Source organism: Pseudomonas hormoni, from assembly GCF_018502625.1.
GTDB lineage: Bacteria > Pseudomonadota > Gammaproteobacteria > Pseudomonadales > Pseudomonadaceae > Aquipseudomonas > Aquipseudomonas hormoni.
In genome coordinates this window covers 6,313,783-6,371,453 of sequence record NZ_CP075566.1, presented here as the reverse complement: position 1 = coordinate 6,371,453, position 57,671 = coordinate 6,313,783, and the positions used below count along the sequence as shown (strand labels likewise).

Genomic DNA, 57,671 nt, shown 5'->3' with positions numbered 1-57,671 from the left:
CGTGTTCGACATCAGGTTGCCGATCACCGGTAGCAGGCCGAGCAGGAAGGTCAGCACGATCAGGGTCTTGGTCAGCGGCAGCTTGATGCCGAACATCGGCAGGACCACCGCAAGGAAAATCCCGGTGAAGAAGGTGTTGAGCAGGGAAATCTTGATCTGGGCGAACACGATATTGCGGAAGGCCTGCACCAGCAGGTGCAAACGATCGAACAGTGCGGCGGCCAGCGGCTTGCGCTTGGTCACGTCCGGCACACGTTGCAGGGCAATGATCGCCCCCAGCACCATGCCGATCAGCAGCGTCACGAACATGTGCGCCGCGTCTTTGCCGACGAGCTGCAAGTCGCTGAGGTGTTTGCTCATCCACTCGCCGATGGCCACGCGGAACTCGGCAGCACTGGCAGGCAGGTAGGCGTCGATGAACGGCGGCAATTGCCCGCGCGCACGGTCGACCACGCCCATGAATTTATCGAGGGAAGCCCCGGGGTTTTCCGCCTCGTGCAGCAGAAAGCTGATGGCGCCGGCAAAGATCAGCGCCAGCACACTTACCACCAGCGTCCCCAGCAACGCCACCGCCAGCCAGCGTGCACGCCGCCCTTCGATCAGCCGCTGCAATTGCGGGGTGAGCATGTTGACCAGTTCGAACACCAGCAAACCGGCGAGCAGGCTCGGCAGCAAGCGCAGCGGGATCACCAGCAGCAAACCACCAAAGATGATGACCCAACTGATCAGCAGCAAAACTTGGCGTTGAGAAAACGTTGGCATACAGCCTCAAAACAAACGGCGTAAAAGGATTGGCAGTCTGCCAGCGTTCGGGTGCCAGCACTAGGGATTGTGTGGGGCGACCTTGGTCGGGGGCTCGGAGGTTTTTTGTAGTGACCTTGCCGGCCTCATCGCTAGCAGGCTAGCTCCCACAGGGGAATGCATTCCAAGTGTGGGAGCTAGCCTGCTAGCGATGAGCTCCCCACAGCCCCCCAGTCCAGTGCTTATTTTTTCTTCAGGCAATCGCTCATGAACGCCTTGCGCTCATCACCCTTGAGAGCTTTGGTCGCCGCATCGGCATTACAGGTTTTCATCTTCTCCTGCTGAGGAGTCAGGGCTTTCGCGTCATTAGCAGCTGGCGCCGCTTTAAGGCACGTACTCATGAAGGCTTTGCGCTCATCACCCTTGAGACTTTTTGCGGTAGCGTCGGCGTTGCAGGTGGTCATCTTGTTCTGTTGGGCCGTGGCAGCGAAGCCCTGGGAACAGAGCAACAAACCGATCATCAACAAAGGGACACGCAACATCTTCATGGAGTTTTCTCCTTGTTGCCGCACCGAGGGGCACGACCTCGTTCTGGAGTGTAGACAAAGCCTGTTACACCTTCCTGCTTCCTGGGCAGGAGCAGGGAGCAATGCCTTGCCCCCCTACTGGATTTATTCCGCCTCCTCGGGCAAAAACTCCTTGAACGCGTCGAGGTACTCATCGTAAGCCGCCATTCGCTGCTCGATGACGGAAACAGGCAAGTGCTCGAACGACACAGGAACCTCGCCTGGGACACTGTAGGTAGAGCCCAGCGCTTTCATGGAGGTGAACTGGGCGTACGCGCCTTTCTGATGGAGCTTGTTTATCTTTATTTGCCGGAGGGTGTTTTCTTTCGACACCTGCGGCAGTGTCGCCTGCCCCGGCGGGGTATCGTGGATGAACTCGTAATCAGCGACGGCAGGTCCCGGTTCCAGTGTTTCTACGGCCGGCAACTCAAACGTAAAGTAGCCCTTGTCGGCCGTATGTGCCGCGGGGAATTCGGGCCAGGAGTCCGCGACAACCAGCTCGGCGGGATTGCTCAAATCATTGCCGATGACCACATACTGATGATCAAAATCCGTAGCCCGGACGATATGGACCCGGGAAGTTCTTGGCTGGCTGGCAAGAATCGAAAAGGTCACTTTCGAGTTTTCCGAACAGTTTCCGCCCTTGATTTCGATGGCTTTGCGGGCGTGTTCGGCGACAGTCAATTTGGCCGTGAAGCCACCCTCGTGTAGATCCAGCTGCCGCAGGCCCTTGATTTTCGCGATAGCCGAACCACCGCGCTGCCAGATGCTCGGCAGCTGATTACCCGACAGTGGAATCAATTCCTTGGAGCGGTAAATCGCGCGTTGAGCCAGTTGCAGATCGGCCATCACCTGGGGGGAAACTTCGACCGGTTCCGGGGACGACATTCCTTCATCGGAAAACGCGTTGCGCAGTTCAACCAGCGCCTCGACAGGCTGCACAGGGTTTTCTCTGACGGCGCGTTGCAGGGATTGGTACTCATCGATCCGTCCGGTCTGCTCCAGATTCCGTGCGTTGGCACCCAGGTTTCGCTCGGCGTCCGTGAGCGGCACCAGACGGTCATCGGTAAACAGCCGCTCGACCAGCGAGTTGTACTGCTCGGGCAGCATCAGTTTTTGCAGGTCTGGCAACGCCTCGATACTGTTCACGACTTTCTGATTGGCTTCCCAGCTGTCGGCGTTTGCTTCGCCCAGCGCTTTCCAAAGGGATTCAAAGTAGCTATCCGGGCAAGTTTCATGCATCAACTTCAAGCCCCGTAGATAGTTGTACTTTTCATACTCGGGAACAGACGGGTGGAATGCCGCCTCGACAGGTTCCGGCCAGTCATTGGCGATGTTCCTCAATTGCGTCACTTCACCCACCGTATCCGGATTACCGCCACGCAGACGCATTACTGTCGGGTCATAGGTCGCGGGTTGAAGCACCGGCAGATCGGCCAGGACCTTCGTCAACCGGTAGGGTTTCAGCGCGTTGTCACGCAGCGCCTCTTTCAATTTCAGCCCTTCGCCGATGTGAATGTTCAGCCCGTTACGCTCGGCATCCGGAAGCGCCTGCAGGATCGAGGTGTAGAAGTCGCTGGCTGAATGAAGTGCGTTGCCTTCATCGTCGTAGGGCTGATAAGTACCGCTTTCGCTTTCGACTACCGTACGGTGAATCGTGGCGTCAGCTCTGCCGATACGATCGAGTCGACGACCACCATAGCTGTACTCCTGAAGCTCGATGCTTACATCAGAATTCCAGCCGGGCAGGTTCTCCAGGGAATGTATCGCCAGCCTGACGGTGTCCGTGTTCTCGATCGACTCCAGATAAAAACCTTCGTAGGCACGGCTGACCCGTATCTCCTGAAGTGCCCAACGGCCCTGGTTCAAAAGTCGCTCCGGAACTCTGCCGAACCTGATCTCTTTCAGCTCCGCGGGCGTGGCGATGGCCACCAGTTCCTGTGCGACACCACCCGGCAAGTGCTTCAACTGCCCCTGAATCACTTGCGCTTCGGCAGTCGTCGCCCGCTCGATGCTGCGATAACGAGTATTGAACAGTGACGATTTTCGCTCGCTGGCCCGTCGTGCGAGCGCGCTTCTCAGGTATTTGGCGTTCACCTCGGGCACGCTGGGGGGAACGCCTAACTCATCGTTCATCAACGTTTTGATTTCAGCGTCATCCAGATGCGACAGCAGTGTTTTAAGCAGATCGCCATCGATCAATCGCCTGAGGGACACTCGCACCGGTGTCGAACTCGTGCGGCCTATGACCTTCAGCACCTGGCCATCCCCCCCCGCCAGTTCTATCGCCTCGCCCGGCCACACGCCATCCAGCAACTCGAACTGAAAGACGGGATCGGCCTTCAGGTAATCCTGCGCGCGGGAGCTGCCGATGTTTTCGATGAACGTGCGAATTTCGCGATCGACCCTGAACCGGGCAACCGTATCCTTGAGCAAGGGAATGACGGATTCATTGTTGGCATACATGCGCCGAATCGCCCCGGCATCGGCACGGCTAACCGTGCGAATGTCAGCGTAAACGTCCTCCAGCCCCTCGGCCGACCAGCCGAGCCGCTTCATCAGCGTCTGGTCATCCCAGGTACGAGGCTGCTCGCCTTCCATCACGAAAATGCCATCGCCATTACTCTCGACCCGCGGCTGGTAGGCGTCGGAGCGCGAAGGGTGCCGAATCCGGTGTTTACCGGTTTGCGGGTCTTTCCCGAGCTCGAAATGATCGGTATCGATGCGCAGAAAATGTTTGCCCTGATGCGGGTACAAACCGGAAGCGTCGGGTTTTGAATCAGCCTTGAAGCCCGGATTCTGTTGTCGATAGGGGTCCAGATTCTGCGTCCATAACCGTTGCTCGCCATTGGGTAGCGTAACGAGGCTGGAGCCTTCGATCAGCGCTGACAACCTTGGAAGCAATACTTCCTTGCCAATCGCGACACCCGTCCCGAACAGTCCCAGTTGAATCAGGCTTTCAACGAAACCGATCAGATGCTCCGCCGATTCCTCATACAAGCCCTCGGCGAGATCGACGACGCCCTCCACGACCTCAGTGGCAAGTTGATAAATCATGTAACCCATCATCAACTCGCCGACCCCGGGCACAAAAAGCGCTGCCACCGTCAGCGCGACATTCAGGATGTCGGCGAGTATTTTCCCGAGGTTGTCGATCCATTCCCAACGTTCGGAAAGGTCTGCATCCTCAGTGGAGATAGCCAGCCTGCGACCATCGCTGAGTATCTTGTTCAACTGCTCCTGGAAGAGATAAACCCACACGTCGCCGTTGAAGCGATGTTCGACATCCTCGTCAAACAGCACGACGTTGAAGTGCAGGCGCGGGTTGTCCGCAGGCGTTTCGCGCCAGGCGGGGAGGTTCGCGCCCCACTCTTCTCCGTGATAGGTCACCAGCGACAATTTCGCGTTCAGCGCGGCAAAGAAATGACCGCGCTCACCGTGCCCCACAAAACGGCTGAAGAACTGCTGATAACTCATTGCGGAAGGGGAAGAGGCCGGATCGTTGTCACGCAGTTGTCGGGTCAGTTCCAGAGCGAACGCCTTTGGTGAAACGTACTCTTTCAGGGGATGTTCCGGATCATGGGGCACGTACGCGATGACGCGCCGTGTCTCGGCATTGGAGGCGTCCAGGTCGGGGGCGATGAGCACGATGCCGGTCAGGCGGGTATCCAGGATCGTCAAGTGATAAAAGCGTACCTGGAGCCCGTCAAGCTTCATGTTTTTACTGCCGTCGAGCATGCCTCTCACCGTCAGATACCCGGCTTCGGTAATGTCTTTTTTCATCAGCGCGACGTGGACAGCGGTTTTCAGAGTATTTTTCTGGCTGCTGACGATTTTGCGCTCCAGCGTTACTTGAGCCACGCCGTCCCTGGGCCGTAAGTATTTCCTCAGATGCTGGTTGTATCGGGCACCAATATCCAGTTTTCGGCACAACGCCTTGAATTGATCAATCGTGATTTCATTGTTGAACCCTTTAATTTCGAAATGACCTTTTGCGTCGGGCTTGCTAATGAATGCCGAGTCAGCCAAGAGTTCTTCATGCCTGGAAAAATTATGTATGGCCGCCTCTAACAAAGAGACCGTCCTGGAATGAACTGCGCCTCCCACGTTAAGTTTTCCAGTTGGAAATTTGATCAGATAATAAATTCTCAGATGGGTTTCACGAACATCTTCATCCCTTCCGAATTGTTCTTTTAATGCCTTGCGCAACAACGGCTCAGCAAAGGAGTGTATGTCCTGCAACCCGTCGAACAGCTTGTCCACGGCGTTTTGCGCGTGCCACCACGTCTCTGCTGCGAGTTTCAGAGCAGCGTGCTCGTGGGGCACGGCGCTCTTGACCCATTCAGGGATAACTTTAGGACTGTTCTTTAAGTCACGGACCCGCGGCAAGGAAGTTTGACTCAGCCAGTCTGGAATAGCGCTTTTTATAAACTCATGATGAATTCCCCGGTCTTGCTCGATAACACTTGAATTAACGCCAATTCGCACTAAGCCACTCATTTACCAACCCCTGCATATTTATAAAGTAGCAGGAGCCTACAGCGAGAACCTTTTGCTTTAATGAAGTCGCTTTCGGATAAGCGTGTAAGAAACATCCCTAACAATCAAATAATCAGAACACCCTATGGCGCCGATAATGTTCCGGGGTGCATCCCGCCTGACGCTGAAACATGGCGATAAAGGCCGAGCTGCTGCTGTAACCCAGGTCGAAGGCAATTTCCTGCACAGTCTGTGAGCGCTCCAGGGCTTCGATGGCCGCGAGAAATCGCAGACGCTGGCGCCACTCGCCGAAGCTCATGCCCAGTTCGCGAACGAACTGGCGGGCCAACGTCCTTTCGCTGACATGCACCTGTCCTGCCCAATGTGCCAGCGGCTGGTTATTGCCGGGCTCGGCTTGCAGGGCTTCGAGGATCGCCAACAAGCCAGGGCTGCTGGCATAGGGCAAGTAGCACTGATGCACCGGCGCCTGTTGCAGTTGATCCACCAGCACCTGGGCCAGACGCTTGTCAGGGTCCTGCTCGGGAATCTTCACATCACGGGCGGCGAAGTCCTTGAGGATCGCTTTGAGAATGTCGCTGATCGCCAGGGTGCAGGCCTGCTGTGGCAGTTCCTGGCAGAGCGCCGGCGCGAGGCAAACCGCGCGGTAGTTGATCGGCTGATTGCTGTAAAAACTGTGCTCGATCTGCGGTGGCACCCACACGGCGTATTGCGGTGGCGACATGAACCGGCTGCTGCCGATTTCCATGTGCAGGACACCGTTGGCCGAATACTCCAGCGTGCCCCAGGGGTGACGATGGGCCGAGGCATATTCGTGGGTATTGAAGTCGGCATACCGGAAGTACACCGGCGAAGGCAGTTCGCTGAAATCCAGCAGGTCGATGTGTTTACTGGCCATGCTGTCCGTCATCCGGGGCGGGTTGTCTGGATCGAAGTATAGGCTTTCATCCAGACAGCGGATAATGGCGCCTCATTAATGTTCTGGTTGTTCCTGATGCAATACGCTTATCCCCTGCTGGCCATTTTCATTTGGGCCGGCAACACCGTGATCACCAAAATGTCGGCCGGAGCGATCTTCCCCGCCGAGATCGGTTTTTACCGCTGGCTGCTGGCCGGATTGTTGTTCACGCCGTTCATGCTCAAACCCGTCATCGCCCATTGGTCGGCCATTCGTCCGAACCTGGGGAAGATTTTCATCCTCGGCGTGCTCGGAATGGCGGTGTATCAGAGCCTGGCGTATTTCGCGGCGACGCTGACATCTGCCACCAACATGGGAATCATCCTGTCGCTGATGCCGTTGATGTCGCTGGCCATGGCGATCGTGAGCCTCGGCCAGCGTCTGACGGCGGGAGCGCTGGCCGGTGCCGTGATGTCGTTTGCAGGAGTGTTGGTGGTGGTGTCGTCCGGCAGCCTCGGTGCTTTGCTGGAGCACGGGGTGAATCTGGGCGATGCGATGATGCTGATCGCCACGCTGGCCTACGCGATCTACAGCACCCTGCTGAAAAAGTGGCAGCTGCGTTTGCCGCCGCTGGTGTTGTTGTATCTGCAGGTGTGGGTGGCGGTGGTGGTGCTGTTTCCGCTGTTCGCCGTGTCGCCGAAAATCGGCCCGACGCTGCAGAACATTCCGCTGGTGCTGTATGCCTGCCTGCTGGCTTCGATGGTTGCGCCGCTGGCGTGGATGCAGGCAGTGGTGCGTCTGGGGCCGAGCCGGACCACGCAATTTTTCAATCTGTTGCCGTTGCTGACGGCGCTGATTGCCGCGGTGGTGCTGCATGAGCAATTGGCGATGTATCACCTGGTCGGCGGGGTGTTGACGTTGGGTGGGGTGATTGTTTCGGAGCGCTGGACCACGGTGCTAGGCCGCGCGTAATCAAACTGTGGCGAGGGAGCTTGCTCCCGCTCGAGCGCGAAGCGGTCGCAAAAAATGGGTCTGCTGCGCAGCCCAGCGGGAGCAAGCTCCCTCGCCACAATCGGGTTAAACCCCCGCCGCTTTCAACCGCGCCGCATGCTCGACAAACAACCGTATCGGTTCCGCGCCCTTCCCCACCAATCCCAGCGACTGGTTGACGATGTCAAAGTGGTCCAGCGGATACTCATCGCCAATCACCGTCCCCAGATGCGAGCTGTAACGCCCGACCATCCCGTCGCAATGCCCGGCTTCGCGCACGAAGGTTTTGGCAAACAGCCGACAACTGCGGTTGGTCCCGTCGAACAGATTACGCCCGCGATCAGTCTTGCCCGGCTGCAAGGTGCCGGACCACGAGTAATAGCGCACGCCGTTGACCTCTTCCGGCCCGTGCCCGCCCCAGGTTTCCGGCAAGCCCTGTGGATAACGCTGATTGAACAGCGTCACCCCGGCAGTCGTGAGGGATTCATGGGAGGCGTGAATATCCACCGGCAGCTTCGGCCCGCGATAGCCGGTTTCCAGCAGGCTCATTAACGCGCCGATGATCCAGAGAAAAAAGGCGAGCAACCGCCCCTTCACGCTGTCCGCCGGATAGTGTTTGTGCAGGTAATCCGCCAGTTCCGAGCCGTGATTGGGGCCTGCCACTGACGTGACAGACGCCACGCGATCCGGGCGTTTCGCGGCGGCGTAACGGGCGGTCAGCGAGCCTTGGCTGTGGCCGATCAGGTTGACTTTCTCGGCGCCGGTTTCCCGCAGGATCTCGTCGATGCGCGCCAGCAATTGCTCGCCGCGCACCTCGGTCGAGTGGAGCGGCGAAACCTGCACCGCAATCACCGTCGCCCCCCCTTGGCGCAACGCCGCGACAATCCCGTACCAGTACGGATACAGCACCAGACGGATAAACCCGAGCATTCCCGGGACCAGCACCAACGGATAACGCGTGGCAGAACCTTGCGACATGGGCGGACGTCCTTGTGATCGGTGAGGTGACGCAAGGCTGAATGCAAGACATCAGCCAAGCATCGTTATCAAAAATGACAACTCGACGACCAGTCTATGACATCCGTTCTATTTCAGCCCTGCCACCCCCGCCACGATCAACCCGACCGACACCAGTTTGACCGCTGTCAGGCTTTCGCCGAGCAGCGCAAACCCGAGAAACACCGTGCCCAGAGAACCGATGGCGGTCCAGATCGGGTAGGCGATGCTCACTGGTAATTCGCGCATGGCCAGGGTCAGGAAGTAGATCCCGCCCACCGCCGCCACCACAGTGATCAGCGACGGCCAGAGCCGCGTGAAGCCTTCGGCGTACTTCATGCCCATGGCGAAGGTGACTTCGAACCCGGCGGCGATCAGCAAAAACACCCAGGCCATCTAGAACTCCCTGGCCAGCGTCAGCAAACGCTGCTCGGCCTCGGCGACGGAGACCTCAAAGGTGCGCTCGGCGGACTCTTCGCCCTCGGCGGCGACCACGGTGACGTCGGTAATGCCGATGAAACCCAACGCCGTGCGCAGCAACGTATCGGCATGGTTCAGGGCTTCGAGTTCACCCCCGGGACCGAAGCCGAATCCGCCACGGCTGGTGACGATCAGCGCTTTCTTGCCCTGCACCAGCGGCTCGTATTGGGCGACGCCGTTGTCCAGCGTGTGATTGAAGGTCAACCCGAGCCGCACCACCTGATCAATCCACGCCTTGAGGCCGCTGGGCACGCTGAAGTTGTGCATGGGCGTGGAGATCACCAGCAAATCGTGGCCCAGCAATTCACCCACCAGTTGATCGCTGAACGCGAGATCAGCCTGCATCGACAGCGGCCGTGCCTCGGGCTCTGGGTAAAACGCGGCGACCACAAAGGCTTCGTTGACCGGTGGAATCAACGCCCGACCGACTTCTCGACGGGTCAGTCGCGATTGCGGATGGCGCGCCTGCCAGGCGCTGAGAAACACTTCGGCCAAGCGACGGGAGTGGGAACGTTCGCCCCGTGGACTGGCGTGAATGGCAAGAACTCTGTTCATCTGAATCTCCTGAGGACTAAACTCAAACGGCGTGTGGCGTTCAGGTTGAGCTCGCCGCGGTCTCGCCTCAAATGAGTAAAAATCAGTCTGGATGAATTCATTTCATCCATGGAGTCATCAATGTTTGCCTCGCTGCCGTTGACCGCCCTGCGCGCCTTCGAATCGGCCTCTCGCCTGTTGAGCTTCAAGGCCGCCGCCGAAGAACTGTCCGTCACGCCAACGGCGATTTCCCATCAGATTCGTTCGCTGGAAAGCTGGCTCGGTGTGCCGCTGTTTGAGCGACTGCCACGGCAGGTTCGCCTGACCGAATGCGGAGAGCGTCTGTTCCACAGCCTGCACGGTGCTTTTCTGGAAGTGGCCCAGAGCGTCGACACCCTGCGCCCGCAACGCAGCGGCGCGAGCCTGACGATTTCCACCACTGCCGCGTTTGCCGCGCTGTGGCTGGTTCCGCGATTGGGGCGCTTTTACGCCCGGAATCCGACCATCAGCCTGCGCCTGGACACCCATTGCGAAGTGATCGATTTGCATCAGGACGCCAGCGTCGATCTGGTGGTGCGCTACAGCCTCGATGACTATCCAAACCTTTATGGCCTGTGCCTGTTCGATGAATCGTTCGGCGTTTATGGCTCGCCCGAGCAGGTCGCGCTCGCGGCGAAGCGCACGCCGACGCTGATCAGCGTGCGCTGGCACAACTCGAAGCTGTACGCCCATGGCTGGGAAGCGTGGTGCGCGCAATCCAGCGAAATCTGGCTGGCGGAGCAACCGGCCGTCCGGGAATACGACGAAGAACATTACGCCCTGCAAGCCGCCATCGCCGGGCAAGGCCTGGTGCTGGCGAGCAACATTCTGGTGTCGGAGAGTGTGGCCAGCGGTTTGCTGGTGGCTTACCGAAGTGACATTCAGGTGGAGGGCGCCGGCTACAGCGCGCTTTGCGTTCCGGGGCGCGAGCGCCATCCGCCCGTGCGTGCATTCTTTGCCTGGCTGCAGGAAGAAGCCGCATTGTCCGGGCTACTGCCAAGATCGCAGCCCGCACGAGAACGCATTCCGGTTTAGGAACCTGCGATTTTTTCGATTGGCAAATGACATCAAACTTTTCGCTGCGCTCATCACTCACACCTAAGGAGTGATCACTTCCGCAGAAAGTGACGCAATCCCGGATTAGCCTCCAAGGAGAACGAGATGAGTGACATGCATTTGTCTGATGTAACGACCCTTCGCGCACGTGCCCGCCAGAACGTCGAAAATGGCGCAGTGACCGAAAGCTACAGCGCCGACCTCGACGAAGTGCTGCGTCTGCTCAACGAATCGCTGGCCACCGAACTGGTCTGCGTATTGCGCTACAAGCGTCACTATTTCATGGCCAACGGCCTGAAAGCCCACGTCGCCGCCGAGGAGTTCCTTGAGCACGCGAACCAGGAAGCCGCGCATGCCGACCGATTGGCCGAGCGCATCGTGCAACTGGGCGGTGAGCCTGAGTTCAACCCTGACCTGCTGTCGAAAAACTCCCACGCACAGTACGTGGCCGGCAACTCACTCAAAGAGATGGTCTACGAAGACCTGGTCGCCGAGCGCATCGCCATCGACAGCTACCGCGAAATCATCCAGTACATCGGCGAAAAAGACCCGACCACCCGACGCATCTTCGAAGACATCCTGGCTCAGGAAGAAGAACATGCGGATGATATGGCGGACATTCTGAAGGATCTGTAGCGCCTTACAAACCGCCTTCGCGGGCAAGCCTCGCTCCTACAGAGATCACACAAATCCTGTAGGAGCGAGGCTTGCCCGCGAAGGCATCTTGATAGACGCCGAAGATTTACTTGGTTGGCTTAACGGTCACTGGCGCCTTGCCCGCCTTCATCTGCTGCAACAATGGCGCACACTGATTCGGCTCGCCACCACTCGGCGCCACCAGCGCCAGCAACCCCGCCGCCGGTGCCGCAATCACACCCAACGCCACCATCCCCGCACCGCGCAATATCAGCGGCACCGCCTTGACGCCGGCATCCGGCTTGATGAACTTGCCCCGCACATACAGCGGCGACCGCAACGAAATCAGGCGCCAGCCCTTGGATTCCGGCGTCACCGTCAGGTCCAGTTGCTCAGTCGCCATGTTCGCCGTGCCATCGATGTAGATGATCGCGTTCTCGGTATCGAAGACGAACAGCCGCGTGGTGGCCAGGCCAGTCTTGATGTCGAAGTCGGCGGCTGCGCAATTGATCTTCACTTCCTTGTCGCCAAAGATCTTGCCGACCACATAGTTGCCGACGTTGAGTCCGGCCAACTCCATCAACTCGCGACTGATCGCACCGTCGTTGATCAGCATCTTCAGATTGCCATTGGCCGTGCCCAGCAGTTTCGCTACCGAGTTGCCACGACCGCTGATGTCGGCGTCGCCATTAAGCTCGCCGAAACTGGTCTTCATCGGTTCGAAGGTCGGGAACAACTGCTTGAGTTTGAACCCCCGCGCGGTGAGTTTGGCACTGCCTTCCAACGGCTCGGTGCGACCGTTCAGGCGAATCTGCGCATCCAGCTTGCCGCCGGCCACACCGAAACGCAGGGGCTCGAGGCTGAGCACGCCATCGGTCAATACCAGGTGGGTATAAAGGTCATTGAACGGCAGTTTTGCACTGTGGACGATTCGTTTGCCGGTGAATTCGACATCGGCGTCCATGTCACGCCAGCGCTCGGTCTTGAACTCTTCGACCGGCAGCACCTTGTCCGCCGGTTGCTTGCTTTCACCGCCACGGGCCTTTTGTTTGGCGTTGGAGTCGGCGCCGATCAAGGGCGCAAGGTCGGCAAACAGCAGCTGATTGGAGACCAGTGAACCACTGAGTTTCGGCCGTGGCTGGCTGGCGACGTAGGCCAGGCTGCCATGAATGTCGCTCTCGCCGATCTTTCCGTTGAACTCTTCATAACGGAACACCGCGCCGCCCGCCTCGTGCAGCTTGGCGATCAAGTGGCCGTCGGTGGCGTAGGGCGGTGTATCCGGCAGGGTCACGCCGGTCAACGGATACAGGTTGCCCAGGCTGCTGCCGGCCAGTTTCAGGCGCAGGTCCAGCGCGCCAAGGTTGAGTGGATCAGTCAGCGTGCCCGCGAGTTCGACACTGGTGTCGGCGATCTTTACCTGGGCCTGGAGCGGGAACGGTCGGGCCGAATCCTGCAGGGCCAGCAAACCGCCGACCTTGCCGTCACCAGCGAGTCTCTGGCCGTGATACTGGCCTTTGACCTTCAGCGCAAACGCGTAATCCTGAGGTGCAGCGCCTTTCTCCTGCGCGGTTTTCGCCGCTTTCTCGCCGACGATTTCGCTGAACGGAATCGGTTTGCCCAGTGGGTCGATGATCAGGTCGAGCTGCGTTTTCAAGCTCTGGTCGTCAAGGGTGACGTGGCCCTTGTCGAAGCCGATTGCGCCGATGTCCACCACCCAGCTGGAAGGCTCGGCGTTCGGGTCTTTCGGGTCGAACTTGAACGTCCAGTTTGCGCGGCCATCGGCCAGACGCTGGAGGTTTGCGTTCGGTTCGGTCAAGTCAATGCGCGGGATCGTTACGCGTTGAGCCAGCAAGGCCAGCGGCGACAGGCGCAGCTCGACGCGTTTGAGCGTGACCATCTGCGGCTGCTTCGACCAGTCCGGGTTGCCCAGGCTCAGGTCCTCTGCGACCACATGCGGCCACGGCACCCACGCCCGCCAGCCGCCCTCGTCAAGCTCGCGCCGCCAGACCACCGCGAGGTTGCCATTGATGGCAAACGGTCGATGCAGTTCTTCGGAGACTTTGTTGTTGATGGTCGGTTTGATCCGATTCCAATCGAAGAACACGATGATCAGAACCAGTATCGCCAGCAGAACAACCAGGCTGGCAAAGGTCCAGGCAAAAATCTTGGGGGTGCGCGTCATTGCACAGGGCTCCTGAATACGACTGAGCGCCCTGACTGCGACGCACGTGTGAAACGTTAGGCCAGAACCGGCCTGCCATGAAGCTAGGACTGGGAAACGGCGCGCAGGTTTAACCGAAAAATGCGCTTAACGCTCAAATAATCGGTCGGGGACACCCTGCTCTCGCAAATCCGGCGTTACCGCCCCGCACTTTTGCGTGGCGCAAGTGAGTCGAAAATACCCACTTCTGTGCAAAAACAACCGCCGGGAAGGCCCGTTCTAGAGCCTTCGCACGGAACAATCAATTCCGTTGATTATTACCATTGCGTTTATGAACTTTTATATCGACTTATCGAGAGTAGCATTGCCCTCGTACCCACTTTATCGCCCTCCTACGGAGCACCCAATCATGAAACGCCAATTACTGCTTAGCCTTTCCCTCTCCCTGCTGGCCAGCACCGCTTTCGCTCTGCCAGCTGCAGATCAGGCAACCCCACAAGTTAAATCGAGCCACTCTGTGTTCAGCCAGACCGTTGCCGAAGGGGGTAACGATCGCCTGAAAGAAAAAGGCCTGATCACTCAGGATGGCTCGGACCGTACTCCACAAGGTCAAACCCTGGCCGCTGACGGTTCCGACCGCACTCCACAAGGTCAAACCCTGGCCGCTGACGGTTCCGATCGCACTCCACAAGGTCAAACCCTGGCAGCTGACGGTTCCGATCGCACTCCACAAGGTCAAACCCTGGCTGCTGACGGTTCCGATCGCACCCCACAAGGTCAAACCCTGGCCGCTGACGGTTCCGATCGCACCCCACAAGGTCAAACCCTGGCAGCTGATGGCTCCGACCGCACTCCACAAGGTCAAACCCTCGCTGAAGGTGGTGGTGACCGCGCGATCGAACGCAACAGCGCTTTGAGCTAAGCCCATGGCGGCCCTGAAAAAAAGCCCAATCCCCGGATTGGGCTTTTGATTTTATAGAAGCCCCCTTTCCCGCCTGCCCCCTCTTTTAGTTGCTCCCCGATAGTCGTTCGACGCCAGCAAAGCCGATTTGCTAGAGTGCGCCGCTGTCTTGTCCAGAAAAACACCCTTGCGATGCTGCCCCGCGCCGAACAGAAACAACAAACCCGCAACGCCCTGATGGACGCTGCCCGCCATTTGATGGAATGCGGCCGAGGATTCGGCAGCCTGAGCCTGCGCGAAGTGGCGAAAACCGCCGGCATCGTTCCCACCGGTTTCTACCGGCATTTTGCCGATATGGATGAACTGGGCCTGGTGCTGGTGAGCGAAGTCGGTCAGACCTTCCGCGAAACCATCCGCCTGGTGCGCCACAACGAGTTCGTGATGGGCGGCATCATCGATGCCTCGGTGCGGATCTTTCTCGACGTGGTATCGGCCAATCGTTCGCAGTTCCTGTTTCTGGCCCGTGAGCAGTACGGCGGTTCGCTGCCGGTGCGTCTGGCCATCGGACGGCTGCGCGAAGACATCAGCTCGGACCTCGCGGCCGACTTGTCATTGATGCCGAAGCTGCAACATCTCGACATCGCCGGCCTGAGTGTCATGGCTGACCTGATTGTTAAAAGTGTGTTCGCGACCTTGCCGGACATCATTGATCCGCCGGCAGAAGCATTGCCCGAGCACCTGACGCCACAGGCGAAGATTACCCAGCAGTTGCGGTTTATCTTTATCGGCCTCAAGCACTGGCAAGGGCTCGGAAGTACCGAGTAACCCTGTGCGAGCCTGCTCGCGATGACGGCTGCACAATCGCAATTGAAATCACTGATTCAGCGCAATCGCGAGCAAGCTCCCACAAAAAGCACTACCGCATCAACTTGGTGCGCATACCAAAACCCTCGCACCAACTTCACCCAAAACTCCCACCCCGCCGCACCTCGCCCTACGCTTCGGACAGGCATTTCCTACACATCCCCCGATTGGCAAGCCCCTTGCTCTAACCACAGCAATGTCCATTGCTGGAAGCCTTCCGATGCTGGTGATTCATCGCAGAATCGACCCTCAACCCGTCTGGGCCGCCGAGTTGCACCTGACCTTCGAAGCCCGGAGCAAAAGCCGCCTGCGCTGTTTCAGTGCCGAGGGTGAAGACGTCGGGTTGTTTCTGGAGCGCGGTCAGTCGCCGCTGTATGACGGCGAATGCCTGGAAGCCGAGGACGGTCGCATCGTCCGCGTCTGCGCCCGCCCCGAACAACTGCTGCACGTCACCTGCGCCAACGCTTTCGAACTGACCCGCGCGGCTTATCACCTTGGCAATCGCCACGTCGCCCTGCAAGTTGGCGATGGCTGGTTGCGCCTGCTCGATGATTACGTGCTCAAGGCGATGCTCGAACAACTTGATGCCAAGGTCGAAAACATCGAAGCGCCGTTCCAGCCGGAGCATGGTGCCTATGGCGGTGGCCATCACCATTCGCGGCATGGCGACGAGGACTTCAACTACCCGCCGAAACTGCACCAGTTCGGCGTACGTCTATGAACCCGGCCTGGGCGCTGCTGCGCCTGGCCAGTCCGCAACTGCCGATTGGCGGCTACAGCTATTCCCAGGGTCTGGAAATGGTGGTGGATAACGGTCGGGTGAATGATTCCGACAGCGCCCGGCGCTGGATCAGCGATCAATTGCTGCTGAACCTGGCGCGCTTCGAAGCGCCGCTGTTGCTCGCCCATTGCGTGGCCGCCGCCGAAGAAAACTGGGGCGAATTACTACAACGCTGCGAAGAACACCGCGCCAGCCGGGAAACCCGCGAGTTGCATCAGGAAAGCCGGCAGATGGGGTATTCCTTGCAGCAGCTGCTCAACGGTTTACCGGAACTCGATGCACCGGCCCGCAGCTTTCTCGAACAACGTCCCGAACCGCACCTGGCACTCGGCTGGGCGCTGGCCGCGCGCGCCTGGCGCATCAGTCCGCAGGACGCGTTGGCGGCCTGGCTGTGGAGCTGGCTGGAAAACCAGCTGGCGGTGCTGATGAAAACTTTGCCGCTGGGCCAGCAAGCCGCGCAACGCCTGACCAGCGAATTGCTGCCGCTATTGCAGGAAGCCCAACAAAACGCCACACGAATCAACCCCGAACACTATGGCAGCGCCGCTTTCGGCCTGTCCCTGGCGTGCATGGCCCATGAGCGCCAGTACAGCCGTCTGTTCCGTTCCTAGGGCCTTTTATTCTGGAGAATCACATGAACACACAACCTCTGCGCGTCGGCATCGGCGGCCCGGTCGGTTCCGGCAAAACCGCTCTGACGCTGGCCCTGTGCCTGGCGCTGCGCGACCGCTACAACCTCGCCGTCGTGACCAATGACATCTACACCCGCGAAGACGCTGATTTTCTGGTGCGCAACGAAGCCCTGGCGCCGGAGCGAATCATCGGCGTGGAAACCGGCGGCTGCCCGCACACGGCGATCCGCGAAGACGCCTCGATTAACCTCGAAGCCGTGGATCAACTGAACCGCCGCTTTCCGGGGCTGGACCTGATCCTGGTGGAGTCCGGTGGCGACAATCTGTCGGCCACCTTCAGCCCGGAACTGTCGGACCTGACGATCTACGTGATTGACGTCTCGGCCGGCGACAAGCTGCCGCGCAAGGGCGGGCCGGGGATTTGTAAATCCGATCTGCTGGTGATCAACAAGGTCGACCTCGCCCCCTTGGTCGGCGCGTCGCTGGAGATGATGGACAGCGACACCACGCGCATGCGCAACGGCAAACCTTTTGTCTTCAGCAACCAGAAAACCGGGCTGGGGCTGGAAGAAATCATCGCTTTCATCGAACGCCAGGGCCTGCTGACCGCAGCTTGATCACGACCAAACTTATCAACAAGGAAGCTTATCCATGTCACTTAAACGCATTCTCGGCGCCATGGCCCTGCTGCTGACCCCGGCCATCGCCTTTGCCCACCCCGGCCACGGCGACAATGGTTTGATCGCCGGCATCAGCCACCCGATTGGCGGCCTCGATCACTTGCTGGCGATGGTTGCGGTCGGGTTGTGGGCGGCACAGCAGAAAGGCGCGGCGCGTTGGGCGCTGCCGTGCACGTTTGTCGGCACCATGCTGATCGGCGGACTGCTGGGCTTTGAAGGGCTGAACCTGCCGGCGCTGGAAAGCGGGATTGCGGCGTCGGTGCTGGCGCTGGGCCTGGCGGTGGCACTGGCGGTGCGTCCGCCATTGGGTTTGGCGATGGGTGCGACGGCGTTATTTGCGTTGTTCCATGGCGTGGCGCATGGGCTGGAATTGCCGGACATGTCGAGTCCGTGGGCGTATGCCGCAGGGTTTGTGGCGGCGACAGCGGCCTTGCACGCGGCGGGTTATGCGGTGGTTCGAGTGTTGCCGCAGGCGGCGGCGCCGTTGGTTCGATTGGCGGGTGCGGCTTCGGCGGCGACTGGGGTTTGGTTGTTGGCGGGTTGATTCTTTACCGCCAGTGATGGCCTCTTCGCGGGCAAGCCTCGCTCCTACAGGGTTATTTTTCGTCTGCATCATTGTGACTCGACACAAACCCTGTAGGAGCGAGGCTTGCCCGCGAAGACGGCCTGACAGACACCGCAACTCTCAGGCCTGTTAACATGTCGCGCAATCGACCCTGCCGTGACGACGCCAGCCAATGCCACCTGTTTCCCGCTCCGCCTCCCAGCCTGACTTGACTGCTCTGTTTGCCACTGTGCAAGCGCATTTCCAGGACGTGATCGTGCCGCTCTGGCAAGGCCCCGGCTGGAATGCCGAGTTGGCCCTGCCCTACGAGGCGTTGGACGCCGGGCATCAACCTTTGCCACCTCAACGCTACCGGGCCATGGCCTGCGCGCGGCAGCTGTATCTGTTTTCCAGCCTGATCGGCCAGGTGCCGGGCGCCGAAGAGCGTGCTGCGGCATTGTTCCGCTCGTTGCAGCAACATTTCCATGACGCCGAACACGGTGGCTGGTTCTACAGCATCAATCCGCAAGGCGCGCCGCTGGATCATCGCAAGGATCTCTACACCCACGCCTTCATTCTCTTCGCCTGCGCCCATTACTGGGACAAGGTTCGCGAGCCGCTGGTGGAATCGGTGCTCAACGCCGTGCTGGAAGTGGTTGCGCAGCGTTTCGCCACGGGCGACGGCCTGTACGAAGCTTGCCTTGAACGTAACTGGTCGTCACTGAATACCGGGCCGTTGCAAAACCCGCTAATGCACCTGGCCGAAGCGTTCCTCGCCACGCTGTCGGTGCGTGAAGACCTCGCCGTGCAGCGTGTGCTCGTCGAGTTATGCACCGCCATGCAGAAGCGCTTTATCGATCCGCAGCACGGTGTGCTGATGGAAAAACCGCTAGGCGCTGTGGATAACTGGTTTGAACCGGGGCATCAGTTCGAGTGGTATTTCCTGCTGGAATCTTCGCCGTTGTTGCGTGGTTCCAGACTGCACGCCTCCCTGGAACGCGCTTTTGCGTACACCGAGCAGTTGGGTGTCGATCAATCGAGTGGGGCGGTGCGGGCAATGCTCACGCTGGACGGGCAATCGAAGGATGGCACCCAACGCATCTGGGCTCAGGCTGAATACTTGCGTGCGCTGACCTTGCGTCCGGACAGCGAGGCTCCGGTGCTGCGCCAATTGCAGGCGCTGCAACAGCGCTCTCTGCATGCGGGCGGCTGGCATGAGTGTCGCGATGAGAGCGGTGAAGTGAGCCGTCAGGACATGCCTTCGACCACGCCTTATCACTTGGCGACCTGCTATCGCGGATTGGCCGATTATCTCGGCTAAATCCTCTGTGGCGAGGGAGCTTGCTCCCGCTGGACTGCGCAGCAGTCCCCTTCTTTTTAGGGATAAGCGGGGCCGCTTCGCGGCCCAGCGGGAGCAAGCTCCCTCGCCACAATTATGCTTTGCCACCATTACGCTCAATCGCAAACCCGCTCCACGTCTGGCTCACCGGCATCAGCTCGAGGCTGTTGATGTTGATGTGGGCCGGCGCATTGAGCACCCAGAAAATGGTGTCGGCGATGTCTTGCGGCTGGATCGGCTCGGCACCGGCGTAGGTCGCGTTGTACCGCTCCTGATCACCGGCAAAGCGCACCAGCGAGAATTCGCTCTCGCACAGGCCCGGCTCAATGTTGCTGACACGCACGCCCGTGCCCTGCAGGTCACAGCGCAGGTTCAGCGAAAACTGTTTGACGAACGCCTTGCTCGCGCCATACACGTGGCTGCCCGGATACGGGTAGTTGCCGGCGATGGAACCGAGGTTGACGATGCTGGCGCCACGACCGTGGGCAATCAGGCGCGGCAGCAGCAGACGAGTGCTGTACATCAGGCCCTTGATGTTGGTGTCGACCATGGTGTCCCAATCATCAAGGTTGCACTTCGGCGCCGGGTCCACGCCGAGCGCCAGGCCGGCGTTGTTGATCAGCCCGCGCAGCTTGGCGAAGGACGGCGGCAGGTTGGCAATCGCCTCCTCCATGGCCTTGCGATCACGCACGTCGAGCACCAGGCCATGGACCTCGGTCTGCTTTGACAACTCGGCGCACAGGGCATTGAGGCGTTCTTCACGACGACCTGTCAGCACCAGTTTCCAGCCAGCCTCGGCAAAACGACGGGCACAAGCTTCACCAAAACCGGAAGTCGCGCCGGTAATAAACAGGGTGTTGGACATCGTGTTCTCCTTGCTTTGGCTGACAGGCAGCCATTGGAATAGAAAATCAGCTGGCAGCATGCCCGGCCTTGCCGACAGCGGCAACCACAACAAAAACTGTACGAAAAACGATCAATGCCAGCAACGCCATATCCCCCGTGGCCTGCAGCCATATACCCGCACGTTATCCACAGGCAGGTCCACAGTTTCCGGGGGCAAGTGAAAAAGCTGAAAGCCGCTGTGCACAAGGCTTTGCGGGCAGATTACAAAGTTTTTTGCTTGACCCTGGAGTGCTCACTGTGTAGCCCGTGGCATTTTGCACGATCGCCCCGGTAAACCAGCGATGGCGCCGAGCCAGTAACTACGGCCCTCAGCCAAGTCTTTCCAGAGTTTAACCACAGACTTATCCACAGGCCGCCCTCAACCCTTTCAGACCATTTTCGGTACTGATAAAAAGGTTGACAAAGTAGAGCGCCGGTTCAGTAAAAGAGCCTGATCAAAAAACAACCACATCTCTGCAAGCCACGTTTCTAAAGGCCTTCAGCCAGCTACTCCCACGTTATTCACAGCCAGCTCCACAGCAAACGGGGACAAGTCAAAACCGTGACAAAACAACTATTTGCAGCGGCTTTATGTCGCGCTTTAAGAGCTTGGTGAATTTGTTTTCCACAATTTCCAGAAAGCACACCACAGACACCTGTGGGAGCGAGCCTGCTCGCGATAGCGGCGGCACAATCAGCATTGCGGTGACTGACCCACCGCCATCGCGAGCAGGCTCGCTCCCACAGGGATTTGTGGCGTATTGGAGATGTAAAAAAGCCCCGGCGATTGCTCGTCGGGGCTTCTTTTGTTGCAGCGGAAAAATCAATGCCCGCCGAGATAAGCGTTACGCACCTCTTCATTCACCAGCAATTCCTTGCCGGTGCCTGTAATGCGGATCTCGCCGTTGACCATGACATACGCCCGGTCCGACAGCTTTAGCGCGTGGTTGGCGTTCTGCTCGACCAGGAAGATGGTCATGCCGGTCTTGGCCAGTTCCCGCAGGGTGGCAAAGATCTGTTTCACCACGATCGGCGCCAGACCCAGACTCGGCTCGTCGAGCAGCAGCAGCTTGGGTCGACTCATCAGCGCACGGGCGATGGCGAGCATTTGCTGTTCACCACCGGACATGGTCATGGCGCGCTGGGTGCGCCGCTCTTCGAGCCGCGGAAACAGCTCGAACATGCGCTGCATGTCTTCCTTGGCGTATTTGTCGCCGATCGGAATGGTGCCCATCAGCAGGTTTTCCTCGACGGTCATGTCGGGGAACACGCGCCGGCCTTCGGGTGATTGCGCAATGCCGTTGGACGCAATGTAGTGCGACGACTTGTGGGTGATGTCCACGCCCTGATAGATGATCTGCCCGTCTGCCGCGCGCGGCTGACCGAAGATCGACATCAGCAGCGTCGACTTGCCCGCTCCGTTGGAGCCGATGAGGCTGACGGTTTCCCCTTCGTTGATGTGCATCGAGACTTTTTTCAGGGCCTGGATCGGGCCGTAAAACACGTCCAGGTCTTTGAGTTCGAGGATCGGTTGGCTCATAGCACCACTTCCTCTTCATCGGCGCCCAGATAGGCCGCAATCACTTTCGGATCATTGCGTATCGCATCGGGTCCACCCTCGGCGATGACGACGCCGTGGTCCAGCACCACGATGTGGTCGGAAATGCTCATAACCATGCCCATGTCGTGTTCGATCAGCACCACGGTCAGATCATGCTCGTCGCGCAGCAGCCGGATCATCGCGCTCAGCGCTTCGGTTTCCTGAGGGTTGAGGCCGGCGGCCGGTTCGTCGAGACAGATGATCTGCGGCCGGGTGCACATGGCCCGGGCGATTTCCAGACGGCGTTGCTGACCGTAGGACAGTTCACCGGCCAGACGGTTGGCGCAGTCCACCAGGTCCACCACTTCCAGCCAGTAGAAGGCGTGGTCCAGCGCATCGCTTTCGGCCTTGCGGTAGCCCTTGGTGTTGAGGATGCCCGCCAGCATGCTGCGGTTGACCCACATGTGTTGGGCCACCAGCAGGTTTTCCAGCACCGACATTTCCTTGAACAGGCGAATGTTCTGGAAGGTCCGCGCCAGGCCGGCACGGTTCACCAGGTGGGTACCGCCAAACATCTTGTAGTGGAGCCGGCTGAGGAAGCTTTTCGGCGATACAAAATCGGTCGCTTTGAACGGTTCACCGAGCATTTTGATGACATCGGTCCGCTCGCCACGCACGTTGAGTTCAATCTTGCCGCCCGAGGCCTTGTAGAACCCGGTCAGGCAGTTGAACACGGTGGTCTTGCCGGCGCCGTTGGGGCCGATCAGGGCGAAGATCGAGTTGCGCTTGACCTTCAGGCTGACATCGTTCAACGCCTTGATGCCGCCGAAGTGCATCATCAGCTTCTCGACCGAGAGTACGACTTCGCTCATGGCGCTACTCCTTTACGCGGGGTCACACCGGTACGGCTGATCCGAATCAGGCCGCGCGGTCGCCAGATCATCATCAACACCATCAGGATGCCGAACAGCAGCACGCGGTATTCCGCGAAGCCACGCAGCAGTTCCGGGGCCACGGTCAGCACAAAGGCTGCGATGACCACGCCAATGGTCGAGCCCATGCCGCCGAGTACCACGATGGCGAGGATCAGGGCCGATTCAAAGAAGGTGAACGAGGTCGGGTTGACGAACCCTTGGTAAGTGGCGAAGAACACGCCCGCGAGACCGGCCGTCGACGCACCGATGGTGAACGCCGAAAGCTTGACCAGTACGTGGTTCAGCCCCATGGAGCGACAGGCGATTTCATCTTCACGCAAGGCTTCCCAGGCGCGACCGACCGGCATGCGGGTCAGACGGTGCTTGATGTACAGCACGGCCAGCACCACAAGGAACAACACCGCGTAGATGAAGTAGTACTTCACGTCCGGGTTGTAGGCGATACCGAAAAACTCGTGGAACGGAACGCCTCCGTCCTTCGCGCGTTTGCCGAACTCGAGGCCGAAGAAGGTTGGCAGCGGCGCCGCCATGCCGTTCGGGCCACCGGTCAGGGTCAGCCAGTTGTTGAGGATCAAGCGGATGATTTCACCGAAGCCCAGGGTCACGATCGCCAGGTAGTCACCGTGCAGGCGCAACACCGGGAAGCCGAGGATGCAACCGGCCAGCCCCGCCGTGATCGCCGCCAGTGGCAGCACCGTCCAGAAACCCAGCCCCAGGTATTGATAACCGAGCGCCAGTCCATAGGCCCCGATGGCGTAGAACGCCACGTAGCCGAGATCGAGCAGGCCGGCCAGGCCGACCACGATGTTCAAACCAAGCCCCAGCAGCACGTAGATCAACCCGAGGATAACCACGCCCAGCAGGTAGGAATTGGAGAAAAACGGGAACACCACGGCGATGACGATCATCAGCGGGATGATCCAGCGCAACCGTGATTTGTAATCGGGTGGCAGTACATGAACCCCTGAACCGGTGCTTTCAAAGCCTTCGAGAATTCTCAGTCCTTTGGGCGTTTGCAGGAACAGGCTCAGGGCAAAGCGGCCGGCCATGACAATGGCGACAATCCACGCCACTCGGGTCGTTTCCAGATTGAAGCCGTAGCCGTCGAGGACTACGCCAACAATCGGGCCGAACACAATGAGGGCGACCAGACCGGCAAGAATCGCGTCAACCAGGCTTCTTTTGAGATCAATGGTTTTTTTAGTGGTTGAAGACATCGCTTACACCTTCGACACAAGAGGACGGCCGAGCAGGCCTTGGGGCCGAAAGACCAGAACGAGAACGAGCAGCGAGAAGCTGAAAACGTCTTTGTAGTCCGAGTTGACCAGACCCGAGAACAGCGACTCGGAAATCCCGAGGATGATCCCGCCGAGCATCGCGCCAGGCAGCGAACCGATCCCGCCGAGTACCGCTGCGGTGAACGCCTTGATGCCGATGACGAAGCCTGCGTAGAAGTCGAACGTGCCGTAGTTCATGGTGATCAGCACGCCGGCCAGGGCCGCCATTGCCGCACCGATGATGAATACGTAGGAAATTACGCGATCGGTGTTGATCCCCAGGATCGAGGCCATCTTGCGGTCTTGCTGGGTGGCGCGGCACATGCGGCCGAGCTTGGTGTACTTGATGACGTAGGTCAGCAGGGCCATGCCGGCGAATGCAGCGACCAGAATGAAGATCTTGGTGTAGGTGAGCTGGACGAAGCCGCTTCCGACTTCCACTCGCCATGCACCGGTCAGCAGGGTCGGTACGCCTTGTTGGCGGGCGCCCTGGGCGATCTGTGCATAATTTTGCAGGATCAGCGAAATACCGATGGCGCTGATCAGCGGTGCCAGTCGGGTGGAGTTTCGCAGGGGTTTGTAGGCGACACGCTCGATGACCCAGCCATACACCGCCGTGACGATGATGGTGAAGACCAGTGTGCCAAGCATCAGCAGAGGGAAGGATTCAATACCGAAGTATGCCAGCAGAGCCAGACTGATCGCCGCGAGGTAAGCGGAGATCATGTAAACCTCACCATGGGCGAAGTTGATCATGCCGATGATGCCATAGACCATTGTGTAGCCGATGGCGATCAGGCCATAGACCGACCCGAGGGTCAGGCCGTTGACCAGTTGCTGCAGGAAAATACCATCCATAACGCAATCTCACGCATTTGAGAGACTGCACAGAAACCGGTGCGACGGACCGGGGTTCAGCCACCCGCGCAACACGGTTGTGTGCAGCTCTACGAGAAAAGACAGATGTGCCTTCTGGAAAATGCCAGTCAGCTGAGGGTGAGCACTGTCTCTGTGGCGAGGGAGCTTGCTCCCGCCGGGTCGCGAAGCGTCCCCAAAAAGGACTGCTACGCAGTCCAGCGGGAGCAAGCTCCCTCGCCACAGGCCGGTTACACGCTCATATCACTTCTGTTTTTCCAGTTGGTGGTATTTGCCATCCTTGTCCCACTGATAAACCACGTAGTCGGAGACTTTCAGGTCGCCCTTGGCGTCCCAGGTCTTCTCGCCCATCACGGTTTTAACCGGGTTTTTCTTCAGCCATTCGGCCGCTTTTTCGCCGCTGTTGGACTTGGCGCCGTTGAACGCAGCCGCCAGGGTTTGAACCGAAGCGTAGGCGTACAGGGTGTAGCCTTCTGGCTCGGTGCCGGCCTTGCGGAAGGTGTCTACCACGGTCTTGCTGTCTGGCAGCAGGCGTGGGTCGGCGCCGAAGGTCATGTACACGCCATCAACGTTCTGTGGGCCGCCGGCGGTGGTCACGAGTTCGTCAGTCACGATGCCATCATCGGACATGAATTTGACGTCCTTGAGGCCTTGCTCACGCAGTTGGCGAACCAATGGACCGGCTTCCGGGTGCAGGCCGCCGAAATAGACGACATCGGCACCGGCTGCACGGATCTTGGTCACCACGGCGCTGAAGTCTTTCTCGCCACGGGTCAGACCTTCGTACAGAACCGGCGTTACGCCGCGCTTGGACAACTGAGCCTTGGTGGCATCCGCCAGACCTTGACCGTAGGTGTCTTTGTCGTGCAGAACCACGACTTTCTTGCCCTTGAGCACGTCGACGATGTAGTCGCCGGCCACGATACCTTGCTGGTCGTCACGGCCGCACATACGGAACATGGCGCTCAGGCCGCGCTCGGTCACCTGTGGGTTGGTGGAACCCGGAGTGATTGCGATGATGCCTGCTTCGTCGTAGATCTCGGAAGCCGGGATGGTCGACGAGGAGCAGAAGTGACCGACCACGCCCGCCACTTTCTGGTTGGTCAGGTCCTTGGCGACCGTCACAGCCTGTTTCGGTTCGCAGGCGTCATCGCCCTTGACCAGTACGATTTTTTCCCCGTTAACGCCGCCCGATGCGTTGATGGCATCGGCCGCTGCCTGTGCACCCTTCATGTACTGCTCGCCAAATGCCGCGTTGGCGCCCGTCATTGGACCTGCCACACCGATTTTTACGTCAGCCTGTGCAAACGCAGAAACACCCAACGCAGTTGCCACTGCGAGGGCCAGAAAGCCTTTCTTGTAAAACGTCTGGGACATGAGGTGGTGCTCCAAGGTTTTTTTTAGTTGGCACTGCGACTTCTCTGAATGCTCAGAGCAAGGGCCGTGCCATCGGTTTTTTATTCTGAAAAAAGTCGCTGCTTTATTGTTTTTTCGACTGTTTCGAGCCCATTTTCATTGGGCGTGCAACCGTCTAAACCGCTGAAGGTGAAACCATTTATTTTTAAAGGCGCAACCCGCATGCGCCATCATTGCAACCGCGGCGCCAAACGACGTGCAACCAGCCTGTAACAACGTGCGTCACCGAAGTGCACACTGCTGGTGCGGTACTGCTACAACCCGCACCTTTTACAGGCTAGTCGCTGCGCCGAAAAGCGCCGCTCCCCGCAACAAATTTCAACAATCAAATCACGATCCGCAAGCACTGGCCCGCGTGATACAGCGAAAATCCCGCTTCATACAGACAGCTACGCAGTCCCACCCCAGCCAGTGGCTGCATGGGAGCGAAAGGAATCGGCAGTGCCTGAGGATTTCCGTTACACAAATAATCGGCAAAGGCTTTGCCGACTACGGTGCCCGTCGTCACGCCCCGACCGTTGTAGCCAGTGACTGCCACTAAACCGGGCGCTGGCTCGAACAGACGCATCAAATGATCGGGGGTGAAGGCGATGCAACCCGTCCAGGTGCACTCCCATTCCACCGGTTTGAGGTAAGGGAAATAGTGCTGCTGAACCCGATCGGCCCAGGCCTTGAGGAACCAGGTTGGCTTCTGATTGCCATTACCCAGACTGCCGAGTAACAGGCGACCGTCTTTATCGCGGCGAATGCTGCTGAGCACCTGGCGTGTGTCCCAGGAACCCTGGCCACCGGGCAGGATTTGCTGTGCAGCGTCTTCAGTCAGCGGCACCGAAGCCACCTGATAGTAGTAACCGGGGAAGAAATTGCGCCGAAGCTCGGTCCAATCGCCTTCGGTGTAAGCGTTGGAAGCGATGACCACCTGCTCGGCGAGCACCGAACCCTGTGCGGTCTGCACTGACCACTTCTGACCCTGACGTTCGAGCCGGATCACGGGAGAATGATCGAACAGCTGACCGCCGAGGCCGATGGCCGCTTTGGCCAACCCCGTGGTGTATGCCATCGGGTTGATCGTGCCAGCACGCCGATCAAGCAGTGCGGCCGCGATCTTTTGGGTACCGGTTGCCTGTTCGCAGGCTTGACCGGTCAGCAGTTCGACCGGAGCGCCGCGACGCTTCCATTGTTCTTCACGACTGCGCAAATCCGCTTCACCACGGGCGTTATGCGCCATGTGCAGCGTGCCTTCGCGGCGCAACTGGCAATCGATGTTGTACTTGTCCACAAGGCTGAACACCAATGAAGGTGCCGCCCCCAGCATGCGATTGAGCTGACTGCCGACCGCTTCGCCGAACCCGGCTTCGATGTCGTCCGGCGGAATCCACATGCCGGCGTTGACCAGTCCGACGTTGCGACCCGAACCGCCATGGCCGGCGCGATGGGCTTCCAGCACGCACACCGTTTTGCCTTGTTCCAGCAGATGCACCGCCGCCGACAGACCGGTGAAACCGGCGCCGATGACGCACACATCGACCTTCACCTCGCCCTTGAGCGCCGCGTTATCAGGTCTTTGCGGCGTCAGTTTTTCCCACAGACACTCTTCGCGTAACGGCATTGCCAGACTCCAACAGAAACCTAACAAACAACAAAAGCAGAAGCTTCGCGGGCAAGCCTCGCTCCTACAGGTTTAGTGCCGTGTCAAAAACGTCGCACACGCACAATCCTGTAGGAGCGAGGCTTGCCCGCGAAGGGGCCCATCAGTCGAACGTGATGCCCTGCGCCAACGGCAACTCCAGCGAGTAGTTCACGGTGTTGGTCTGGCGGCGCATGTACCCGCGCCATGCATCGGAGCCAGACTCACGACCACCGCCCGTCTCTTTCTCGCCACCAAACGCACCGCCGATTTCCGCGCCGCTCGGGCCGATGTTGACGTTGGCGATGCCGCAGTCGCTGCCGACCGCCGACATGAACTGCTCGGCTTCACGTACGTCGGTGGTGAAGATGCACGAGGACAGGCCTTGTGGCACGGCGTTGTTCAGGCGCAGGGCTTCGTCGAAGTCCTTGTAACCGACCACGTACAGGATCGGCGCGAAGGTTTCGTGGCAGACCACGTCGCTCTGCTCCGGCATTTCAACGATGGCCGGCGAGACGTAGTAAGCGTTCGGGTATTTGTCTTCCAGCTGACGCTTGCCGCCGAAGACCCGGCCGCCTTCGCTCAAGGCTTGTTCCAGCGCGTCCTGCATGTTGTCGAAACTGTGTTTATCGATCAGCGGGCCGATCAGGTTGCCTTCCAGCGGATTGCCGATACGCACTTTCGAGTAAGCGGCTTTCAGGCGGGTAACGATTTCTTCTTTCACCGATTCGTGAGCGATCAGGCGACGCAGGGTGGTGCAACGCTGACCGGCGGTGCCGACGGCGCTGAACAGGATCGCGCGAACGGCCATGTCCAGATCGGCACTTGGGCCGAGGATCATCGCGTTGTTGCCACCCAGTTCCAGAATGCTGCGGGCGAATCGTGCGGCGATTTTCGGCGCCACTTCGCGGCCCATGCGGGTGCTGCCGGTGGCGCTGATCAGCGCGACACGCGGGTCATCGACCAGCGCTTCGCCGGCATCGCGGCCACCGATGATCACTTGGCTCAGGTGCGGAGGTGCGTCACTGAAGTTTTTCAGTACACGGTCGAACAGCGCCTGGCAGGCCAGTGCGGTCAGCGGGGTTTTCTCCGACGGCTTCCAGATCACCGGGTTGCCGCAGACCAGCGCCAGCGTGGTGTTCCAGGCCCAGACCGCTACCGGGAAGTTGAACGCGCTGATCACGCCAACGATGCCCAGCGGGTGCCAGGTTTCGCGCATGTGGTGGCCAGGGCGCTCGGAGGCGATGGTCAAACCGTACAACTGACGGGACAGGCCGACGGCGAAGTCGCAGATGTCGATCATTTCCTGAACTTCACCCAGGCCTTCCTGAGTGATCTTGCCGGCTTCCCAGGACACCAGCTCGCCGAGGTCGGCCTTGTATTCGCGCAGGATGTCGCCCAGTTGACGCACCAGCTCGCCACGGCGCGGGGCCGGGACCTTGCGCCACAATTCGAACGCATGATCTGCGCGACTGATGTGTTGCTCGACTTCAGCGGCGCCTTCCCAGTTCACAGAGGCGATCTTGCTGCCATCGATCGGCGAATGCACCGGCACTTTGCCGTTCTGGTACAGGGCCGGGTTCACACCAAGACGATCAAGCAATGCGGCAACCATGGGTCACTCCTCGAGCAAAAAACACAAAACGTGCAGCCGGAAAATCACGACTGATCAGACCTGTAGTTTTAGCTCGCCGGAGGTTACCCAACAAACGACCTTTAAGAGAGATATCATTCCGTTTATTCATGCTGCGAATTGCTGGCCAGAAAGAAACAAGAAAAAGGACAACCCATGCTGAATAAACGTTACCTGCCGTCGATCACCGCGCTGCAGTGTTTCGAGGCCGTGACCCGGCATTTGAGCTTCACACGGGCCGCCGAAGAGCTGAACCTGACCCAGAGCGCGGTCAGCAAACAGGTCGCGCAACTGGAAGAATTGCTGCAACACCTGCTGTTCCGCCGGGTGCGCCGACGCCTGCAAATGACCCCGGCCGGTGATTTGTACCTGGTCGAAGTACGAAAAATCCTCACGCAAGTCGAGATGTCGACCCACTACCTGCGTTCCTACGGCGGGGAAACCGAAGTCCTGCGCGTCTCCACCCCTCCAACCTTCGGCGCCCGCTGGCTGGTGCCCCGCTTGAAAGGTTGGCGCCTGCGTCACCCGTCGATCCATCTGGACCTGTGCAGCGAGCAGGAAGCCGATGACCTGCTGCAAGGTCGCAGCGATCTGGCGTTCTATTTCGGCCAGGGTTCCCGGCCCCGCACCGAATGCCTGAAGCTGTTCGGCGAAGAGCTGGTTCCCGTGTGTGCACCGGGCAGCCTGCCGGCTACACCGTTCACCGATCCCACCCAACTCACCGACCTGGTCCTGCTGCAAAACGCCTCCCGACCGCAGGCCTGGCACGACTGGTTCGACAGTCAGGGTTACCACACCGAACACAGCTACCACGGGCCGCGCTTCGAGACCTTCTACATGTGCATCCGCGCCGCGCAGGTCGGCTGCGGCGTGGCGCTGTTGCCGCGGTTTCTGGTGGAAGAGGAATTGGCTGACGGCAAACTGGTCATACCCTGGCAGCATGCGATGCCCAGTTCCGACGCCTATTACCTGGCGTATCCGGAGCATTCGGCGGAAGTGCCCAAGGTGCGGGACTTTGTGAAGTGGATGCTGGAGCAGATTGATAGCCCGGATGCACCGCAGATTTGAAGCCCCGGCTAATCCTTGTGGCGAGGGAGCTTGCTCCCGCTGGGGTGCGAAGCGCCCCCAATACAGGACTGCTGCGCAGTCCAACGGGAGCAAGCTCCCTCGCCACAAGGATATGCACCGTTCAAAAAATCACTGGCAATACCTGCCGCTGATATGCGCCACTAGCCCCATTCATTGAATCAGCTGCAACGTCGCCGCCACAGGCCGCGGCCAGCCTGGAGAACCCCGTTATGAGCGAGAGTGTGTTTGCCGATCGCATCGTGCAGAACCTGCTCGACACCGACTTCTACAAACTGACGATGATGCAGGCGGTGCTGCACAACTACCCGAACGTGGAAGTCGAATGGGAGTTTCGTTGCCGCAACAGTGAAGACCTGCGCCCGTACCTGGCGGAAATCCGCTTCCAGATCGAGCGCCTCGCCGAGTTGAGCCTGACCGCCGACCAGTTGAGTTTCATGGAGCGCATCAGCTTCATGAAGCCGGATTTCCTGCGCTTTCTCGGGTTGTTCCGCTTCAACCTGCGCTACGTCCACACCGGCATCGAAAACGGCGAGCTGTTTATCCGCCTGCGCGGGCCGTGGCTGCATGTGATTCTTTTTGAAGTGCCGCTGCTGTCCATCGTCAGCGAAGTACGCAATCGCTATCGCTACCGGGACATCGTTCTCGAGCAGGCGCGCGAACAGCTCTATCGCAAGTTCGACTGGCTGACCGCCAACGCCAGCAGCGACGAATTGTCCGAATTGCAGGTAGCCGATTTCGGCACCCGCCGTCGTTTTTCCTACCGCGTGCAGGAAGAAGTGGTGAACGTGCTCAAGCACGATTTCCCCGGACGTTTCGTTGGCACCAGCAACGTGCATTTGTCCCGGGAACTGGACATGAAACCGCTGGGCACCATGGCCCACGAATGGATCATGGCCCACCAGCAACTCGGTCCGCGACTGATCGACAGCCAGATTGCCGCCCTTGATTGCTGGGTCCGCGAATACCGCGGCCTGCTGGGGATCGCCCTGACCGACTGCATCACCATGGATGCCTTCCTCAACGACTTCGACCTGTACTTTGCCAAACTCTTCGACGGTCTGCGCCATGACTCCGGGGATCCGGTGGTCTGGGCAGAAAAGGCGATCGCCCACTATCAAAAGCTGGGCATCGATCGGATGAGCAAGACCCTGACGTTCTCCGACAGTCTGACGCTGCCCAAGTCGCTGGAAATATTTCGCGCATTACGCGGTCGGATCAATGTCAGCTTCGGCATCGGCACCAACCTGACGTGCGATATTCCAGGTGTTGAACCGATGAGCATCGTGCTTAAAATGGCGGCCTGCAACGGCCAACCGGTGGCAAAGATCTCCGACGAGCCTGGCAAGACTCACTGCAAAGACCCGAATTTCGTCGCCTACTTGCGACACGTTTTCAAAGTTCCTGCCGCCCTTTCCAGCACACCAAGCAAGGAGTGAATTCATGCAAGCCGTACAGCGTGAGATTGCTGAGCAGCTCAAGGTTCAACCACCATTCGCCGACAAGGCCGCCCTCGAGGCGGAAATCGCCCGGCGCATCACCTTCATCCAGGATTGCCTGGTCAATTCCGGGCTCAAGACCCTGGTGCTTGGCATCAGCGGCGGAGTCGATTCCCTGACCGCCGGCCTGCTGGCCCAGCGCGCCATGCTCGAACTGCGCACCCGCACCGGTGATGACAACTACAAGTTCATCGCCGTGCGCCTGCCGTACGAAACCCAGTTCGATGAACACGACGCACAGGCTTCGGTGGATTTCATCAAGCCGGACGAGCGTCACACCGTGAACATCGGCCCGGCGGTCAAATCCCTGGCCAATGAAGTGGCAGCCTTCGAAGGCAAGCACGCGGTGTCGGTGGATTTCGTCCTCGGCAACACCAAGGCGCGGATGCGCATGGTCGCCCAGTACACCATCGCCGGCGCGGCCCAAGGCCTGGTGATCGGCACCGATCACGCGGCAGAAGCGGTGATGGGTTTCTTCACCAAGTTCGGTGACGGTGCTTGCGACCTGGCACCGTTGAGCGGCCTGGTGAAAAACCAGGTCCGGGCCATTGCCCGCAGTTTCGGCGCACCGGAATCGCTGGTGGAAAAAATCCCGACCGCCGACCTGGAAGACCTGTCGCCGGGCAAACCGGATGAAGCGTCCCACGGCGTGACCTACGCCGAGATCGACGCATTCCTGCACGGTGAGCCGGTGCGTGAAGAGGCGTTCAAGATCATCTGTGATACCTATAAAAAGACCCATCACAAGCGAGTGATGCCGTTTGCGCCGTGAGTAAGGTGGTGTCTGAGCCGACGCCTTCGCGGGCAAGCCTCGCTCCTACAGGTTTTGTGTCGGATGCCAGTAATGGGCACGACACCGGTCCTGTAGGAGCGAGGCTTACCCGCGAAGAACGATGACGCGGTCAAACGTCAGGCACAAAAAAAGCGTCCCTCGCAGGACGCTTTTTTTATGAGCCCGATTCGCTTACTTCAGCGTAACCGTGCCTTTCATCATCGAAATGTGGCCCGGGAACGAGCAGAAGAAGCCGTATTTCTCGGCAGCATCAAGCTTCGACACATCGAAGGTCACCGAGTCGGTTTCCTTGGCACCGATGATTTTGGTGTGAGCGATAACGCGCGCATCACCTTCCTTCAGGTAGTTCTTGTCGATACCGGCCGCCAGGCCGTCGGTGGCGATCGGCTGCATGTCAGCCTCTTTGCTCAGCACCCAGTTATGGCCCATCACGTTTTTCGGCAGGTTGCCGGAGTGGGTCAGTTCAACGGTGAAAGTCTTGCAGCTTTTGTCGATTTCAATGGCCTTGGTGTTGAAGGACATTTGGTCTGTGGAGTCGATGGTCGTCTTGCACTCGGCAGCCATCAATTGACTGCTGGCCAGTGTCAGCAGGGATACCGCAACAAGTTTGGCAAACATGGTGAATCTCCAAGGCAGGGTTAACAAAAGTGCGAATGGACAGAAGACTGCCTGAAAACTTCGCAAGTTCCTATGACCTGAATCAAAAATTGTATACAACTTTAGAGCTATGACACCTATCGAAACAATCTACCAGCCAGACGTCTAGGGCGGCCCTATCATCAGGTCGTCATCACTTATCCGGAGCGTCTGTCATGTCCATCAACAGCTTTTTGTGCAGTTTGCTCGCCGCTTACGCCTGTGGCGCCAGTGGTACCTGTGAAACGTCCCAACGCGAAGTTTAGACCTTGGAGCGTCACGCCTCTGCCTTTACTCTGTGGCCATCCTGACCATGGAGCAAGGTATGTCTTTAGCATCCGTTTGTGTATTTTGCGGTGCCAGCACCGGCACCAATCCGGCTTATCGTGAAGCGGCTGTCGCCCTCGGGCGAGCATTGGCCGAGCGCAAGCTGACCCTGGTCTATGGCGGCGGCGCCGTCGGGCTGATGGGCGTTGTGGCCGATGCCGCACTGGCGGCCGGCGGGGAGGTGATCGGAATCATCCCGCAAAGCCTCAAGGACAAGGAAATCGGCCACAGCGGCCTGACTCGCCTGGAAGTGGTCGACGGCATGCATGCGCGAAAGGCGCGGATGGCCGAGCTCAGCGACGCGTTTATCGCACTGCCCGGCGGCCTGGGCACTCTGGAAGAACTGTTCGAAGTCTGGACCTGGGGCCAGCTCGGCTACCACGGCAAACCGCTGGGACTGCTGGAAGTGAACGGTTTCTACAGCAAATTGACCGGTTTTCTTGATCATATCGTCGGCGAAGGCTTCGTTCGCGAAGCACACCGTGACATGCTGCAAGTGAGCGAATCGCCGCAAACCCTGCTCGATGCCCTGGATGCCTGGCAGCCGACCGTGGTGCCAAAGTGGACAGAGCAAAAACCCAGCTAACGGCTCGGCACCGATACAGGGCAGAATATGCGCCGCTCAACCTCACCTTCGACCCCAGAGGATCGCCCATGGCTAAACCTAATTATTCCTTCGCCAAACGTCAGAGAGACTTGGCCAAGGAGCAGAAGAAAGAGGAAAAGCTTCAGCGCAAGAAAGCTACAGCTGAAGAAGAAGCCGCCGCACTGAACCCGGAAACAGACGGTGACGTGGCCGCAGAAAGTGATGTTGAAGCACCGAAAGATCAGGCGCCCGACGCCTGAGACCCTCAGGGCCCGATGATCTGATCAGGCCCACCGGATCTGTGTCCAGGGTCAGCAGTTACGCTGCTGGCCCTCACAGTCCCCTCCGAAAATATCCCCAATAAACGCATATCCCCTGTAGGAGCGAGCTTGCTCGCGAAAAACGGAAGGACACCGCGTTCACCCAGACAGCCATCGTCTTCGTTAACGACCATCGCGAGCAAGCTCGCTCCTACAGGTGGATCTTATTATTCCAGAGGCATTACGGTGACGCGGACTTCCGGGTCGTGATTTCCGCCGCCCAGAATCACCCCGCGCAACGGCGAGACATCGGAGAAATCCCGGCCCCAGGCCAGGGTGATGTGTTCCAGCGCCGGTTGCACATTGTTGGTCGGATCGAAATCCACCCAGCCCAGCACCGGGCAAAAAACCGAAACCCAGGCATGCGAGGCATCGGCGCCGATCAGACGTGGCTGGCCGGGCGGTGGCTGAGTCAGCAGGTAGCCGCTGATGTAACGAGCCGCCAACCCACGGGAACGCACGCAAGCGAGCATCAGGTGAGCGAAGTCCTGGCAAACCCCGCGCCGGCGCTCCAGCACTTCCACCAGCGGCGTTGCCACCTGGGTCGCTTCGGCGTCGAAGGTGAACTCGCTGAAGATCTTCTCCATCAGCGCCTGAACGCCGAGCAACAGTGGACGGCCCGCCGGGAAACAACTTTCCGAGAACTCGACGAAGTTGCGCTTCAGATGCACATAGGGCGATTCGAACCGGAAACGGCAAGCTTCCAGCAATTCAGGAGAAAGCGGCTGACTGCTGTAGGTCAGGGCGTTGCGGGTTTCTTCCCAGGCCGGAGATTGATTGAAATCCAGCGTTGGCCTGGACAGCACCTCGACGGTGAGCCGGGCGTTTACCAGTAGTTCATCGTGCGGCCGCTCGAATGCCAGTCGGGTCAGCGGGTTGCCGAACACATCCAATTCGTCCCGCCGCGATGTCGGGTCGGGGCTGATCTGCAATTGCTGCTCGGTGCAGTGCTGCCAGGCACACGATCGCGGCCACAGGTGCGCCAATTGCTGGGCGAGGGACACCGGGCTGTCGTAGTGATAATGGGTATCGTGGAAAATCTGGTAACGGGCGCTCATCAGACGGACACCGTGCGCTGGCTGACATCATCGACATGGGCGAAGTGGCGCAACGCCAGACGATCCGACACTTGTCCGCTGGCGTCGGCGATCTCTTGCAGCAGATCGGCCAGACCCTCAATGGCGGCACGAACGCTGGTTTCGCCGAACAGCGAATTCTCCAGACACCCCAGATCGAAGCGCGCCAGCCGCTCCACCAATTGCGGCAGCCCCGCTTCGCGCGGCACACCAAAATCATCGTTCAACCGCTTGAGGGTGCGGGTGACCAGTTTCAGCTGGAACAATACAGCGTGCGGGTTCTGCTCATCGAGCAGCAACAGGTCCAATACCGGGATCAATTGCGCCACTGCCAGATACCGCGAGCGGTAGGTGATGCTGCTGTTGCCCAGTTCCAGCAGCCATTCCAGCCCGGCCTGATCGAAGGCACCGCTGCCGCGCAGGAACGCCGCCAGGCTGCCGCTGAGAAATTGCAGGCGCTCGATCCGCCGGCCGATCATCAGGAAGCGCCAGCCTTCGTCCCGGGTCATGTCGTCGAGGGCAAAACCGGACAACGCCGCCAGCGACATCACCAGACGATTGAGGAAATCCAGCAACTCGCCGAAATCCGGTTCCTCGGTTTCCAGCTCAATAGCCTCGCGTTGCAACTCCACCAGCGCCTGCCAGTTTTCCCGCGAGAGCTTGCCGCGCACCTGCGAAGCCGCCCACTGCAAGCGCTGCAGGTTGGAACGCAGGCTGAACGGCCAGTCATCGCCGAGCAACGCCGCCAGTAACCGTTCAGGCAATTCACCTTCATCAGGCAACAACATCAACCGCTCGCCCAGTTCGACAGCAGCCTCCAGAGCTTGCGGGTCGTCGCCGTCGACGTAGCGCGCCAGCATGATCCGCAGCAACCGCGCGCTGTCATCGCAGCGTTCACAGTAACGGCCGAACCAAAACAGGTTTTCCACCACGCGCGACGGCAGATACGGATCGCGCCGCACCAGGTCGTGCACGCCGATGTTGCGCTGGGCTTCCCACTGCTCGCCGCTCGGCGGCCGATCTCCCAGCACCCAAGTGTCCTTGCTCGCGCCACCGCGCTGCATCGACACCACTTCGGCATCGGCCTCGGCGGCCACACGGGTCAAGCCACCAGGCAGCACCCGATAGCCATCGCGACTGGCCACCGCATACATGCGCATGCCGATAGCCCGGGGCTGTAACTGACCGTCCTCAGCCTGCCAGATCGGCGCCTGGGACAATTGCGCCAGTTCTTGCGCGACATAGGCGTAAGGTCGCGCCTGCATGCGTTCGGAAAGCGCCTGACGCTGTTTTTCGCTCAAATCGCGGCCAAATACCGGAGCGAAGCTCTGCGACGGAAACGCCGGCTTGATCAGCAGCTCTGGCAGCTTTTCCAACGCTTGGGCCAGCACCGGCGCTTCGCCGCACCACCATGTGGCGATGGAGGGCAGGATCAATTCTTCGCAAAACAGGAATTGATTGATCTTCGGCAGAAAGCCCAGCAGTCCTGGCGATTCCAATACGCCGCTGCCCAGCGCGTTGGCCACCAGCACTCGCCCCTGCCGCACGGCTTCGAGCAGGCCAGGTACGCCAAGCGCAGAGTCAGTGCGCAATTCCAGCGGATCGCAGAAGTCGTCGTCGAGCCGGCGCATGATCGCGTGAACCCGCCGCAGGCCGCTCAAGGTTTTAAGGTAGACCGTGGCATCGCGCACCGTGAGGTCGCCGCCCTCCACCAGTGGATAACCGAGCTGCCGCGCCAGGTACAAATGCTCAAAATAGCTTTCGTTGAAACGCCCTGGTGTCAGCAGTACCACCAACGGCACTTCGTCACCGCTGGGTGCCTGACGGGCCAGGGTTTCCTGAAGCGTGCGGAAGAATCCGGCCAGGTGCTGCACCTTCAAGTCGCGGTACAACTCGGGAAAGGCCCGGGACACGATGGTGCGATTTTCCAGGGCGTAACCGGCGCCGGACGGTGCCTGAGTCCGATCCGCCGTGACCCACCAGCGCCCGTCGGGCGTGCGCGCCAGATCCACGGCATACAGATGCAGAAAGGCCCCGTCGGGCGGCGCAATGCCCTGACAGGGCCAGAGGAAGTTGTTGTGACCGAACACCAATTCAGCCGGCAGCAAGCCTTCAGCAATCAGCCGCTGCGGCCCGTACAAATCCGCCAGCACCGCATTCAACAAACGCGCCCGTTGAGCGATCCCGGCTGACAACAGCGCCCACTCATCAGCAGCGATCACATGCGGCAGCAGGTCCAGTTCCCACGGCCGGTCCGCGCCCTTGGGGTCCGCGTAGACGTTGTAGGTCACGCCGTTTTCCTGAATCTGCCGGGTCAGCAGTGCCTGACGCTGCACCAACTGCGCGGGCGTGCTGCGTTGCAACTGGTCGAACAGCCGACGCCAGTGCGGACGCACCGCACCGCTGTCGTCGAGCAGTTCGTGATAAGTGCCCGCCGTCAGCGGGTAGCGGTCTAGCAGGTCAGGCATGGAAAGCTCGGCAGACAGCAAGGAACGGTCAGACTAACGCAGGCTCATGACGCCCGGATATACGAAAAATCCGAGCGTCGTGTACGGTTTAGAAACGTCGCAAATCGAGAGTCATCGGCAGCTCGTCGTTAATTTCCAGAATCGGTATAGGAAGTTTCCCTGGGCTGTGTCCGATGCGGAAGAATCGCGCCATCCTCCGACTTTCGGCTTCATTGGCGTTTACCGGCAAACTGTCGTAATTGCGCCCGCCCGGATGGGCGACGTGGTACTGACAGCCACCCAGCGAACGCTGCATCCAGGTATCGAGCAGGTCGAACACCAGCGGCGCGTGGACGGGAATGGTCGGTTGCAGGCAATTGGCTGGCTGCCAGGCACGGAAACGTACGCCGGCCACAAATTCGCCAACCCGTCCGGTAGGTTGCAAGGGCACCGGAACGCCGTTGCAGGTCAACAAATAACGTTGCGGCGGCAGGCCGGAGAGCTTGACCTGCAAACGCTCAAGGGACGAATCCACGTACCGCACCGTGCCGCCGACGGCGCCCTCCTCGCCCAGCACATGCCACGGCTCGAGCGCCTGACGCACTTCCAGTTCGATGCCGCTGACCGCGTAATCGCCGACCTTGGGGAAACGGAACTCCAGATGTGCGGCAAACCACTCGGCCCGCACCGGGTAACCCGAGACGTTGAGGTCCACGATGACGTCGGCGAAATCCTGCTCGATAAAGTGCGGCAACAAAAACCGGTCGTGCAACTCAGTGCCCCAGCGCGCCAGTTTCGGCGGCGCATAAGGCTCGCGCCAGAATCGCGCCACCAGCGCTCGCAGCAACAACTGTTGCGCCAGGCTCATGCGCGCATGCGGTGGCATTTCAAAGGCACGCAACTCCAGCAAGCCCAGGCGCCCCGTCGCGCCGTCCGGTGAATAAAGCTTGTCGATGCAGAACTCGGCGCGATGGGTGTTGCCGGTCACGTCGATCAGCAGGTTGCGCAACAACCGATCCACCAGCCATGGCGCGCATTCCTCGCCGGGTTGGGGCATTTGGGCGAAGGCGATTTCCAGCTCGTACAACGCATCGTTGCGTGCTTCATCGACGCGCGGCGCCTGGGACGTCGGACCGATGAACAATCCTGAAAACAGGTAGGACAAGGACGGGTGGTTATGCCAGTAGCTGATCAGGCTGCGCAGCAGATCGGGACGGCGCAGAAACGGTGAGTCAGCCGGTGTCGCGCCACCCAGTACGAAATGGTTACCGCCGCCGGTGCCGGTGTGTCGGCCATCGATCATGAATTTCTCGGTGGTCAGCCGGGTTTGGCGCGCTTCTTCGTAGAGAAACTCGGTGCGTTCGACCAGTTCGTCCCAAGTCGAGGATGGCTGAACGTTGACCTCGATCACGCCTGGGTCCGGGGTGATGCGGAAGTTGCTCAGGCGCGGGTCGCTCGGCGGCTCATAGCCTTCCAGCAACACAGGGCAATGCAGTTCCTGCGCCGTGGCCTCGATCGCGGTGACCAGCTCCAGATAATCCTCGACCCGCTCCAGCGGCGGCATGAACAGGTACAACCGCCCTTCACGAGCCTCGGCACAGAATGCGGTGCGGGTCAGCCAGTCGGCGGATTCGTCGACCTCCAGATCCCGCTCGACCGCTTCGGCCGGTGCTCCGGGGCTGTTCAGCTGCTGAGTGTCGGGGAGCGCCGGGAATTCCTGGTTGGGGTCGTTGGGATAAATGAACGGATACTCGGCAGCCTTCACCCACGGCTGCGAACCCAGCGGCAAGCGATACCCCAGCGGCGAATCCCCCGGCACCAGTCGACAGTGCTCGTCACGCAGGTACCAGCGACCGCTTTGCCACTGATCGCCCTTGGCCGTACGCGCCAGCGGCAGGACCTGGCCGATCACTTTATCCAGCCCCTGACTGAAGACTTTACGCAGACGCGCACGCTCCAGCGGTTCTTCCAGGCGTGAGTCTTCGGCACTGACGTTCTGCGGCAATGCGCCTTCGCGCCAGAGGTAATAGAAGTTGTCTTCGTAGGCCGGGAACACAAATCGTGTCGGAATTTTCAAACGTTCGGCGACACTCGCCAGAAAGCGCCCGGCCAACTCGCCATCGGCACCATAGTCTTCCTGCTCGTCTGCAATCAGCGCGCTGTTGTGCCAGATCGGCACGCCGTCGCGGCGCCAGTAGCAGTTGAGCGACCAGCGCGGCAGTTGTTCGCCGGGGTACCACTTGCCTTGACCGAAATGCACCAGGCCCTTGGGCGCGTAGCGCTTGCGCATGCGCTGGAACAGTTCGGCGGACAGGCGACGCTTGTCCGGCCCGAGCGCAGCGGTGTTCCATTCGGCGCCGTCCGGGTCGTCGATGGAGACGAAGGTCGGCTCGCCGCCCATGGTCAGGCGTACGTCGCCTTCCAGCAGGTCGGCATCGATCTGCCGGCCCAGTGCCTGGATCGCCAGCCATTGATCTTCGGTGTAGGGATTGGTGACTCGCGGCGCCTCCCAAATCCGCTCCACGGACATTTCGTGGGTGAATTCGCACTCGCACGGTTCCACCAGGCCACTGATCGGTGCCGCAGAGCCCGGATCGGGGCTACACGCCAACGGAATGTGTCCTTCACCGGCAAACAGCCCCGACGTCGCGTCCAGGCCGATCCAGCCGGCACCCGGCAAATAGACTTCGCACCAGGCGTGCAGGTCAGTGAAATCAACTTCAGTGCCCGAAGGGCCATCGAGACTTTTGACGTCGGCGGTGAGTTGAATCAGATAGCCGGAGACGAAACGCGCCGCCAACCCAAGGTTGCGCAGCAATTGCACCAGCAACCACGCCGAGTCGCGGCAGGAGCCGGAGGCATGTTCAAGCGTGTGTTCAGGCGTTTGCACGCCCGGTTCCATACGGATCAGGTAGCCAATGTCTTCGCTCAGCCGCTGGTTGAGCGCCACCAGGAAATCCACGCTCGGCAGCGGCGTACGGTCGATGCCGTCCAGATACGCTTTGAACTTCGGCGTCAGGGGCAAGGTTTCCAGGTACGGCGCCAGCTCCTTGCGCTCGTCCGCGGCGTAGGCGAACGGGATCTTTTCGGCGTAAGGCTCGAGGAAGAAGTCGAACGGATTGAACACCGCCATTTCGGCCAGCAGATCGACTTCGATCCGCAGTTCCTCGGTTTTCTCGGGGAACACCAACCGCGCCAGGTAATTGCCCTGGGGGTCTTGCTGCCAGTTGATGAAATGCTGCTCGGGCGAGACTTTCAGCGCGTACGACAGTATCCGCGTGCGACTGTGCGCGGCCGGGCGCAGGCGAACGATCTGCGGCCCGAGCTCGACAGCGCGGTCGTAGCGGTAATGCGTGACGTGGTGCAATGCGACATGAATCGACACGGCGTGCCTCCTGCGAGCCTTGAGCGTATTCGAAAGCGCGCAAGACTTATGCCATCCAGTGGCGCTGGCGCTTTCATAGATTTGCTTAAGGCAGTACAGCACCAAAATCGGGCAATGCGGGAAATTGGTTTGGGGGAGTTGCACGGATTTGTGGCGAGGAAGTGGGTGTACGCGGTCGTTGTGGCGAGGGAGCTTGCTCCCGCTGGGGCGCGAAGCGGCCCCGAATCAGGCAATGAGTTCCTTCCATTGAAACGCGTTAGCCGGGTTTGCGACTGCTTCGCAGCCGAGCGGGAGCAAGCTCCCTCGCCACAGATGATCACCGATCCAGAAATGCAAAACGCCAACCCGAAGGTTGGCGTTCTGTTCAGCTCAAGCGAGCGTTAGCGCGGAACAACCGGCTTGCGCGCAGGCTTTGGCCCTTTGCCTTTGGCCGCATCCTTGCGCTCCTTGGCCGCCTGCTGGTTGCGGGCAAACGCCGCAGCCTTGGCCTGTTCACGCTTGTCCCACGGGTTACCGCCATCGCTGGCACGCGGTGGCAAACCGGTGTGCTGGGTCAGGATCTTGGTGGTCTTTTCCCCAGCCACTTTATGGCTGCCGGCCGGCGTCGAGTTCTTGCGACGGGCGCTCTGATAGCTGTCGGTTGCGGGCTGGTGCAGCGGGATCAATTGATTCTTGCCCGGCCCGATCAAATCGGCGCGGCCCATGCGGGTCAGCGCTTCACGCAGCATCGGCCAGCCTTTCGGGTCGTGATAACGCAAGAACGCCTTGTGCAGACGACGCTGCTCTTCGCTCTTGACGATGGTCACGGCGTCGCTCTTGTAAGTGACCTTACGCAGGGGGTTCTTGCCCGAGTGGTACATCGCGGTGGCGGTGGCCATCGGCGACGGGTAGAACGCCTGCACCTGGTCGGCGCGGAAGCCATTGCCCTTGAGCCACAGAGCCAGGTTCATCATGTCTTCGTCGGTGGTGCCCGGGTGAGCGGCGATGAAGTACGGAATCAGGTACTGCTCTTTCCCGGCTTCCTTGGAGTACTTCTCGAACATGCGCTTGAACTTGTCATAGCTGCCGATGCCCGGTTTCATCATCTGGTTGAGCGGACCTTCCTCGGTGTGTTCCGGGGCAATCTTCAGGTAGCCACCGACATGGTGGGTCACCAGCTCTTTGACGTATTCCGGCGACTCGACCGCGAGGTCGTAACGCAGGCCGGAAGCGATCAAAATCTTCTTCACACCCGGCAAGGCACGGGCGCTGCGATAGAGCTGGATCAGCGACGAGTGGTCGGTGTTCAAATTCGGGCAGATGCCGGGGAACACGCACGACGGCTTGCGGCACGCGGATTCGATTTCCGGGCTCTTGCAGGCGATGCGGTACATGTTCGCGGTCGGGCCGCCGAGGTCGGAAATGACGCCGGTGAAGCCTGGGACCTTGTCGCGGATCTCTTCGATTTCGCGAATGATCGACTCTTCGGAACGGTTCTGGATGATCCGGCCTTCGTGCTCCGTGATCGAGCAGAAAGTGCAGCCACCGAAGCAGCCACGCATGATGTTCACCGAGAAGCGAATCATGTCGTAGGCCGGGATTTTTTCCTTGCCGTACGCCGGGTGCGGGATACGTGCGTAAGGCATGCCAAACACGTAGTCCATTTCTTCAGTGGTCATCGGAATCGGCGGCGGGTTGAACCAGACGTCGACTTCACCGTGCTTCTGCACCAGCGCACGGGCGTTGCCCGGGTTGGTTTCCAGGTGAAGCACGCGGTTGGCGTGAGCATAAAGCACCGCGTCGCCACGGACTTTTTCAACCGATGGCAGACGAATCACGGTCTTGTCGCGGGTCATTTTCGGACTGGCCAGGATCTGCACGACCTTGGCTTCAGTCGGGTCTTCAACCGGACCTTTTTCCTGCTCGATGGCGCAGGCCTGGGTGTCTTGCGTGTTGACGTACGGGTTGATGATCTTGTCGATCTTGCCCGGACGATCGATACGCGTGGAATCGACTTCGTACCAGTCTTTCGGCGTATCGCGACGGATGAACGCGGTGCCGCGCACGTCGGTGATGTCTTCGATCTTGTGACCGTAGGACAGACGCTGGGCGACTTCGACGATCGCGCGCTCGGCGTTGCCGTAGAGCAGGATGTCGGCGCAGGCGTCGATCAGGATCGAGTTGCGCACCCGGTCCTGCCAGTAATCGTAGTGGGCAATGCGGCGCAGGGAGGCTTCGATGCCACCGAGAACGATAGGGACGTTCTTGTAGGCTTCCTTGCAACGCTGACTGTAAACCAGGCTCGCGCGATCCGGACGTTTGCCCGCCAGGCCACCGGGGGTGTAGGCGTCATCGGAACGGATTTTCTTGTCGGCGGTGTAGCGGTTGATCATCGAATCCATGTTGCCGGCCGCGACGCCGAAGAACAGGTTCGGCTCGCCGAGCTTCATGAAGTCGTCTTTGGACTGCCAGTTCGGCTGGGCAATGATCCCGACGCGGAAGCCCTGGGACTCCAGCAGCCGGCCGATGATCGCCATGCCGAACGACGGATGGTCAACGTAGGCATCACCGGTGACGATGATGATGTCGCAGGAATCCCAGCCAAGCTGATCCATCTCCTCCCTGCTCATCGGCAGGAATGGCGCTGGACCGAAGCATTCGGCCCAGTACTTGGGATAGTCAAATAACGGCTTGGCTGTTTGCATGACGATGACCGGTGTTGAGATGAAAAATCGCGGGCGCGGAATATAGCACAAAAAATAACCAATTCCGACGGCTATGGTCGGAAATTGCGGTGACTGTTTCGGGCACAGGGCCTGAAATCATGCACACCCCCTGTGGCGAGGGAGCTTGCTCCCGCTGGGCTGCGAAGTAGCCCCAAAACCAGCGACCGGATATTTCCAGATAGACCGTCTGTTCTGGCTTTGCGCCTGCTGCGCAGTCGAGCGGGAGCAAGCTCCCTCGCCACAGGTTTCTTCTGGGTTATTCGTCGTCGAAGTTGTAGCTACCCGGCGCCAGGTTTTCGAAGCGGGTGTACTTGCCGATGAACGCCAGTCGCGACGTACCGATCGGGCCGTTCCGCTGCTTGCCGATAATGATCTCGGCGATGCCTTTGTGCTCGGTTTCCGGGTGATAAACCTCATCCCGGTACACGAACATGATGACGTCGGCATCCTGCTCGATCGCTCCGGATTCCCGGAGGTCGGAGTTGATTGGACGCTTGTTCGGTCGCTGCTCAAGAGAGCGGTTGAGCTGTGACAACGCCACCACCGGGCAATTGAATTCCTTGGCCAGGGCCTTCAAGGAACGGGAGATCTCGGAAATCTCGTTGGTCCGGTTGTCACCACCGGAACCTGGAATCTGCATCAATTGCAGGTAGTCGATCATGATCAGGGCGACGTCGCCGTGCTCTCGCACCAGACGCCGGGTCCGCGCGCGCATTTCCGAAGGGCTGATACCCGCCGTATCGTCGATGAACAACTTGCGATCGTTCAGCAGGTTGACCGCCGACGTCAGGCGCGGCCAATCGTCGTCATCCAGGCGACCGGCACGGACCTTGGTCTGGTCGATACGGCCGAGGGACGACAACATACGCATGATCAGCGATTCGCCTGGCATCTCAAGCGAGTACACCAGCACGCACTTGTCGCTGCGCAACACGGCGTTTTCCACCAGGTTCATCGCAAAGGTGGTTTTACCCATCGATGGACGGCCGGCGACGATGATCAGGTCGGACGGTTGCAAGCCGCTGGTCTTCTCGTCGAGGTCGGTGTAACCGGTCGACAAGCCAGTGATGGCGTTGTCGGTGTTGAACAAGGTGTCGATGCGGTCGATGGCCTTGGTCAGCAGGTCATTCACGCTCACCGGGCCACCGGTTTTCGGCCGGGCCTCGGCGATCTGGAAGATCTGCCGCTCGGCTTCGTCGAGAATCTCTTCAGCGGTGCGGCCTTCCGGGTTGAAGGCGCTGTCGGCAATCTCGGTAGCGATGCCGATCAATTGCCGCAAGGTTGCCCGCGCGCGGACGATCTGCGCATAGGCCTTGATGTTGGCGACGGACGGTGTGTTTTTCGCCAACTCGCCGAGGTAACCGAGACCACCGACCTGCGAGGTCTGACCTTCCTTGTCCAATTGCTCGGCAAGGGTCACGACGTCGATCGGGGAGTTCTGGTCGGCGAGCTTGGCGATCGCGCGGAAGATCAGGCGGTGGTCATGCCGATAGAAATCGCCGTCGGAGACTTGATCGAGCACGCGTTCCCAGGCGTTGTTGTCCAGCATCAGACCACCGAGCACAGCCTGTTCGGCCTCGATGGAATGCGGAGGCACCTTCAGGGAAGCGGTTTGCAGATCGTATTGCTCGGGAGCGGAAATATCGTTCATGGCCACTAGGTTTATTTAAGAAAAGCAGGGGGGTTCAGAAAGACAAAGGGCACGACCTGTAAACAGGATCGTGCCCGATGTTAACCGTCTGACGGACAAGCCGCCAGCCGATCAAGTGTTGCTTAAGCTGCTACCACGACAACGCGTACGGTGGCTTCAACTTCGGCGTGCAGGTGCACGGCTACGTCGAATTCGCCTACGTTGCGGATGGTGCCGTTCGGCAGACGAACTTCGCTTTTTGCAACTTCAACGCCAGAGGCGGTCAGTGCATCAGCGATGTCGTGAGTACCGATCGAACCGAACAGCTTGCCTTCGTCACCGGCAGTGGCAGTGATAGTCACTTCCAGCTCAGCCAGTTGGGCGGCACGGCTTTCAGCCGAAGTTTTACGGTCTGCTGCGGCTTTTTCCAGCTCAGCGCGACGCTCTTCGAACGCGGCCAGGTTGGCAGCGGTCGCAGCGGTAGCTTTGCCGTAAGGCAGCAGGTAGTTACGACCGTAACCAGCCTTAACGTTCACTTTGTCACCCAGGTTGCCCAGGTTGGTGACTTTTTCCAGAAGGATCAGTTGCATGTGAAAATCCTCTTAACTTTTAACCTTCACCGTTCGCGCTATCGACGTCTTTCGGCGTCGAACGACCGCGAAAATCAATCAGGCTGTCGACGATGGCCAAGACCACCAGCAACGGATAGATCAGCTGCATGAACAGCAACAGCGTGACGTACAACCCCACCAGCCAGAATCTGGCCAGTCGCTTTTGCGCCACCAGCCCGTGAATCAGGGCCAGCCCGGCGAACACCAGCGGTACACTGCACAACGGCGTCAACATGGCCATCTGTGGACCGATGTTCGGCCCCAGAAGCATGAACGCCAGCAGTAACATCGCCAGCCCCAGCGGGAAGCGGATGGCGCGAAACTCGCGACCAAAACCACCCGGGTTGTACAACAACGCCTGCCAGTAGCGCCCGACAATCAGGCTCAGCACACTGACGATTTGCAACAAGGCCGCAATCAGGCCGGTCAGGACTGGTGCAATCAGGGACGCAAAATGCGCTTGCTCGTCTACCGACAACTTCTGGTAGACATCACCGAGTAGCGACGGCATGACCTTTATCAAGGCCTGCGCCAGCATCTCGATTTGGGGAGCAAAAACTGTCCCCAGCACCACTGCAAACACCACTCCCATCGCTATGCTGACCAGCAGCACGCGGTTCCAGGACTCGCTTGCGCGCAAAACCAACGCAAGGCTCGAAGACCCCAGCAGCACCAGAAGTGCCCGTGGGTCGTCGGAGTAAAGCCACCAGATCAACGCCGGCAGCAGTCCCAGAGCAAGTACGCCAAGGGCGTCCTTCAATCCGCGCCGCAGGAGCACAAGGCATCCGGCGGCAGCACCCAACCAATACAACAACGGCAATGTTGCGCATCCGGCCACTACGAGAGTGGCCTGCATACGGCCGCGCATGATGAACTCAGCTAAGGCACGCATGCTTTCAATCCTTTGCTACGTGTCGACTGCCCGGTCTCAGCGGCCGTGGCTGTCGGTGTAGGCCAGCAGGGCCAGGAAGCGGGCGCGCTTGATAGCGGTGGCCAGCTGACGCTGATAACGTGCTTTGGTACCGGTGATGCGGCTTGGAACGATTTTGCCGGTCTCGGATACGTAAGCTTTCAGAGTGTTGAGATCTTTGTAATCGATCTCTTTCACGTCTTCAGCGGTGAAGCGGCAGAATTTACGACGACGGAAGAAACGTGCCATGTAATAGGCTCCTCAAAAGGTCCGTGGATTACTCGTCAGCGTTATCGCTGTTGTCGCTGTCATCACTATCAGCGCTTTCGGCGCCTTCGTGCTCAGGACGGTCGCGACGCTCACGGCGCTCACTGCGGTTTTCTTCAGCCTTGAGCATCTCGGATTGGCCGGTAACGGCTTCTTCGCGACGGATGACCAGGTTACGGATCACTGCATCGTTGTAGCGGAAGTTGTCTTCCAGCTCGGCCAGGGCCTTGCCAGTGCACTCAACGTTCAGCATCACGTAGTGAGCCTTGTGAACATTGTTGATTGCGTAGGCCAGTTGACGACGGCCCCAATCTTCCAGACGGTGGATTTTGCCGCCGTCTTCTTCGATCAGCTTGGTGTAACGCTCAACCATGCCGCCGACTTGCTCGCTTTGATCCGGGTGGACCAAAAAGATGATTTCGTAATGACGCATGAATGCTCCTTACGGGTTGTAGCCTGCCGCTCAAAAGCGGTCAGACAAGGAGTGAATGACACTTATGGACTTGCTTGCGATAGACACATGCGTGCCTGCCGTCACAGCAAGGGGCGCAATTGTAGAGAAGGGACAGAAGAGGTGCAAGGCAATTGGTGATTATTTGAACAGTTCGTTCACACCACCAATCTTTGCATTGGCACAGAACCAATGTGGGAGCGGGCTTGCTCGCGAATCGCGTCTGACATTCAACATTTTTGCTGAATGACACACCGCTTTCGCGAGCAAGCCCGCTCCCACATTTGGATCGTGTACAACTTATGACTTTTTGGCAGATCCGGCAGCTTTGACGCTGCGCTGGCGCTGAGCCTCGAACAGGCAAACACCGGTCGCCACGGAAACGTTGAGACTGCTGACGCTGCCAGTCATCGGCAGGTGCACCAGGTAGTCGCAAAGATCGCGAGTCAGGCGACGCATGCCGCTGCCTTCCGCACCCATGATCAGGATGGTCGGGCCGGTCATGTCTTGCTGATACAGGCTCTGCTCGGCTTCGCCCGCCGTACCGACGACCCACAAGCCGCGCTGCTTGAGTTTTTCCAGAGTGCGCGCCAGGTTGGTCACGGCGACCAGCGGAATCACTTCCGCCGCGCCACAGGCGACTTTTCGTACCGTCGGGGTCAGCGTGGCTGACTTGTCTTTCGGAACGATCACCGCCAACGCGCCGGCCGCATCGGCCGAACGCAGGCAAGCGCCAAGGTTGTGCGGATCGGTCACGCCGTCGAGCACCAGCAGCAGCGGTGCGCCTTCGGAGCGATCGAGCAGCTCGTCGAGCATGGCCTCGCCCCAGACCTGGCTCGGACTCACGTCCGCCACAACGCCTTGGTGCACGCCATCAACCCAGGCGTCGAGTTCACGACGCTCGGCGTTGCCGACGGGCACGCGATTTTCGCTCGCCAGTGCGATCAGCGCCTGTACACGCGGCTCGCTGCGGCCTTCAGCCAGCCAGATCTGCTTGACGCGTTTAGGGTGGTGACGCAGCAATGCTTCGACCGCATGCACGCCGTAGATTTTTTCCAACTGACTCATGACTTGGCCTTAGGTTTACGCGCCCCGCCGCTTTTGGCTGGGGCCGAGCCCGCTTTGGCGGGCCTTTACGGTGTTTGCTCGGCTTGCTGCCGGGAGCCTTGTCAGGCGCCGACCGTCCGGTCTTTCCCCCAGACGCCGCTTTACCACCGCTTTTCGCTTCAGACAGCAACGCCTGCTTCAGTTCACGGCTTTTGCGCAGCTCAGCGTTTTTCGCCGCAGCGTCGCTCGGGCGATACGCTTCGACCGCCTTTTCCTTGGCAGGACGACGACCGGTTTTCGCAGGCGCCGGCTCTGCTGCGGTTTTCGCCGTTGTCTTAGCGGCGGGCTCAGTTTTTTCAGTCCCGCGCTTCTTGCGGCCGATCGGCGCGCTGATGGTTTTTTCAGCCATCTCGAAGTCGATCTTGCGCTCATCGAGGTCGACGCGCATCACGCGCACTTCAACGGTGTCGCCAAGGCGGAAGCTGCGGCCAGTGCGCTCACCGGCGAGGCGGTGATGCACAGGGTCGAAGTGGTAGTAATCGCCCGGCAGCGCGGTGACGTGCACCAGGCCTTCGACGTAGATGTCGGTCAGTTCGACGAACAGGCCAAAACCGGTCACGGCAGTGATCACACCCGGGAACGACTCGCCCACGCGGTCTTTCATGAACTCGCACTTGAGCCAGTTCACCACGTCGCGGGTCGCTTCGTCGGCACGGCGTTCGCTCATCGAGCATTGCTCGCCGAGCTGCTCCAGGGTCGCTTCGTCGTACGGATAGATGCGCGCTTTCGGAATGGTCATCGCGCCGGCACGGCGAACGTGCGGGGTGTCCATTTTCGAATGGATGACGCTGCGGATCGCCCGGTGCGTGAGCAAGTCCGGGTAGCGGCGGATCGGCGAGGTGAAGTGGGTATAGGCTTCGTAATTCAGGCCGAAGTGGCCCTGGTTATCAGCGCTGTACACCGCCTGACTCAACGAACGCAGCATCACGGTCTGGATCAGATGGAAATCCGGACGGTCCTTGATGCTCGCCAGCAAGGCCTGGTAATCCTTCGGCGACGGGCCATCCTTGCCTTTGTGCAGGGACAGGCCGAGCTCACCGAGGAACGCGCGCAGTTTTTCCAGACGCTCCGGTGGCGGACCATCGTGGACGCGATACAGCGCAGGAATTTCGTGCTTTTTCAGGAATTCGGCGGTGGCCACGTTGGCCGCCAGCATGCATTCCTCGATCAGCTTGTGCGCGTCGTTACGAACGGTCGGACGGATTTCGGCAATCTTGCGCTCGGTCCCGAAGATGATCCGGGTTTCCTGCGTTTCGAAATCGATCGCGCCACGCACGTGACGAGCGGCCAGCAGCACTTTGTACAGTGCGTAAAGCTGCTTCAGATGCGGCAGAACGTCGTTGTACTCGCCACGAAGCTGACGCGCCTCGGTGAGTTTCGGCGTTTCCAGCATCGCGCTGACCTTGTTGTAGGTCAGGCGGGCATGGGAGTGAATCACCGCTTCGTAGAAGCAGTAGTCGGTCATCTCGCCGGATTTGGAGATGGTCATTTCGCAGACCATGGCCAGGCGATCGACGTGCGGGTTCAGCGAGCACAGGCCGTTGGACAGCTGCTCGGGCAGCATCGGCACTACGCGCTCCGGGAAGTAAACGGAGTTGCCGCGAACCTGGGATTCGTTGTCCAGCGCCGAACCGATCTTCACGTAGCTGGAGACGTCGGCAATCGCCACGTACAACTTCCAGCCACCGGAGAACAGGCGCAGCTTGCCCGGTTTGGCTTCGCAGTAGACCGCGTCATCGAAGTCGCGCGCATCTTCACCGTCGATGGTCACGAACGGCAGATGACGCAGGTCGATGCGCTTCTCTTTGTCTTTCTCTTCAACTTCAGGCTTGAGCTTGGCGGCTTCTTTCAAGACCGCTTCAGGCCAGACGTGCGGAATATCGTAAGTGCGCAGGGCGACATCGATTTCCATGCCCGGCGCCATGTAATTGCCCACGACTTCAACCACGTCGCCTTGCGGCTGGAAGCGTGGCGTCGGCCAGTGAGTGATCTTCACTTCGACGAACTGACCGATCTTGGCGTTGGCATTGCGACCCGGCGTGACCAGCACTTCCTGCTGGATCTTTGGATTGTCCGCCACCACGAAGCCGATACCGCCCTCTTCGAAGTAACGACCTACGATGGTCTCGTGAGCACGGGTTACCACTTCGACGATCATGCCTTCACGGCGACCGCGACGGTCCAGACCGGAAACACGCGCCAGGGCACGGTCGCCATCGAACACCAGACGCATTTGCGCCGGGCTCATGAACAGATCGTCACTGCCGTCGTCCGGGACCAGGAAACCGAAGCCGTCACGGTGACCGCTGATGCGACCCAGGATCAGGTCGAGCTTGTCCACCGGCGCATACGTGCCGCGACGGGTGTAAATAAGCTGAGCATCGCGCTCCATGGCGCGCAGGCGGCGGCGCAGGGCTTCGATCTGGTCTTCTGTGGTCAGACCAAACTCTTCGACCAGTTGCTCGCGGTTAGCAGGCGAACCCCGATCAGCAAGGTGCTGAAGGATCAGTTCGCGGCTAGGAATAGGGTTTTCGTATTTTTCCGCTTCACGAGCGGCCTCGGGATCGAGGGACTGCCAATCGGCCATTAGAGAGTTTTCACCTTGTCTATATGCGGGTTAGTTTGGCATAGGCGTAATGAAACGGGAAATTTCAAGCTATGAGAGCCCATCTAAAGCCCTTTATCGACACCGAAAAGCTTACTTGAATGCCACTGGTAATATTTTTCAGGTTTTTTTGATGTCGGGGGTTTACAGTTAAAAAGACGCTCCGTATAGTGCGCGCCATCGACGACGGAGACGTTGCCGATACTGCCCAGATGGTGAAATTGGTAGACACGCCAGCTTCAGGTGCTGGTGACCGCAAGGTCGTGGAAGTTCGAGTCTTCTTCTGGGCACCAATTTCGAGCTTGAGATTAGATCAATTTCAAGGCTCGCACAAAAACCCGCGAAAGCGGGTTTTTTGCATTCTAAGGTTCCGATTTATTAAAACCAAATCAGGGGTTTACAGATCAAAACGCTCTCCGTATAGTGCGCCACATCAACAGCGGCAACGCTGAAGATTATGCCCAGATGGTGAAATTGGTAGACACGCCAGCTTCAGGTGCTGGTGACCGCAAGGTCGTGGAAGTTCGAGTCTTCTTCTGGGCACCAATTCAAATTTCAGAGCTTTCTCTGGAATTTCACAAAAACCCGCTAAAGCGGGTTTTTGCGTTTCTGGCGTTTGAAAATATATCGATGCTGCCTTTTGTGGCGAGGGAGCTTGCTCCCGCTGGAGTGCGAAGCGCTCCCCACCCATGTCAATATTTACACCGTGCTCTCAGGATCAACGACTGCTTCGCAGCCGAGCGGGAGCAAGCTCCCTCGCCACAGAAATCTGCGGCAGGCCGTCTAGCAAAGCCCTTCCAGCCCCGCAAGGCGCACTTGAGAAACAATATCGTTTATCATTGTTGCAAGTTTTTGCAATGCGACAGTGAGGAACCCTGCGAATGATGTTTCGAAATACCCTGCGCCGCGGCCTGACCTTCACCCTGCTCGGCCTGGCACTCGCTACCCCCCTCACCCAGGCTGCTGATTCAGTTTCCCTGACACTCTACAACGGTCAACACAAGGAAGTCGGCGACGCGGTCGCCAAAGCCTTTGAAGCCAAGACCGGCATCCACGTCAATGTGCGCAAAGGCAGCAGCAACCAGCTTGCCAGCCAGGTCGTCGAAGAAGGCGATCGCTCCCCCGCCGACGTGATCTACACCGAAGAATCGCCACCATTGAACAAGCTTGGCGAACAAGGCCTGCTGGCACAAACCGATGCTGCCACCCTTGCCGTTTTGCCAAAAGACTACGTCGCCGGCAATGGCACCTGGATCGGGATTACTGCGCGAGTCCGCGTTGTCGCATTCAATCCCAAACTGATTGATGAAAAAGACCTGCCGAAATCGGTGATGGAATTTTCCAACCCGAAATGGCAAGGCAAGGTCGGTTTCGTGCCCACCAGCGGCGCGTTCCAGGAACAAGCCGTGGCGATCATCAAGGTGCACGGCATGGACGCAGCCGAAGAATGGCTGACCGGCCTTCGCGCGTTCGGCAAGACTTACAGCAACAACATGGTTGCGCTCAAAGCCGTGGAAAACGGCGAAGTCGCCACCGTGCTGGTGAACAACTATTACTGGTTCGCCTTGCAGCGTGAAAAAGGCCAGCTCGATTCGAAACTGCACTACTTCACCGGCGGTGACGTCGGCGGGCTGATCACCGTTTCCAGCGCTGCCGTACTGAAATCCAGCAAACATCCAAAAGAAGCCCAGCAATTCCTCGCCTACATGGCCAGCGAAGAAGGTCAGCGCGTGATCACCCAGACCACCGCCGAATACCCGCTGCACAAAGGTATGCAATCGGATCGCGGCCTCAAGCCGTTCAGCGAACTGCAAGCGCCGAAAGTCACACCAGCCGACCTCGGCAACGCCGAAGAAGCCCTGGACCTGGAACGTGACGTTGGCTTGAACTGATGAGCGCATCGTTTTCTGCCCCCGCCTTGCGCGGGGGTTATGTGCCACGGCGCAAGCGACCGTCGATCTGGCTGCTGCTGCCGGTTTTGCTGCTGGTGGTGCTCAGCTTGTTGCCGCTGCTGTATGTCGGGCTCAAAACCTGGCAAGCGGGCTGGGCTGAAGCGCTACACCTGTTGTGGCGGCCTTATGTGTTCGGTCTGCTGCGCAATACGCTGGAGTTGATGGTCGGTGTGACAGTCTCCTGTGGCGTGATCGGCCTCTCGCTGGCCTGGCTGCTTGAACGCAGCAACTTGCCGGGACGGCGTTTGTGGGGCGTGATCCTGTGTTTGCCGTTCGCGGTGCCGGCCTTTGTCAGCAGCTTCACCTGGGTTTCGTTGAGCGCTCATTTCGAAGGCTTGGGCGGGGCGATTCTGGTGATGACCCTGTCCAAGTATCCGCTGATTTTTCTGCCGGTTGCGGCGACGCTGCGCAATCTTGACCCTTCTCTCGAAGAATCCGCACGGACGCTTGGGCAAAATCGCTGGGGCGTGTTTTTCAGAATTACGCTGCCGCTGCTCTGGCCGTCGCTGCTCGCCGGCTCGCTGCTGATTGCACTGCACATGCTCGTGGAATTCGGCGCGCTGTCGATTATCGGCTTACAGACGTTCACCACGGCGATCTATCAGCAGTTCGAACTGGAATTCAGCAACGCCAACGCGGCGATGCTTTCGGCAGTGCTTCTGGCGCTTTGCCTGATGCTGCTGTGGCTGGAGCTGAGAGTACGCGGCAAAGGTCGGCACGTGCGCACCGGACAAGGCGCCGCACGGCAAGCGGAACAGGTTCGATTAGGGCCTTGGGCTGTCGCCGGACAAGTTTACTGCCTGGCACTGGCGATCATCGGCAGCGGCATTCCCCTCGGGATGCTGGCGTACTGGCTGGCGGTCGGCTCGTCGGCGGCGTTCCCGGTGGCGGCGATCAGCGAAGCGTTGCTTTCATCTCTGGCGTTGTCGCTGGGCGGTGCGGCGCTGTGCCTGGTGCTGGCCGTGCCGGTGGGTTTGCTGGTGGTGCGCTACAAAGGCCAATTGGCGATCTGGGCCGAGCGCCTGCCGTATCTGTTGCATGCGCTACCAGGATTGGTGATTGCGCTGACGCTGGTGTATTTCGCGCTGCATTACGTGCCGATGCTGTACCAGACATCGGCGTTGTTGCTGATCGCTTATGCGCTGCTGTTTCTGCCGCTGGCTCAGTCGCCGATTCGTACGGCATTGAACAAGGCTGCGCCGCAGCTGGAAGAGGCGGCCCGTACGCTGGGGGCGTCGTCCTTCAGTGCGTTTTGTCGGGTGACATTGCCGATTATTTTTCCGGCGCTAGGCGCGGCGTTTGCGCTGGTGTTTCTGGATGCGATGAAGGAGCTGACGGCGACGCTGCTGCTGAGTCCGACCGGACTGAATACGTTGGCGACGGAAGTTTGGGCGCATACGGCGAATGTGGAGTTTGCGGCGGCGGCGCCTTATGCGGCGTTGTTGATTTTGGTGTCGGGATTGCCTGTTTACCTGTTAACAACACGGATGTATTTGAGCCGCTGAAAAGCTTCGCGGGCAAGTCGAATCGTCGCACCGCTCGCTCCTACAGGAAGTGCGTAATCCCCTGTAGGAGCGAGGCTTGCCCGCGAAGGCGTCAGACCCGCCAATACAAATCCTAAGCCCTGAACTGCCCCAGGCTCGCCTTCAACTGCGCCGCCAGGCCATCCAGCACTTTGCCGCTGGCCGTGGTTTCCACCACCGCCTGAGCCGCTTTCTCAGCCTGTGCATGGATGGTTTCAACCCGACCCCGCACCGCCTGCGCGCCCTGAGCCTGATGCGCTGCTGCCTGCGTCGCCAGACCAATCGCCGCATGCACCTGCTCGACTGACACCTGCACCGATTGCTGCAACCGCGCACTGTCGCGCAATACCAGCAGACCTTCGCTGGCCTGACGCCCGGCCTGTCCAATCGCCGCTACCGCCTCACGCGCACCTTGCTGCAAGGCCACGATGTGCGCCTGAATGTCGCCCGTGGAACTCTGGGTCTTGCTCGCCAGCGCTCGCACCTCGTCCGCCACCACGGCAAACCCGCGGCCGGTCTCGCCGGCACGCGCCGCTTCAATGGCCGCGTTCAGCGCCAGCAGGTTGGTCTGCTCGGCGATCCCGTGAATCACGGTCAACACCACCTCAATCTGTTCACTCTGCTGCGCCAGTCGCTCAATGACTTTCGCACCGGTATCGACCTGCCCGGCCAACGCTTCGATCAGGCTGCCGACTTTCGCCGAGGTCCGGGTGTTTTCATCGGTGGCCGAACGGATGTCCACCACCTGCTGCAAGGCCGCCTGCATTGCGTGACTTTCAGATTGCGCTTCATCAGCCATTTGCGACAATGCGCGCAGGCTCTCGGCAACCTCGTCACGCTGCATGCCCGCTGCCGCATCGGCACCGGCGTTACGCAGGGTCATGGCACCGATTTCAACGCCCGTGCGCTGGGCCACATCGCCTGCTTCACGCACGATTGGCTGCAACTTATCCACAAAGCGATTGACCGCCGAGGCCATGTCGCCGATTTCATCCTTGCTGTTGATCTGCACGCGCTTGGTAAGGTCACCCTCGCCTGCCGCCAAGTCATCCATCGCGGCAATCAGCATCTTCAAGCGGTTGACCACACGACGACCCAAGACCACGGCCAGCAACAGCAACACGCCGCAACCGACCAACGCCAGGCCCATTCCGATGCGCCAGCGCAAGGTCGCCGCGGCTTCTTGCACGGTGCTGGTGGTGTTGGCTTTCATTTCAGAGGCGGTGGACTGAGCAGAGGTCAGACGCGCCCGCATCGCGGTGGCGCTGTCAGCTGCCGCGCCTTTGAGGCTGTCACCGACCAGTTGATCACTGCTGGCGATCAGTGCCGAGAAGCGCTTGTCCAGCGCTGCCAGATCGGTTTCCACCGAGGCGGTGGAAACGCCCATCAAAACCTTGCCGATTTCCACGCCATTAGGGTTGATCGAGGCTTCGAGGTAGTAGACCGAAGGATCGTTCTTCGCCGCATCCAGCACTTTATCCAGCGCGCGCTCGCCCTGGCCTTTCTCCAGAAGGGCCTTGTTGATCGGGTTTTCGCGGTTGAGGTAGCGCGTCAGGTGCTGACCCGTTGCGTCGTCATACACCACGAACAGCACGTTGGGATTGCGCTGGGCCCGGCGGGCAAATTCGGACAGGGTAGGAACGTCGCTGTCCCACATGGCGCGGGGCGCGACCGAAGCGAGAAGCTGCGCCATATCATTGGCGGAGTCCTTCAGGTCCTTTTCCAGTGTCGCACGCAGCTGGGCCTGTTCTTCCTCCAGTCGCGAGGACAAACCAGCCGTGAGACGCTGACGCGTACTGGAGGAGAGGTTGTCGAGGCTCGACGTGACTTCACGTCCCGCCTGCTCCAGCTCGCCGGAAAGTTTTTGACTGTCGGCACCTAGGCGCACACCCAGATCGGCTTCCAGTGCAGTCACTGTGCTCCGAGTCAGGGCAACAGCCACCAGCACCTGCACCAAAAGGGCGATACCAAGGGTAACGAACACGGGCCGCAATAGACGGCTTTGTAACAATGAGAGAACCGCCGACACTTGATATCCCTCTGCTTTAACGCCATTAAATTGATGGCACGCCAGAAGACATGCTCTTAATGAAGATCACAGCAAAGGTCATGCCGTCCAACAGGCATAAACGACAAAGGCCCCGATTAAGGGGCCTTTGTGTTTTACATCAACGACTTATTAAGCGAACGGATGACGCAGAACGATAGTTTCGTTGCGGTCCGGGCCCGTC

The 57,671-nt window shown here is 59.6% G+C and carries 47 protein-coding genes and 2 tRNA genes (2 of these 49 only partly in view); 19 read left to right on the top strand and 30 right to left on the bottom strand.

Annotation, left to right across the window (positions count from 1 at the left end):
• The 4 genes from KJF94_RS29515 to KJF94_RS29500 all read right to left on the bottom strand — a co-directional run.
• A protein-coding gene (locus KJF94_RS29515; RefSeq protein ID WP_017336301.1) for an AI-2E family transporter crosses the window boundary here: on the bottom strand, window positions 1–762 show its 5' portion. It extends 252 nt beyond the left edge of the window; 762 of the gene's 1,014 nt are visible here — the first part of the coding sequence; the start codon lies at window positions 760–762; its stop codon lies off the left edge, out of view.
• Between the two features lie 221 nt (window positions 763–983).
• Complete coding sequence (locus KJF94_RS29510; RefSeq protein WP_084319263.1) at window positions 984–1,289, bottom strand: PsiF family protein; 306 nt, start codon at window positions 1,287–1,289, stop codon at window positions 984–986.
• A gap of 123 nt (window positions 1,290–1,412) precedes the next feature.
• Window positions 1,413–5,807, bottom strand: coding sequence for a dermonecrotic toxin domain-containing protein (locus KJF94_RS29505; protein WP_214380441.1), 4,395 nt, complete (start codon window positions 5,805–5,807; stop codon window positions 1,413–1,415).
• A 112-nt stretch (window positions 5,808–5,919) separates the two neighbouring features.
• Window positions 5,920–6,702 carry an AraC family transcriptional regulator gene (locus KJF94_RS29500; protein WP_214380440.1) on the bottom strand — a complete coding sequence of 261 codons (783 nt, stop codon included), beginning with the start codon at window positions 6,700–6,702 and terminating at the stop codon, window positions 5,920–5,922.
• A 96-nt stretch (window positions 6,703–6,798) separates the two neighbouring features.
• Between KJF94_RS29500 and KJF94_RS29495 the strand changes: the two genes are divergently transcribed.
• Entirely contained in the window at window positions 6,799–7,674 is an 876-nt protein-coding gene (locus tag KJF94_RS29495; protein ID WP_214384981.1) for a DMT family transporter, read from the top strand.
• Window positions 7,675–7,779: 105 nt separating this feature from the next.
• On the opposite strand, the gene KJF94_RS29490 is transcribed toward KJF94_RS29495, so the two are convergent.
• From KJF94_RS29490 to KJF94_RS29480, 3 genes are all read right to left on the bottom strand, one after another.
• Window positions 7,780–8,670 carry an esterase/lipase family protein gene (locus KJF94_RS29490; RefSeq protein ID WP_214380439.1) on the bottom strand — a complete coding sequence of 297 codons (891 nt, stop codon included), beginning with the start codon at window positions 8,668–8,670 and terminating at the stop codon, window positions 7,780–7,782.
• Between the two features lie 108 nt (window positions 8,671–8,778).
• A complete protein-coding gene (locus tag KJF94_RS29485) occupies window positions 8,779–9,084 on the bottom strand; it encodes a DMT family transporter (RefSeq protein ID WP_008031171.1) in 306 nt (101 codons plus the stop codon).
• Complete coding sequence (locus tag KJF94_RS29480; RefSeq protein WP_214380438.1) at window positions 9,085–9,723, bottom strand: FMN-dependent NADH-azoreductase; 639 nt, start codon at window positions 9,721–9,723, stop codon at window positions 9,085–9,087.
• A 108-nt stretch (window positions 9,724–9,831) separates the two neighbouring features.
• On the opposite strand from KJF94_RS29480, the gene KJF94_RS29475 reads away from it, so the two are divergent.
• Window positions 9,832–10,776 (top strand): LysR substrate-binding domain-containing protein, encoded by a 945-nt coding sequence (locus KJF94_RS29475; RefSeq protein WP_214380437.1) that lies wholly within the window; start codon window positions 9,832–9,834, stop codon window positions 10,774–10,776.
• A gap of 126 nt (window positions 10,777–10,902) precedes the next feature.
• Window positions 10,903–11,433 (top strand): ferritin-like domain-containing protein, encoded by a 531-nt coding sequence (locus KJF94_RS29470; protein WP_084319275.1) that lies wholly within the window; start codon window positions 10,903–10,905, stop codon window positions 11,431–11,433.
• A gap of 106 nt (window positions 11,434–11,539) precedes the next feature.
• On the opposite strand, the gene KJF94_RS29465 is transcribed toward KJF94_RS29470, so the two are convergent.
• Window positions 11,540–13,615, bottom strand: a complete 2,076-nt coding sequence (locus KJF94_RS29465; protein WP_214380436.1) for an AsmA family protein — start codon at window positions 13,613–13,615, stop codon at window positions 11,540–11,542.
• A gap of 388 nt (window positions 13,616–14,003) precedes the next feature.
• Between KJF94_RS29465 and KJF94_RS29460 the strand changes: the two genes are divergently transcribed.
• The 7 genes from KJF94_RS29460 (at window position 14,004) to KJF94_RS29430 (ending at window position 19,317) form a co-directional block, all read left to right on the top strand.
• Entirely contained in the window at window positions 14,004–14,516 is a 513-nt protein-coding gene (locus tag KJF94_RS29460; protein ID WP_214380435.1) for a hypothetical protein, read from the top strand.
• Window positions 14,517–14,687: 171 nt separating this feature from the next.
• Window positions 14,688–15,320 carry a TetR family transcriptional regulator gene (locus tag KJF94_RS29455; RefSeq protein WP_027921952.1) on the top strand — a complete coding sequence of 211 codons (633 nt, stop codon included), beginning with the start codon at window positions 14,688–14,690 and terminating at the stop codon, window positions 15,318–15,320.
• Between the two features lie 259 nt (window positions 15,321–15,579).
• Complete coding sequence (gene ureE, locus KJF94_RS29450) at window positions 15,580–16,080, top strand: urease accessory protein UreE (RefSeq protein ID WP_214380434.1); 501 nt, start codon at window positions 15,580–15,582, stop codon at window positions 16,078–16,080.
• Window positions 16,077–16,751 carry an urease accessory protein UreF gene (locus tag KJF94_RS29445; RefSeq protein WP_214380433.1) on the top strand — a complete coding sequence of 225 codons (675 nt, stop codon included), beginning with the start codon at window positions 16,077–16,079 and terminating at the stop codon, window positions 16,749–16,751. Before ureE ends, KJF94_RS29445 begins: the two co-directional genes overlap by 4 nt.
• Window positions 16,752–16,774: 23 nt before the next feature.
• Window positions 16,775–17,389: an urease accessory protein UreG gene (gene ureG / locus KJF94_RS29440; protein WP_214380432.1), complete on the top strand. Its 615-nt coding sequence runs from the start codon at window positions 16,775–16,777 to the stop codon at window positions 17,387–17,389.
• A gap of 34 nt (window positions 17,390–17,423) precedes the next feature.
• On the top strand, window positions 17,424–17,996 hold the full coding sequence (locus KJF94_RS29435) for a HupE/UreJ family protein (RefSeq protein ID WP_214380431.1): 573 nt from the start codon (window positions 17,424–17,426) through the stop codon (window positions 17,994–17,996).
• A 193-nt stretch (window positions 17,997–18,189) separates the two neighbouring features.
• Window positions 18,190–19,317 (top strand): AGE family epimerase/isomerase, encoded by a 1,128-nt coding sequence (locus tag KJF94_RS29430; RefSeq protein WP_214380430.1) that lies wholly within the window; start codon window positions 18,190–18,192, stop codon window positions 19,315–19,317.
• Between the two features lie 112 nt (window positions 19,318–19,429).
• Here KJF94_RS29430 and KJF94_RS29425 read toward each other — a convergent pair whose 3' ends face one another.
• The 8 genes from KJF94_RS29425 to amaB all read right to left on the bottom strand — a co-directional run bounded on the left by KJF94_RS29425 (window position 19,430) and on the right by amaB (window position 29,506).
• Entirely contained in the window at window positions 19,430–20,200 is a 771-nt protein-coding gene (locus KJF94_RS29425; RefSeq protein WP_084319292.1) for an SDR family oxidoreductase, read from the bottom strand.
• Between the two features lie 843 nt (window positions 20,201–21,043).
• Complete coding sequence (locus KJF94_RS29420; protein ID WP_214380429.1) at window positions 21,044–21,760, bottom strand: ABC transporter ATP-binding protein; 717 nt, start codon at window positions 21,758–21,760, stop codon at window positions 21,044–21,046.
• Window positions 21,757–22,632, bottom strand: coding sequence for an ABC transporter ATP-binding protein (locus KJF94_RS29415; protein WP_214380428.1), 876 nt, complete (start codon window positions 22,630–22,632; stop codon window positions 21,757–21,759). The genes KJF94_RS29420 and KJF94_RS29415 overlap by 4 nt, the downstream gene beginning before the upstream one ends.
• Window positions 22,629–23,912 carry a high-affinity branched-chain amino acid ABC transporter permease LivM gene (gene livM, locus KJF94_RS29410; protein WP_214380427.1) on the bottom strand — a complete coding sequence of 428 codons (1,284 nt, stop codon included), beginning with the start codon at window positions 23,910–23,912 and terminating at the stop codon, window positions 22,629–22,631. The genes KJF94_RS29415 and livM overlap by 4 nt, the downstream gene beginning before the upstream one ends.
• A gap of 3 nt (window positions 23,913–23,915) precedes the next feature.
• Window positions 23,916–24,830, bottom strand: coding sequence for an ABC transporter permease subunit (locus KJF94_RS29405; protein WP_008035385.1), 915 nt, complete (start codon window positions 24,828–24,830; stop codon window positions 23,916–23,918).
• 261 nt (window positions 24,831–25,091) lie between these two features.
• Entirely contained in the window at window positions 25,092–26,225 is a 1,134-nt protein-coding gene (locus KJF94_RS29400; protein WP_214380426.1) for a branched-chain amino acid ABC transporter substrate-binding protein, read from the bottom strand.
• Window positions 26,226–26,589: 364 nt separating this feature from the next.
• A complete protein-coding gene (amaA, locus tag KJF94_RS29395) occupies window positions 26,590–27,873 on the bottom strand; it encodes an L-pipecolate oxidase (RefSeq protein WP_214380425.1) in 1,284 nt (427 codons plus the stop codon).
• Between the two features lie 142 nt (window positions 27,874–28,015).
• Entirely contained in the window at window positions 28,016–29,506 is a 1,491-nt protein-coding gene (amaB, locus tag KJF94_RS29390) for an L-piperidine-6-carboxylate dehydrogenase (RefSeq protein ID WP_150634650.1), read from the bottom strand.
• A 174-nt stretch (window positions 29,507–29,680) separates the two neighbouring features.
• On the opposite strand from amaB, the gene KJF94_RS29385 reads away from it, so the two are divergent.
• From KJF94_RS29385 to nadE, 3 genes are all read left to right on the top strand, one after another.
• Complete coding sequence (locus KJF94_RS29385) at window positions 29,681–30,592, top strand: LysR family transcriptional regulator (protein WP_214380424.1); 912 nt, start codon at window positions 29,681–29,683, stop codon at window positions 30,590–30,592.
• A gap of 230 nt (window positions 30,593–30,822) precedes the next feature.
• Complete coding sequence (pncB, locus tag KJF94_RS29380; protein WP_214380423.1) at window positions 30,823–32,049, top strand: nicotinate phosphoribosyltransferase; 1,227 nt, start codon at window positions 30,823–30,825, stop codon at window positions 32,047–32,049.
• Window positions 32,050–32,053: 4 nt separating this feature from the next.
• Window positions 32,054–32,881, top strand: coding sequence for an NAD(+) synthase (gene nadE / locus KJF94_RS29375; RefSeq protein ID WP_214380422.1), 828 nt, complete (start codon window positions 32,054–32,056; stop codon window positions 32,879–32,881).
• A 192-nt stretch (window positions 32,882–33,073) separates the two neighbouring features.
• Here the strand turns inward: nadE and azu are convergent, their stop codons facing one another.
• The gene (azu, locus tag KJF94_RS29370) at window positions 33,074–33,520 is read right to left on the bottom strand and encodes an azurin (protein WP_214380421.1); all 447 of its coding nucleotides are present in this window, start codon (window positions 33,518–33,520) and stop codon (window positions 33,074–33,076) included.
• A 343-nt stretch (window positions 33,521–33,863) separates the two neighbouring features.
• Between azu and KJF94_RS29365 the strand changes: the two genes are divergently transcribed.
• Both KJF94_RS29365 and KJF94_RS29360 read left to right on the top strand, forming a co-directional pair.
• On the top strand, window positions 33,864–34,451 hold the full coding sequence (locus KJF94_RS29365) for a cytokinin riboside 5'-monophosphate phosphoribohydrolase (protein WP_059405797.1): 588 nt from the start codon (window positions 33,864–33,866) through the stop codon (window positions 34,449–34,451).
• A gap of 68 nt (window positions 34,452–34,519) precedes the next feature.
• Window positions 34,520–34,711 (top strand): hypothetical protein, encoded by a 192-nt coding sequence (locus tag KJF94_RS29360; RefSeq protein ID WP_214380420.1) that lies wholly within the window; start codon window positions 34,520–34,522, stop codon window positions 34,709–34,711.
• A 227-nt stretch (window positions 34,712–34,938) separates the two neighbouring features.
• Here KJF94_RS29360 and KJF94_RS29355 read toward each other — a convergent pair whose 3' ends face one another.
• The 11 genes from KJF94_RS29355 to rnr all read right to left on the bottom strand — a co-directional run bounded on the left by KJF94_RS29355 (window position 34,939) and on the right by rnr (window position 51,947).
• Window positions 34,939–35,829: a transglutaminase family protein gene (locus KJF94_RS29355; RefSeq protein WP_214380419.1), complete on the bottom strand. Its 891-nt coding sequence runs from the start codon at window positions 35,827–35,829 to the stop codon at window positions 34,939–34,941.
• Window positions 35,829–38,315 carry a circularly permuted type 2 ATP-grasp protein gene (locus KJF94_RS29350; RefSeq protein ID WP_214380418.1) on the bottom strand — a complete coding sequence of 829 codons (2,487 nt, stop codon included), beginning with the start codon at window positions 38,313–38,315 and terminating at the stop codon, window positions 35,829–35,831. The genes KJF94_RS29355 and KJF94_RS29350 overlap by 1 nt, the downstream gene beginning before the upstream one ends.
• Before the next feature lie 88 nt (window positions 38,316–38,403).
• Window positions 38,404–41,679, bottom strand: coding sequence for a transglutaminase family protein (locus KJF94_RS29345; protein WP_214380417.1), 3,276 nt, complete (start codon window positions 41,677–41,679; stop codon window positions 38,404–38,406).
• A 380-nt stretch (window positions 41,680–42,059) separates the two neighbouring features.
• Window positions 42,060–44,363: a YgiQ family radical SAM protein gene (locus KJF94_RS29340; RefSeq protein ID WP_033049522.1), complete on the bottom strand. Its 2,304-nt coding sequence runs from the start codon at window positions 44,361–44,363 to the stop codon at window positions 42,060–42,062.
• A gap of 277 nt (window positions 44,364–44,640) precedes the next feature.
• Window positions 44,641–46,035: a replicative DNA helicase gene (gene dnaB, locus KJF94_RS29335; protein WP_007947521.1), complete on the bottom strand. Its 1,395-nt coding sequence runs from the start codon at window positions 46,033–46,035 to the stop codon at window positions 44,641–44,643.
• Window positions 46,036–46,157: 122 nt separating this feature from the next.
• The gene (rplI, locus tag KJF94_RS29330) at window positions 46,158–46,604 is read right to left on the bottom strand and encodes a 50S ribosomal protein L9 (RefSeq protein ID WP_003197251.1); all 447 of its coding nucleotides are present in this window, start codon (window positions 46,602–46,604) and stop codon (window positions 46,158–46,160) included.
• Between the two features lie 19 nt (window positions 46,605–46,623).
• Window positions 46,624–47,517, bottom strand: a complete 894-nt coding sequence (locus tag KJF94_RS29325) for a YybS family protein (protein ID WP_214380416.1) — start codon at window positions 47,515–47,517, stop codon at window positions 46,624–46,626.
• A 36-nt stretch (window positions 47,518–47,553) separates the two neighbouring features.
• Window positions 47,554–47,784, bottom strand: a complete 231-nt coding sequence (gene rpsR / locus KJF94_RS29320; protein ID WP_002551829.1) for a 30S ribosomal protein S18 — start codon at window positions 47,782–47,784, stop codon at window positions 47,554–47,556.
• A gap of 28 nt (window positions 47,785–47,812) precedes the next feature.
• Window positions 47,813–48,235, bottom strand: coding sequence for a 30S ribosomal protein S6 (gene rpsF / locus KJF94_RS29315; protein ID WP_003217491.1), 423 nt, complete (start codon window positions 48,233–48,235; stop codon window positions 47,813–47,815).
• A gap of 318 nt (window positions 48,236–48,553) precedes the next feature.
• Window positions 48,554–49,321 carry a 23S rRNA (guanosine(2251)-2'-O)-methyltransferase RlmB gene (gene rlmB, locus KJF94_RS29310; RefSeq protein WP_214380415.1) on the bottom strand — a complete coding sequence of 256 codons (768 nt, stop codon included), beginning with the start codon at window positions 49,319–49,321 and terminating at the stop codon, window positions 48,554–48,556.
• Window positions 49,257–51,947, bottom strand: a complete 2,691-nt coding sequence (gene rnr / locus KJF94_RS29305) for a ribonuclease R (RefSeq protein ID WP_431768149.1) — start codon at window positions 51,945–51,947, stop codon at window positions 49,257–49,259. The genes rlmB and rnr overlap by 65 nt, the downstream gene beginning before the upstream one ends.
• Window positions 51,948–52,171: 224 nt before the next feature.
• Here rnr and KJF94_RS29300 point away from each other — a divergent pair.
• The 4 genes from KJF94_RS29300 (at window position 52,172) to KJF94_RS29285 (ending at window position 55,422) form a co-directional block, all read left to right on the top strand.
• Window positions 52,172–52,258, top strand: a tRNA-Leu gene (locus tag KJF94_RS29300).
• Between the two features lie 166 nt (window positions 52,259–52,424).
• Window positions 52,425–52,511 (top strand) — tRNA-Leu (locus KJF94_RS29295).
• A gap of 335 nt (window positions 52,512–52,846) precedes the next feature.
• Window positions 52,847–53,857, top strand: a complete 1,011-nt coding sequence (locus KJF94_RS29290) for an extracellular solute-binding protein (RefSeq protein ID WP_214380414.1) — start codon at window positions 52,847–52,849, stop codon at window positions 53,855–53,857.
• A complete protein-coding gene (locus KJF94_RS29285) occupies window positions 53,857–55,422 on the top strand; it encodes an ABC transporter permease (RefSeq protein ID WP_214380413.1) in 1,566 nt (521 codons plus the stop codon). Before KJF94_RS29290 ends, KJF94_RS29285 begins: the two co-directional genes overlap by 1 nt.
• 112 nt (window positions 55,423–55,534) lie before the next feature.
• Here KJF94_RS29285 and KJF94_RS29280 read toward each other — a convergent pair whose 3' ends face one another.
• Both KJF94_RS29280 and KJF94_RS29275 read right to left on the bottom strand, forming a co-directional pair.
• Complete coding sequence (locus KJF94_RS29280; RefSeq protein WP_214380412.1) at window positions 55,535–57,469, bottom strand: methyl-accepting chemotaxis protein; 1,935 nt, start codon at window positions 57,467–57,469, stop codon at window positions 55,535–55,537.
• Between the two features lie 150 nt (window positions 57,470–57,619).
• Window positions 57,620–57,671, bottom strand: partial view of an adenylosuccinate synthase gene (locus KJF94_RS29275; RefSeq protein ID WP_214380411.1) — the end only. 1,238 nt of this gene lie beyond the right edge of the window; the window shows 52 of its 1,290 coding nt (coding positions 1,239–1,290); its start codon lies beyond the right edge, outside the window; it ends in the stop codon at window positions 57,620–57,622.

What these genes read in the sequence shown, in the direction of transcription:
- KJF94_RS29510 (WP_084319263.1), bottom strand. Translation starts at nt 1,289, where the DNA reads ATGAAGATGTTGCGTGTCCCTTTGTTGATGATCGGTTTGTTGCTCTGT.
- KJF94_RS29505 (WP_214380441.1), bottom strand. Translation starts at nt 5,807, where the DNA reads ATGAGTGGCTTAGTGCGAATTGGCGTTAATTCAAGTGTTATCGAGCAA.
- KJF94_RS29500 (WP_214380440.1), bottom strand. Translation starts at nt 6,702, where the DNA reads ATGGCCAGTAAACACATCGACCTGCTGGATTTCAGCGAACTGCCTTCG.
- KJF94_RS29495 (WP_214384981.1), top strand. Translation starts at nt 6,799, where the DNA reads ATGCAATACGCTTATCCCCTGCTGGCCATTTTCATTTGGGCCGGCAAC.
- KJF94_RS29490 (WP_214380439.1), bottom strand. Translation starts at nt 8,670, where the DNA reads ATGTCGCAAGGTTCTGCCACGCGTTATCCGTTGGTGCTGGTCCCGGGA.
- KJF94_RS29485 (WP_008031171.1), bottom strand. Translation starts at nt 9,084, where the DNA reads ATGGCCTGGGTGTTTTTGCTGATCGCCGCCGGGTTCGAAGTCACCTTC.
- KJF94_RS29480 (WP_214380438.1), bottom strand. Translation starts at nt 9,723, where the DNA reads ATGAACAGAGTTCTTGCCATTCACGCCAGTCCACGGGGCGAACGTTCC.
- KJF94_RS29475 (WP_214380437.1), top strand. Translation starts at nt 9,832, where the DNA reads ATGGAGTCATCAATGTTTGCCTCGCTGCCGTTGACCGCCCTGCGCGCC.
- KJF94_RS29470 (WP_084319275.1), top strand. Translation starts at nt 10,903, where the DNA reads ATGAGTGACATGCATTTGTCTGATGTAACGACCCTTCGCGCACGTGCC.
- KJF94_RS29465 (WP_214380436.1), bottom strand. Translation starts at nt 13,615, where the DNA reads ATGACGCGCACCCCCAAGATTTTTGCCTGGACCTTTGCCAGCCTGGTT.
- KJF94_RS29460 (WP_214380435.1), top strand. Translation starts at nt 14,004, where the DNA reads ATGAAACGCCAATTACTGCTTAGCCTTTCCCTCTCCCTGCTGGCCAGC.
- KJF94_RS29455 (WP_027921952.1), top strand. Translation starts at nt 14,688, where the DNA reads ATGCTGCCCCGCGCCGAACAGAAACAACAAACCCGCAACGCCCTGATG.
- ureE (WP_214380434.1), top strand. Translation starts at nt 15,580, where the DNA reads ATGCTGGTGATTCATCGCAGAATCGACCCTCAACCCGTCTGGGCCGCC.
- KJF94_RS29445 (WP_214380433.1), top strand. Translation starts at nt 16,077, where the DNA reads ATGAACCCGGCCTGGGCGCTGCTGCGCCTGGCCAGTCCGCAACTGCCG.
- ureG (WP_214380432.1), top strand. Translation starts at nt 16,775, where the DNA reads ATGAACACACAACCTCTGCGCGTCGGCATCGGCGGCCCGGTCGGTTCC.
- KJF94_RS29435 (WP_214380431.1), top strand. Translation starts at nt 17,424, where the DNA reads ATGTCACTTAAACGCATTCTCGGCGCCATGGCCCTGCTGCTGACCCCG.
- KJF94_RS29430 (WP_214380430.1), top strand. Translation starts at nt 18,190, where the DNA reads ATGCCACCTGTTTCCCGCTCCGCCTCCCAGCCTGACTTGACTGCTCTG.
- KJF94_RS29425 (WP_084319292.1), bottom strand. Translation starts at nt 20,200, where the DNA reads ATGTCCAACACCCTGTTTATTACCGGCGCGACTTCCGGTTTTGGTGAA.
- KJF94_RS29420 (WP_214380429.1), bottom strand. Translation starts at nt 21,760, where the DNA reads ATGAGCCAACCGATCCTCGAACTCAAAGACCTGGACGTGTTTTACGGC.
- KJF94_RS29415 (WP_214380428.1), bottom strand. Translation starts at nt 22,632, where the DNA reads ATGAGCGAAGTCGTACTCTCGGTCGAGAAGCTGATGATGCACTTCGGC.
- livM (WP_214380427.1), bottom strand. Translation starts at nt 23,912, where the DNA reads ATGTCTTCAACCACTAAAAAAACCATTGATCTCAAAAGAAGCCTGGTT.
- KJF94_RS29405 (WP_008035385.1), bottom strand. Translation starts at nt 24,830, where the DNA reads ATGGATGGTATTTTCCTGCAGCAACTGGTCAACGGCCTGACCCTCGGG.
- KJF94_RS29400 (WP_214380426.1), bottom strand. Translation starts at nt 26,225, where the DNA reads ATGTCCCAGACGTTTTACAAGAAAGGCTTTCTGGCCCTCGCAGTGGCA.
- amaA (WP_214380425.1), bottom strand. Translation starts at nt 27,873, where the DNA reads ATGCCGTTACGCGAAGAGTGTCTGTGGGAAAAACTGACGCCGCAAAGA.
- amaB (WP_150634650.1), bottom strand. Translation starts at nt 29,506, where the DNA reads ATGGTTGCCGCATTGCTTGATCGTCTTGGTGTGAACCCGGCCCTGTAC.
- KJF94_RS29385 (WP_214380424.1), top strand. Translation starts at nt 29,681, where the DNA reads ATGCTGAATAAACGTTACCTGCCGTCGATCACCGCGCTGCAGTGTTTC.
- pncB (WP_214380423.1), top strand. Translation starts at nt 30,823, where the DNA reads ATGAGCGAGAGTGTGTTTGCCGATCGCATCGTGCAGAACCTGCTCGAC.
- nadE (WP_214380422.1), top strand. Translation starts at nt 32,054, where the DNA reads ATGCAAGCCGTACAGCGTGAGATTGCTGAGCAGCTCAAGGTTCAACCA.
- azu (WP_214380421.1), bottom strand. Translation starts at nt 33,520, where the DNA reads ATGTTTGCCAAACTTGTTGCGGTATCCCTGCTGACACTGGCCAGCAGT.
- KJF94_RS29365 (WP_059405797.1), top strand. Translation starts at nt 33,864, where the DNA reads ATGTCTTTAGCATCCGTTTGTGTATTTTGCGGTGCCAGCACCGGCACC.
- KJF94_RS29360 (WP_214380420.1), top strand. Translation starts at nt 34,520, where the DNA reads ATGGCTAAACCTAATTATTCCTTCGCCAAACGTCAGAGAGACTTGGCC.
- KJF94_RS29355 (WP_214380419.1), bottom strand. Translation starts at nt 35,829, where the DNA reads ATGAGCGCCCGTTACCAGATTTTCCACGATACCCATTATCACTACGAC.
- KJF94_RS29350 (WP_214380418.1), bottom strand. Translation starts at nt 38,315, where the DNA reads ATGCCTGACCTGCTAGACCGCTACCCGCTGACGGCGGGCACTTATCAC.
- KJF94_RS29340 (WP_033049522.1), bottom strand. Translation starts at nt 44,363, where the DNA reads ATGCAAACAGCCAAGCCGTTATTTGACTATCCCAAGTACTGGGCCGAA.
- dnaB (WP_007947521.1), bottom strand. Translation starts at nt 46,035, where the DNA reads ATGAACGATATTTCCGCTCCCGAGCAATACGATCTGCAAACCGCTTCC.
- rplI (WP_003197251.1), bottom strand. Translation starts at nt 46,604, where the DNA reads ATGCAACTGATCCTTCTGGAAAAAGTCACCAACCTGGGCAACCTGGGT.
- KJF94_RS29325 (WP_214380416.1), bottom strand. Translation starts at nt 47,517, where the DNA reads ATGCGTGCCTTAGCTGAGTTCATCATGCGCGGCCGTATGCAGGCCACT.
- rpsR (WP_002551829.1), bottom strand. Translation starts at nt 47,784, where the DNA reads ATGGCACGTTTCTTCCGTCGTCGTAAATTCTGCCGCTTCACCGCTGAA.
- rpsF (WP_003217491.1), bottom strand. Translation starts at nt 48,235, where the DNA reads ATGCGTCATTACGAAATCATCTTTTTGGTCCACCCGGATCAAAGCGAG.
- rlmB (WP_214380415.1), bottom strand. Translation starts at nt 49,321, where the DNA reads ATGAGTCAGTTGGAAAAAATCTACGGCGTGCATGCGGTCGAAGCATTG.
- rnr (WP_431768149.1), bottom strand. Translation starts at nt 51,947, where the DNA reads ATGGCCGATTGGCAGTCCCTCGATCCCGAGGCCGCTCGTGAAGCGGAA.
- KJF94_RS29290 (WP_214380414.1), top strand. Translation starts at nt 52,847, where the DNA reads ATGATGTTTCGAAATACCCTGCGCCGCGGCCTGACCTTCACCCTGCTC.
- KJF94_RS29285 (WP_214380413.1), top strand. Translation starts at nt 53,857, where the DNA reads ATGAGCGCATCGTTTTCTGCCCCCGCCTTGCGCGGGGGTTATGTGCCA.